Source organism: Pullulanibacillus camelliae, from assembly GCF_014642655.1.
Taxonomy (GTDB): Bacteria; Bacillota; Bacilli; order Bacillales; family Sporolactobacillaceae; genus Pullulanibacillus; species Pullulanibacillus camelliae.
This window is the reverse complement of record NZ_BMIR01000027.1, coordinates 1-42,230: the sequence shown is the minus strand read 5'-3', so window position 1 is coordinate 42,230 and position 42,230 is coordinate 1. Positions and strand designations below refer to the sequence as shown.

26 protein-coding genes are annotated in these 42,230 nt (G+C 35.9%); 1 reads left to right on the top strand and 25 read right to left on the bottom strand.

Annotated features, from left to right (window positions below; all coding sequences use genetic code 11):
• Positions 1-316 precede the first annotated feature (316 nt).
• The 25 genes from IEW82_RS18335 to wecB form a co-directional block, all read right to left on the bottom strand.
• Positions 317-2,359: a DUF6270 domain-containing protein gene (locus IEW82_RS18335; RefSeq protein ID WP_188698393.1), complete on the bottom strand. Its 2,043-nt coding sequence runs from the start codon at positions 2,357-2,359 to the stop codon at positions 317-319.
• Between the two features lie 76 nt (positions 2,360-2,435).
• Entirely contained in the window at positions 2,436-4,520 is a 2,085-nt protein-coding gene (locus IEW82_RS18330) for a CDP-glycerol glycerophosphotransferase family protein (protein ID WP_188698390.1), read from the bottom strand.
• A 31-nt stretch (positions 4,521-4,551) separates the two neighbouring features.
• Positions 4,552-6,162, bottom strand: a complete 1,611-nt coding sequence (locus tag IEW82_RS18325) for a CDP-glycerol glycerophosphotransferase family protein (RefSeq protein WP_188698387.1) — start codon at positions 6,160-6,162, stop codon at positions 4,552-4,554.
• 32 nt (positions 6,163-6,194) lie between these two features.
• A complete protein-coding gene (locus IEW82_RS18320) occupies positions 6,195-6,782 on the bottom strand; it encodes a hypothetical protein (protein WP_188698384.1) in 588 nt (195 codons plus the stop codon).
• A complete protein-coding gene (locus tag IEW82_RS18315) occupies positions 6,779-7,330 on the bottom strand; it encodes a glycosyltransferase family 2 protein (RefSeq protein WP_188698381.1) in 552 nt (183 codons plus the stop codon). Before IEW82_RS18315 ends, IEW82_RS18320 begins: the two co-directional genes overlap by 4 nt.
• A gap of 1,593 nt (positions 7,331-8,923) precedes the next feature.
• Positions 8,924-9,325, bottom strand: coding sequence for a glycerol-3-phosphate cytidylyltransferase (tagD, locus tag IEW82_RS18310; protein WP_188698378.1), 402 nt, complete (start codon positions 9,323-9,325; stop codon positions 8,924-8,926).
• A gap of 132 nt (positions 9,326-9,457) precedes the next feature.
• Positions 9,458-12,784, bottom strand: a complete 3,327-nt coding sequence (locus IEW82_RS18305; RefSeq protein WP_188698375.1) for a CDP-glycerol glycerophosphotransferase family protein — start codon at positions 12,782-12,784, stop codon at positions 9,458-9,460.
• A 204-nt stretch (positions 12,785-12,988) separates the two neighbouring features.
• Positions 12,989-13,825, bottom strand: a complete 837-nt coding sequence (locus tag IEW82_RS18300; protein ID WP_188698372.1) for a DUF6270 domain-containing protein — start codon at positions 13,823-13,825, stop codon at positions 12,989-12,991.
• Positions 13,826-14,098: 273 nt separating this feature from the next.
• The gene (locus tag IEW82_RS18295) at positions 14,099-16,984 is read right to left on the bottom strand and encodes an SH3 domain-containing protein (protein ID WP_188698369.1); all 2,886 of its coding nucleotides are present in this window, start codon (positions 16,982-16,984) and stop codon (positions 14,099-14,101) included.
• Positions 16,985-17,087: 103 nt separating this feature from the next.
• Positions 17,088-18,815 (bottom strand): N-acetylmuramoyl-L-alanine amidase, encoded by a 1,728-nt coding sequence (locus IEW82_RS18290; protein WP_444544438.1) that lies wholly within the window; start codon positions 18,813-18,815, stop codon positions 17,088-17,090.
• A 955-nt stretch (positions 18,816-19,770) separates the two neighbouring features.
• Entirely contained in the window at positions 19,771-20,592 is an 822-nt protein-coding gene (cysQ, locus tag IEW82_RS18285; protein WP_188698363.1) for a 3'(2'),5'-bisphosphate nucleotidase CysQ, read from the bottom strand.
• Complete coding sequence (gene cysC, locus IEW82_RS18280) at positions 20,589-21,194, bottom strand: adenylyl-sulfate kinase (protein ID WP_188698405.1); 606 nt, start codon at positions 21,192-21,194, stop codon at positions 20,589-20,591. The genes cysQ and cysC overlap by 4 nt, the downstream gene beginning before the upstream one ends.
• Positions 21,194-22,975, bottom strand: coding sequence for an SLC13 family permease (locus IEW82_RS18275; RefSeq protein WP_188698360.1), 1,782 nt, complete (start codon positions 22,973-22,975; stop codon positions 21,194-21,196). The genes cysC and IEW82_RS18275 overlap by 1 nt, the downstream gene beginning before the upstream one ends.
• 14 nt (positions 22,976-22,989) lie before the next feature.
• Positions 22,990-24,156, bottom strand: coding sequence for a sulfate adenylyltransferase (sat, locus tag IEW82_RS18270; protein WP_188698357.1), 1,167 nt, complete (start codon positions 24,154-24,156; stop codon positions 22,990-22,992).
• A 482-nt stretch (positions 24,157-24,638) separates the two neighbouring features.
• A complete protein-coding gene (locus IEW82_RS18265; protein ID WP_188698354.1) occupies positions 24,639-25,538 on the bottom strand; it encodes a PfkB family carbohydrate kinase in 900 nt (299 codons plus the stop codon).
• 1 nt (position 25,539) lies between these two features.
• On the bottom strand, positions 25,540-26,916 hold the full coding sequence (locus IEW82_RS18260; protein WP_229672780.1) for a purine-cytosine permease family protein: 1,377 nt from the start codon (positions 26,914-26,916) through the stop codon (positions 25,540-25,542).
• Between the two features lie 5 nt (positions 26,917-26,921).
• The gene (locus IEW82_RS18255; protein ID WP_229672775.1) at positions 26,922-27,926 is read right to left on the bottom strand and encodes an ADP-ribosylglycohydrolase family protein; all 1,005 of its coding nucleotides are present in this window, start codon (positions 27,924-27,926) and stop codon (positions 26,922-26,924) included.
• Positions 27,927-28,038: 112 nt separating this feature from the next.
• A complete protein-coding gene (locus IEW82_RS18250) occupies positions 28,039-28,740 on the bottom strand; it encodes a GntR family transcriptional regulator (RefSeq protein ID WP_188698351.1) in 702 nt (233 codons plus the stop codon).
• An 816-nt stretch (positions 28,741-29,556) separates the two neighbouring features.
• Positions 29,557-31,611, bottom strand: coding sequence for an S-layer homology domain-containing protein (locus IEW82_RS18245; protein WP_188698347.1), 2,055 nt, complete (start codon positions 31,609-31,611; stop codon positions 29,557-29,559).
• Between the two features lie 18 nt (positions 31,612-31,629).
• Positions 31,630-33,336, bottom strand: a complete 1,707-nt coding sequence (locus IEW82_RS18240; RefSeq protein WP_229672781.1) for a S8 family peptidase — start codon at positions 33,334-33,336, stop codon at positions 31,630-31,632.
• 1,051 nt (positions 33,337-34,387) lie between these two features.
• A complete protein-coding gene (locus IEW82_RS18235) occupies positions 34,388-35,674 on the bottom strand; it encodes a nucleotide sugar dehydrogenase (RefSeq protein ID WP_188698339.1) in 1,287 nt (428 codons plus the stop codon).
• A 115-nt stretch (positions 35,675-35,789) separates the two neighbouring features.
• Complete coding sequence (locus IEW82_RS18230; RefSeq protein WP_229672773.1) at positions 35,790-37,172, bottom strand: glycosyltransferase; 1,383 nt, start codon at positions 37,170-37,172, stop codon at positions 35,790-35,792.
• Positions 37,126-38,370, bottom strand: a complete 1,245-nt coding sequence (locus IEW82_RS18225) for a glycosyltransferase family 4 protein (RefSeq protein WP_188698324.1) — start codon at positions 38,368-38,370, stop codon at positions 37,126-37,128. Before IEW82_RS18225 ends, IEW82_RS18230 begins: the two co-directional genes overlap by 47 nt.
• Positions 38,371-38,749: 379 nt before the next feature.
• The gene (locus IEW82_RS18220; protein ID WP_188698321.1) at positions 38,750-39,472 is read right to left on the bottom strand and encodes a WecB/TagA/CpsF family glycosyltransferase; all 723 of its coding nucleotides are present in this window, start codon (positions 39,470-39,472) and stop codon (positions 38,750-38,752) included.
• Between the two features lie 6 nt (positions 39,473-39,478).
• Positions 39,479-40,585 carry a non-hydrolyzing UDP-N-acetylglucosamine 2-epimerase gene (gene wecB, locus IEW82_RS18215; protein WP_188698319.1) on the bottom strand — a complete coding sequence of 369 codons (1,107 nt, stop codon included), beginning with the start codon at positions 40,583-40,585 and terminating at the stop codon, positions 39,479-39,481.
• Between the two features lie 259 nt (positions 40,586-40,844).
• On the opposite strand from wecB, the gene IEW82_RS18210 reads away from it, so the two are divergent.
• Positions 40,845-42,095 carry an aminopeptidase P family protein gene (locus tag IEW82_RS18210; RefSeq protein WP_188698316.1) on the top strand — a complete coding sequence of 417 codons (1,251 nt, stop codon included), beginning with the start codon at positions 40,845-40,847 and terminating at the stop codon, positions 42,093-42,095.
• The last annotated feature ends 135 nt before the right edge of the window (positions 42,096-42,230 follow it).

Sequence of the window (42,230 nt, the reverse complement as noted above, 5' to 3'; positions counted from 1 at the left end):
CATACACCCGAAGATCATCCGCCAGGTACAAGAACAACGACTTCAAGCGGCATAAGCCTTGACGGAGTACTGATGGTTTTTGCGAACTTTACTTGACACTAACTGAGAAAAACAAATAAATTTTTTGCAAAATAATAACCCCTAATATGAATCTCAATTTCAAAATTAGGGGAGCAGTCCAAGAATGTTTTCACGGTGATTTTTCTAAGGAAACGTGTGTATGTTTTTATAGTGAAAAAAATATTAAATTTTTTATATTATAATTACGAAACTAATCAAATATTAAGATAGAAAGAATAACTATAATCGTTCTTGATCAAAATAATCTATCTTGAAGAATTAATTTGGTTAAACGATTTAAATACTCTTTATAATATCCACTTTCATAATGTGAATAAGAAAGGCCAAATGGATAATTAATATCACCAATAAAACCACAGTCAGTTAAATCAATTGTTTTAATATTAGGCAATAAATAAGTAAAATAATCATCCAATTTTTCCCAAAAATAATTATTTCTCTTTATCAAATCTGGGTCACCAAATGTTTTAACCTTTCTATTTTCATCATAATAAACAGGTGTAAATCTCCCTTTATTTAAAATAATATTTTCTTCCGGAAATATTTCCCTTAATCTTTTTGCGAATTTTCGAGCAGCGTTTTTCCAGATATCAAAATATTCTTCATTATTAGAATGATCTATTATTTGTTCAACAGAAAGTTTACTAACTGATTTACTTTCTTCAAGTATATAATTTCCCGTAACATATTGGTTATCTCCAAATTTTAAAACTGATTTAGAAGCATCTGGATAAAGATCAATGATAAAATAATCTGCATTAGCCCGCTTTAAATGCTCAAAAAATGTTTTATCAAAATCTATTTTGAGAAAGTTCAAATCGCTACTTTTAATATCATTCATTATATTCAAATCTAAATTTACACTATCAGAAACTAAACTAATTAAAGAGGAATGAAACTGAGTAAATACACAATTAAACAATCTCTTGTAGTCAGGATTAAAATAATTACTGGAATTAAATGCATTTCTACTAAAACAAGTCCCTAGCACTGCAATCTTTATTGCATCCTTTTCTAAGCAATTATATTCATCAATAATAAGGGAGAGCCTTTTTTTATTTTGAATTAATCTTAATTTATAGTTGTTATTTTCATTATAAAAAACAAAGTTACTAAAATCGTCTTTAAATTCTGGTGTCACCGTAATTAAAGAATCAATATATTGCATTTCATTATTCTTAAATCTAATGAAAAGATCCCATGTTTCATTATTTCTCAATGGAAGATTAGTTAATGAACTCTTTTCAAGTATAAACGAAAAATCATCACTTCTTTTTTCACATGGAATTAGTTGTGCATTAAAATATTCAAATCCACTGCCCATCTTTACCTGTTTTTTTAAAACTAGCTCCCAATTATCACTTACTGATTTAAACTTTGGACTTATATAAAACATAATATTATGGGCAGATTCAACAACTTTAGTTACTATAATACTTTTAATTGAGCTTGAAACATAAAGTGCTATTCTATTATTCCCTGTAACATATGGTATTGCTCTATAAAATAAATTTGATTTTATAGGATAATACTTAAAATTATACTCTAAATTTTTTGTTTCTATAGGATAAATAACTTCATTTGCCGCTCCATCGCGCACTAGAATATAAAAATCCCAAATTTGTTCAATCTCATTATTTCGTAAATATATCCTATCAGAAATATTAACTACAATATCTATAAAGCTTTCATTTAATAGTTCTATTGAATTAATTTTAATTATTTCATCGTGGAAGGGTAAATCCTTTTGACTTCTTTTTTTGATCTCCATAAATATTTCTTTATCCGATAGAACCTGCTTCTCTAATCCATCTATTTTAAGCCTTAAATTTAGAATACCATTTTCATATATGATTTTATGAGTATAAAAATTAATATCAAGTCTTTTTAAAAAAAATGCAAGACTATGATCTTGAGTTACATATGGTTTTATTTTTAAAATATAATTTTCATCTAAAAAGTATTTCATATCTTCAACACTAAAAGATTCACTAATTTGAACTTTATGTTCATTTAATCCACTAACCATAAATATATTCCATATGGTTTCATCTAAATAATTTTTTTGTAACAGTAGTAAATTCAGATCGATCTCAATAGTATATTTAGACCTGGATATTCGAATGATATCTAATTTAATTTCTGATTTAAATTCAAAATCACGCCCACTTTGTCTTTTCCTTAATATGAAACTAGGATTATCGTCAAATGTTTCACCATGTATCAGTAATTTACCCTTTTCAATGTTGAAATCAATATGCTCTATCTCAAAGCCCATAGTAAGTCTCCCTTACAATATTACTTAAAATTTATTCGTTCTCCGATTCAAAAGCTTATTTTAAAATTGATAATTATCACTTAAGATTAAGTATAGCATTAAAAATTCTTTTACAATTATCATTATCCTTATAGGCAAAAAATTCATTTGACTTCTTGGAATATTTTTTTGATAACTCAAATTTTTGTTTTACTATCTTCTCAATTTTTTTTACTAATATTTTTTCATCATCCACGACTTCACCGAAATCATCATAATGTATCTCCTTTACAGGCCCATGATGATTATTATAAGGGTCAAATTGATATAATAGAGTAGGTTTTTCCATGTACAAAAAATCAGCCATAACTGATGAGTAATCAGTTACTAATAGAGCACTCTCTTTTATCGCTTTAGATAACGTTATTTGTTCTTTATTTAAAAATTTAATATTTTCATGTTCAAAAGAGAAATTACTAATAAATTTTTGCATTTTATTATGAATATAAAATATTACTTCTATGTTCTCCCTTTCAATCAAATTTAAAAAATCTCTATTACGAACTAAATTATAATAACGATAATAGTAATCTGACATCAAAAATTCACTCTGATTAAGCATAAATAATGAACGTCTCCACGTGGGCATAATCAATATTTGTTTTTTTATTGTTAAATCATGTAAGTTATCAAAACGAGCTAATCCAGTCAAAACTACTTCGTTATCATTATAACCCAAAGTGTTCTCAATGATTTCTTTTTCTGCTTTTGCACTAGATATAAACAATTGTTGTTTATAAATGTCCTTACATAAATAAGGTGCTATATTATGAATAATCACTCCATGTTGTAAAGTTATCTGTTGTTTTTGGTTAACGAAATTCTTAAATGCCCTTTTAAAATTCACTTTTCCCTCTGGATACGAAGTTTCCTCAAAAACCCATGCACTTATATATTTCCTTGCTACTAACATATAAATCCAGTGTTTAAAACTAGAATGATAAATAATATTTCCATATTTATTAACCTTTTCTAATTGTTTTGATTCTTTATCAATTAAATAAAATATTTTTCTTTTTGGATAGTTTTCTCTACAATATTTAAAAAAGTAGTATCCATTATCTTCTGCCTGATCCCTTCTTTCACTAATTAACCAAACTTCTTTTCTTAAATAATATAATTTAAAAAATAAACTGATAAACACTATAAATATTTTGATAACACTTTCTTTCAGATTTTTAACTTTCAAACGAAATTTTCTAATAGGTGCCGTTATCTTCCAAGAATTACTCTCTTCAATGGGATAATTCTTTATTTTCTTCTTAATTTCTTTTGTAGTATTATACCAATATCTTTTACCTCTTAAAATCCGAATATAGTATATTGACTCAGTATATAGTTTTTCTCTTACCATTTCTATAAAAGGAATATAACCTTTCAGTCCCCATTTCTTTATTTTTTCATTATTAATTGCTTTAATAATTTGATAAAATAACATTAAAATTTTTTTTTGGCTTTCAAAAGATAAATTATTAATGAAATCATTACTATCTATTATTTTAAATAATTTTAATATAATAGCTTTATCGAAAAAGTGCATAAAATTGTTTTTTTCATTTATATCAAGCGAATTAATAATGTCAAATAATATTTCGCAATCTTTAAAATCATTAACAAAATTACCCAATTTACTACAAACTAATATGGTAAATTTCATTTTTTTAATAAATAAATTAAAATATAATTTCATGACCATTTTTTCATTTAAGTTATTTAATTTTAAAAAAGGAAATTTCTTCAAAACATTTTTATTTATCATTTTTAAAGAAGTAATTTCCTTGTAATTTTCAAAAATACAATCTCTTCTTTTATCTTTATCCGTTATTTGAAAAAAATCGTATTCCTTTGTTGTTTTAATATTTGAAATAGTCTCAAATAATTCACTGGGCAAATCAATATTATTATTTAAAAATAGAATATGATTATGTTTAATATCTTTTAATTCAAATTCGCTTAGTGTAAAAATACTATTGTTAAAATCAATACTTTTTTCCTTATCAATTAAAACAATAGTTTGGATAAAGTCACTATATTGTTGATATTTTTTTTTTATTTTTTTAATTTCCTCTGTTAAATTTTCTTCATTTAATACATTCGGTAAATAAATCAAACTTATATTCATTTTTTTCTCCCCTTTAATTCTAAACAATAATTCACTTATTATTTAAATAATACATTAAAGCCTTATAAATCCGCTCATTATTACAGCTATCTTCATAGGTAATATATTTTTTTCTATTTCTCATATAAATACCCTTAAATTCAAATTTATTTTTTGCATATATCTCCAAAATATTCACCAGTTTTTTTATATCAAATACCTGATCCCCTATTAATTCTTTAGAAAAATTCATATAACTTCCTTGCATATCAAGATAATTTTGAAGATCAAATTGAAAAAAAATAATTGGTTTTTTTAAATAATACATATCCCAAGCCACACTTGAATAATCTGTTATTAATAAAGAAGACTCCATGATTTCTTCACTTAAGATCGCATTCCCAGAAGTCAAAATATTAACTTTATCATTTTCTATACTAAAAAAATTCGCATATTGTTCGAACTTAGGATGAAGAAAAAAGTTGACTTTTAAATCATTTGCTTCTATCACACTTAAAAATGCCCTTGAATTAACCAATTGAGAATAATTTTTATAATAAACAGTCTCAAGAAATTCCTCTCCAGATATATCATCCATCCATGACCGCCATGTCGGAACTATTAATATTTTATTATCTTTAACTTTATTCTCAATATTGTCCCAGCGAGATAGACCAGTAACAGCTATTTCTTGATCATCATATCCAAAATGGTTTAAGATTATTTCTTTTTCAAAATGGGATGAAGTAATAAATAAATTCATTGAATTAATACTTTTCTTTTTATAAATATTATCCACCCTTTTTAACCCAATAACTCCATGTTGTAAAAAAATCTGTCTTTTTTTATTTATAATTCTACGAATTAAACCCCTATTTATTCTAATATCATAAATATGAGCTCTTGATTCTGAAGAAATTAGCAATCTAGAGGCCAATAAATAAAGCATATATTTAAAACTCATAAATATCAAAACTTTATCTTTCAATTCATTTAATTTCATCATATCTGAAGATGATTTTTTTATTACATAGAAAAAATTTTTATGCTTTTGTTCAATATAACAATACTTAAAAAAGGTAAATCCATTATCTTGAGCTGTATTTGAATTTTTTTCAAATCCCAACCATATGTTCCTCATGTTTAAATAAGGCATTAAAATAACATAGGTCAGCAATGCTAGAACCCATTTCCATTGATAAACTTTTGATTCATACCACATTTTTGTTTTATAGGTTAGGGAAAATGAGCCATGATACGTGCAGTATGGGAAAACATGATTTTCTTCAGAAACAGAAACAGATTTAATAAAAGGAGAAAAATTCATTCTCATTCTTAGAAAAAATTTTGATAGTTTAACTCGTTCCTCATAATCCTCACCATTACTATTAGATAAACTAACAAACACGTCCCAGTAGTAGGGCTTCCAATCAACTTTTTGTAAATCTATATTAAACTGCAAAATATTTTTTTTACCATATTTTTTTATAAGTTTAATCGGAAACTTATATTTTTGCCCTTCCAATCCATTACGTTGAACTAAGACAAGTGCATTTAGACTGATATCTTGTTGATTGTTTAATTCTAATAATATCTTCCCTACCATAATGTTCTTTTTTAACTTAAGTTTAGTTAAATTAAGCTTTTTAATATTCCCCACCATTAAGATCTATCCCTTAGTAATTATTAATCACTTTAATTTGTCTTTTTATTATTTATAACTCGTAAAACTTTTGTCATCTTCCAAGAACGACTATTCAACATTTTTCGCTGTTTACTATAAATTTTTAACAAACTCTTCCCTTCCAAATACCAATATTTTCTAGAGATATGTATTTGAATATATTCTTTTGCTAAATCAATATAACCTTTGCTTAGCAAGCTAATAAACGGATATTCTAATTTAAAATACTTCTTAATAAGTTCTGGATTATAACTTAGTATAATTGGTCTTATGCTCTTCAATAAAAAAAACTTTTTAGATAATGGAAGAGAATTAAATGAGGGATCAATAAGTTTCCACAATATAGAACGCATAGCATTTATTTGGAACATTTCAAATTGATCTTTTGTCAATAGATTCTTTACTAAATTTGCAGCTTTACAATCATTTAAAATCGTTGATTCCATATCTTGTTGTGTCATTGAAAGATTATCATTATCATCCCTAGTACGATACATATAAACAGTTTCTGGTATATAACAAAATTTTTTTGCCGATGTAAACAACTGCATATCATAAAATTTGTCTTCGCCATTTTTCATACCTTCAATGAATTTCAAACCATTTCTTCTTGCAAAAGATGTTTTAACAAGTTTAAGGTATACTGCTGTCTTAACTTGTAAAAAAAAGGTACTTCATCAATAGACACATTATAATAGCTCTTTTTTAATAAATGGTCGCGAAACGTTATATGATGCCATGTTTTTCTTTTTGGGTCACTATCGTTAAAACTTTCCATTTTTCCCATTACAAAATCAGAATTCCAGTGTTCAGCAGTATCATACAATAATTTATATGCATTAATTGGAAGATAATCATCAGGATCTAAAAAAATTATATACTTTCCTGTTGCTTCTTGGATTCCAATGTTTCGTGGCCTCCCTGGTGCTCCTGAATTTTTTTCCATATTTATAACTTTAACATTATTAAATTTTTCTCTATACCTTTCTATGATTTCACTTGTACCGTCTGTAGAGCAATCATTTATCATTATAATTTCTAAATGATTAAAACCTATGGTTTGATTAATTAAAGAATCAAAAGCTTCATTTATATATTTTTTAACGTTATATATTGGTAATATTACGGATATATATGGTATTAGCATACTAATGTTAACTCACCCCTAAAAAATCATTTTGTTACTAAAAAATAAAACTCAGGTTGCTTTTAAATAAAAAGCCTATGCCATTTGACATTATAACACATATAATATCAAATGAGGGGAATTAGAAAAATATGTTATATAGATTTTGAACATTTCTTTATATCTATACTAATACCTTGGTTTCAATTTTTGATATGGAGTATATTTTAAAATGAAACTTCCTTTATAATAGGGAATTTCTAAATGAAACAAACTGTACCAAACTCTGTCATCCCCGATAGTTAGAGCTGGAAATCTAGTTTTTGGGGAATTTTTATGCTAAATATAGTGAAGAATCTAAGCTCTACAATATGCGGTGGCGAGCCTTTACAGACCAAGGTTTACTTTTGTTTTAAAAAAATACTCCATATTCTTTTATCTGGTAACCAATTTGCGAAAAAAGGAGATAAAGAGAGAATATAAGTGTTTACAAATTTTATCACAGAACTTCTAGGAGCAAAAGAATGGTATGTTGAGATTGAACACGTTGAGCAAACGGAGCAAGGTTTTTTAGTTGAGCTCAGTACAAGGTTGAGAAAAATGATGTGTCAAAGATGCAAGTCAAAAACGAAAAAGGTACACAGTTACCGAGTGCAACGTATCCGTTGACGTTTGATCGAAGAACCCCAGTGAAGTTATCCCTCCGAAGAGAGATGCAGATAAGACCACATTCCAAAGGATTATTGTGGATGTGGAGAAAAGGAAATGATTGAAGTGTTTCCTAATCGGCGTGTCGAGACGCTAGAAAAATACTTTAAAAGTTGTGACTCAAACCGCGTGGAAATTGTCGTTATGGATAATGTCTAAGACTTTTAAAAAAAGCGGTGCAGTCGGTATTTGATAAGCCGTTTATTATAGCGGATCGATTCCATTTTATACTACAAGACTGTTGGCATTGGACACCATACGAAGGGATGTACAGCAGACATTCAAAAAACATCAACTCCACACCAAACGTAGTAAGAAATTACTGTGGATGGATCTTGCGAAGTTAGATGAAAAAAGCCAAGAAAGACTGTAAGAGATTCTGAACTTGCATACGGATCTGACGGAAGCCTATACACACTTAAAAATGCTTTAAACAATTGGTTTAAAACAAGCGATTTCTATACAGCTAGGTAGGGATTTGAAGCGTGGTTCAATGAAGTTGAACACTCCCATTTAGCCCTGTTTACGAAGGGTGTTAAACGTTTAATAATTAGTTTCAAGAGATTCCGCAAGAAGATCTTATTCAGGCAAGCCATAAGATCCTCAGCATTTCAGTAAGCCGAGGATCTCCAATAGAGCATGTGGGTACACCACATTTAACAACGAACCCTTTTTAACAAATACTCTAACTTAAAGGGACATCTCAGAACGGGTGATAGTTAGCTGTATAGCTGAAATCCTATTTTACTGGCTAACCCTTCAAAAAAACTCTGAAAGTTTTACAGTCACACTAATTTTTCTTTCTATATGCTAAAGGAAAGTTAGGAAAAGATATTAATACTTATACTAACAATTCCGTTTTGTATAGCTTTTCTTTACACTGTACATTAAGCATTCATGGATAATTCAACTCTGTTTATCTCCTGCAAATAAGTCAGTTTTTATCTTTGTAGTGGAAACCCCTACCGTACGTGGTAAATAAACCACTTCACAGTAATCTTTTAGAAAATCAAATTTTCCTTCCCAATCATCACCCATGACAAAGATATCCACATTATTATTGATAACATCATCAATTTTTTGCTCCCAGTTGTTCTCAGGGATTACTTCATCAACATAACGAATAGCTTCCAAAATAAGCTTGCGATTCTCATAACTGTGATAAGCTTCTTTATGTTTGCTAGCATTGAATTCATCTGTAGAAAGACCAACAATTAAATAATCACCTAAGTCTCTTGCTCTTTTCAATAAATTTATATGACCATAGTGGAGTAAATCGTATGTTCCATATGTTAGAACCTTTTTCATAATTATAACTCCTTATATTGATTAATGTATTCAAAACTTTTTGTGATAGATCAGTTATCAATTCTAAAATTAATTATAGGGCTATTTATTCAGACATTCAAATAATGAAAGATGTTATTTATTTCCACACTATTACATGAATAATTTATCCACAATTCTTTGACTCGCTTGTCCATCTTCCAATAGGCAATACTTATTGTAAAAAGCTTTATACTTATCATGGTATGCCTTATTAACACTATCAATATTTAATACATTTTGAATAATATCTTCCGTGTTTTTCATAAATGGTCCAGGGGCCTCCTGTTCAAAATTTAAATAGAAGCCTCTTACTTGATCTCTGTAAATTTCCAAATCATATGTGTAATAAAGAATAGGCTTTTTCGTATTCGCAAAATCAAACATTACTGATGAATAATCTGTAATAAGGATATCAGCAATAAGAAGTAATTCTTGCATATCGGAATAGCTTGAAACATTAAAGGCAAAATCCTGCAATTCTTCTTCGATTTTTAGCTTATTACTTATTGCGACATGCATGCGAAGTAAAATGATATATTCTTCTCCTAATTGTTCCTTCATTTGATAAAGATCCATATTGATATCAAATAAAAATTTATTTTTATTTGACGTCTGATTATCACGAAATGTAGGGGCGTATACTATAATCTTTTTATCCCTAGGGAGATTCAAACGATTTTTTACTCTTAAAGCAATATCATGTCTCTCTTCTTTATAAAAGATATCATTTCTAGGATATCCTGTTTCCAGTATATTTCCTTGATATTTAAATGCACTTTTAAATGCCTGCGTAGCAAAAGGACTGGGAGAAATTAAATAATCCCATGTCTTTGTAGCATTATAAACCCTCTCCACATAATCCTCACTTCTACCTTGAACTTGTTCGATATCAAACAACATTTTTTTCAACGGTGTCCCATGCCAAGTTTGGAGATAAGTTGTCTGTGGCCTTTTAATGATATAGGTAGGGAAATTCTGATTATTGACCCATATTTTAGCTCTAGATAGATAGTAATAATAATATGGACTTAGTCTTTTTATACGTTTTGTCTTTTTGTTAGGAAAACGAACCTTTTTATTACAAACCCACACAATTTTATAATTCAGATTTCTTCTAACTATTTCCTCATAAATGTAACGTGGGCTATCTGAATACTGCTTTCCAACGCCACTTTCAAACACAATTAAACTGTTATCAACTGGTAAAATTCTCTTAGCTATATTATAAATTCTTTTCATGGTTGGGAAATAGTATCTACTTTTTCTAAAACGTTTATAAAGCTGTCGTGTCCGCTCATTATTATACAAGGATTTATAATTAATTTTCCTTTTAGCGTTAGAGACTTCTTTATAAATTCTCTCTGATGATTTTAAGTCCCTATATTTTAGAAATTTTGCTGCTCTAGTTTCATTGTCTTTTTTCATTTTAAAATCTGTTTGAGCATACTTTTCAACTAAATCTAAAATATGGTCAACATCATATACAATATCACCAGGTAAGTCATTATCTAAATCTAAATGTGAACCTCGTTTTCCAATAAAACGCCCTCGATCAAACTGATAATAAACAATTGGCTTTGTTAAAAAACTAAAATCAAAAGCAACACTTGAATAGTCAGTAATCATCATGGCACTTTCTTTTAGCAACAATTGCACATCAACTTCTCCCTGACTAATGACTCTAACAGGAGCATCTTTGAAGTAGTTTGTAAATTGTTGCATATTAGGATGTAAACAAAAAACAATATCAAAATTATATGATTTAGCTAATTGATTTAATCTGGGGTGATGTACTAAAGTTGTATAACTTTCAAAGTACTCACTTTCAAGAAATTGATTCTCGTTAACTAACCACTCTCTCCAAGTAGGAATAATAAGAAGCTGTCTTTTTAACGGGACATCATTTGCCAATAATGCATCAAACCTAGAAAGTCCCGTGACTTTTACTTCACTTGGATCATAGCCAAAATCATTAACAATAATTTCCTTTTCGTAATCCGAACTGACTAAAAATAAATCTGTATCGAAACTTGGAGATCCCTTTCCATAAAAATGAACTGTATTCTTTGTTCCAATAACCCCATGTTGTAAGAAAACTCTCGCTGCCTTTACTTTTTTATTAAACTCATTCGTCCTTAGAGGATAAAGATAATCTGGATGGTGAGAACCGACTATCTTTGTTGCCATCAGTGTGTATTTAATATGTTTTTTTGATTTATAAACCAGTATATTTCCATACTTTTTAACGTTTTTTATTTCAGGTGAATCCTCTTTTAACACATAATAGGCTCTTCTGTTAGGATGCTTTTCCCTTATATATTTAAAAAAGTGAAATCCTGTATCCTGAGCCTTATATGGTCTTTCACCAATAATCCATATATCTTTTTGACGATAAAAAGGCCTAAATACCCAATACCACTTCATAAGTTTTCTTAGATAAAAGTAAGCACTGGGTTCAAATGAATCTACCTGTAAGGATAAATTAAAATGTTTAATCGTATAATAAGGGCTTACTGCCAAAATTTCATTATCTCTAACCGCACTGATCCCTTTTGTTTTATACTTTCCCCTAAATGTCGGTTTACCTACCCTAATCCTTTTAATTTCTTCATAATCGTTTAATTTAATGAGCAAATAAACATCATAAACGTCTTCATTAAGTTGTTCATTTCTAAATACATCATTTAAGTCAAGATTCACATGATAAGTATATCGATTAAGTCCATACTTTTTTTGTGTTTCTTCTTTTGAAAATTCTAGAGAAATTGGCGACTTAATTTCAATATTCGATTCTCTTCCAATAATAGATAACTCAGCAGCACAAATTTTAGAGTTTTTTGAATACACTATTCCACCAAAGTCTATATTATGATTTTTAGTATGCAAATAACTTAAATTAAGTTTTATGTTTGGCTTTAGTTCATGATTAATAGCAAATGAGATATTCCCTTTATTTGTTATATACAAAGTACAACTCAAGCCATTTTTCTCTATCAATTTAAATTCACTCGTCTTGGTGTTTTCAAATCTTCCCAGCCTTATTGGGTACTCTAAATACTTTTCTCCGTTATCCTCAATAACTTTCTCAGCGTTGGCTTCAAGCTTATCACCTTTTGCTTCACTGAATATACTCTTAGGTACATTGACATACAAAAATAAATTATATAATTGTTCTGCACCATTTTGAAATTCTGGGAAGATATCAACCGGAACTTTAAAATTAAAAGTTGAATCCTGCTGTGCTGAATTGACTTTTATTACTTGATTATCAAATCGAGAAACAAACCGAAGCTCTTTTACTTTATAATTTGTGTTACTTAACAAACCACTTATATACAAGTCTTCATCATTTTGATATACATTTATGCACTGTTTTAATTTCACTCTACTTTTTCTTAATAACTGATTACGAATTTTTTTTATGTACTGAACAACCATCAGGTGTCACCTCAAAATAAATATTAAAGCTTTTATTACAGATTAAAATCAATCACAATTATTATATAGTATGGTTTTATTTAACTCCAATTATTTTCTTGTTACAAAATAGTTCCATACAAATATTTACATAAAACAAAAGGTAATCACCTTTTTATTCCACAATAATTAGAGAAGTCCATTAGACTTCCCTAATATATTATTTTAATTTGACCCACGCAACGTTTTCATGATACTCGATAAAGGATTTACAAAAGATTTTTTTTTATTAAATTCATTCTCCAATACAACTTCATTAAATTTTTTATATAAATCATCATAATACTGTTGGGAAAAATGCCACGGTTTATTCCCATAAATATGATCAATTTTTCCAAAATACGTTTGATTTCTCATATCTATTAAATAAACATCATAAATTGAAGTCAATTGCGAATAAATTTTATTATACATCATATTATCCTTGGCGACAATTTTGCAAATATTCGGACTGAAATTTATTGGATAATTTTCTTTATTTAAATATGAATAGGATTGATTGAAACCATTGATAATCACTATACAATCTGGAATGTACTTCTTAACCCAATCCATAAACATAGAAAATTTCTCATAAAATAAATCCAAATATTCATTATCCCTAAATATATTTAAAGATTTATTATATTGTTTATTTTTAAAATAAACCGTCTTTCTAAATCCATTAGGATTATTTGTAAGATAACCATGATCTGTCTTAACCACTCCATATTTTACATCCGTGTATAAATCTAAAAGAATATAATCTGGTTGTAGGTCAATAAGTTCTTTTCTATATGATTTTTCCCTGTCTCTAATAGTTGTATTTTTTTGCAGCTTTGAGACTTTCATTGTAAATTCTCTTAAATCTTCTTCCATCACTATTTCTTCAGACATAAAACTAATAATTGAAGTTTGCCATATAGTAGCAACACACTCATATAAGTTCTTGTAATTTTTTATGAATTTACTGTTAAAAATATCCCTCGATGGACAAGCTCCAAATACTGCAACCTTTTTCATAATATTACCAAACACCTCAAACGTAATATTTTAATGCTTTAATTTTTTTCACAATTACAAGATATAAAACGATATAAATTCTAGCCATTCATTAAAAAATATGAACTAATTCTAGCATAAAATACTTTGAATTGAAATTTTCCTAATTTCAAATATATGGATAAAAGACTTTCCTATAACATAAAATCTGGTATAAAAATTATAAAGTAGTTGAATCGAATAATAAAATAACCATTGCAGCCATAGATAACTGCAATGGTTATAAATTAATAATTACTGTTTACTAAGGTATTCGCTTGAAACCCACCCTTTTTGACCGTTATATTCTATCTCATACCATGTGATACCTTCACTGGATTTTGTTACAGACTTGCCATTACTTATTACAGCAGAAACAATATCTCCATTCTTAAGACTTCCAATAACGTTAGAAGTACTTGCTGTTGATGGACTACTTCTGACATTTAGAGAGGAGGTTATGCCCGTAACCTTATAAAGAACTACTGTATCATCCGAAAAGCTTGGTAAGTCGTAAGCTAAAGTAAACGTGGTTAACTGAGCATACATTTGTGCTAAATCATATGTTTGTTTTACTGCCCAACCTACATCTGTCGCATACTGGTGTGAAGCATAGCCATTATTAACCAACGACTCTGGATTCCAACGCATTTTATATAAGGTATCTTGTCCATTATGAATATAATTTTCAGATACAAATTGTGCACCACCGACGATGGCCTTTTCTATGGACGTCCATCCCTGTGAAGCAGCATATGCAGATCCATTTTTGTCAGCATTCCCGTCTGTGGCATTGATACCATACATATTATAGACTTTTTTTCCATTAACTACTATACCTTTAGCAAGATTACTAGTCCCGTTACCAGTTTCCAAAAGGGCGTGGCTAATGAGATAAAGCTCATTAATATTGTATTTTTTCGCCGCCTCAATGAAATATTGTCCTGTTCCTTCCAGAACTCCTTTACCTTTTAAAAACTTAGCATCTAATTCAGAAGCAGTTGTTCCAGAATAAGTGGAAAGAATCAAGAATTGAAAATATTCTTGAGTACCTCTAGCAAAATTGTCAGGGTTCAGATAATAGGCTACTTGATCAGCGGTTGCATCAACCTGACCTAGACCATCTGCCTTTGGATTCACATCCATTTCCATAGCAATAGCATCAGACAAAGAAACCCCATAAGATGTATTAATTTGCTGTCCAACATCTGACTTCTTAAAATATCCAGTAACTGATTTTCCGTTTATTATAACCGTACACTCATACCAATTGGAGGTAAAAGTTTTATATTTTAGAGAAGTGCCTTTCGCGTAGCTCTTTAAAACTTTAGAACCGGTTGAAGCTTTAGAATAGACCTTTGTTGGACTTTTTAAACCTATTCCATGCAATGTTTCTTGCTTTGCTACAATATTTTCTACAGTACTTTTTTTAATATATCCTGTCGTTGCCTTACCATTGATATAAACAGTGCATTCATACCAATCGGAAGTGAAAGTTTTATATTTTAAAACACTTCCTTGAGCGTAACTCTTTAAGGCTTTAGCACTTGTTGAAGCATCTGAATAAACCTTTGTGGGGCTATTCAAACCAACCCCTTGGAAAGTTTCTTGCTTTGTTACGCTGTTCTCTACATCACTTTTGTTAATGTACCCTGTTGTTTTCTTACCATTTACATAAATAGTACATTCATACCAATTAGAAGTGAAAGTTTTATATTTTAGAACACTTCCTTTGGCATAACTCTTTAACGCTGTGGAACTGGTCGAAGCATCTGAATAAACCTTCGTTGGGTTTTTCAAAGCAGCACCATGCAGCGTTTCTTTCTTTGTTACGCTATTCTCCACATCACTTTTCTGAATGTAGCCTTTAGTCGCCTTGCCATTAACATAAACAGTACATTCATACCAATCGGAAGTAAAGGATTTATATTTTAAAACACTCCCTTTGGCATAACTCTTTAACACTGTGGAATTTGTTGAAGCTTTAGAATAAACTTTTGTTGGACTTTTTACACCAACACCATGAAGGGTTTGTTGGCTTGTTACAACATTTTCCACATCACTTTTTTTAATATAACCCGTATGTGCCTTGTTATTAATTATGACTGTACATTCGTACCAACCTGACGTGAGAGTTTTATACTTAAGTGTGCTTCCTTGAGCATAGCTTTTTAGTACACTTGAGCCGGTAGAAGCCTTTGAATAGACCTTTGTTGGACTTTTTAAGCCTACTCCATGCAACGTTTCCTGCTTACTTACTTCATTTTCCACGTCACCTTTTTTAATATAACCTGTACGTGCCGTGCCATTAATTATGACCGTACATCGGTACCAATCAGAAGAATAAGACTCATACTTTAAAACCGAACCCTGCGGATACGACTTTAAAACTTTTGATCCTGTCGACGTCTTTTCATACACATTTGTTTTAGACTTTAAGGCAATACCATGAAGTGTGGTTGTTGCCACATTCGCCTTCATAATTTTTACTTGCTGAGTCGCCTTGCTGTCTTCTTGTGTACCAGGAGTACTTTCCTTTTCACTTTGATCAGTATCTGCTTTCGAGTCATCATGAGTGGCTTGCTGATCATCGGCTGAAGAATCACTCGGTGTTACTTGTTGACTCTTATCACTACTTTGATCTTGATTGTCACTAGATGTTGTTGTACCTTGATCATCTTGTGACTGATCATCATCCGTGGTGGCATCCGATTGTGATTGATTCGTGTCACTGTCTTTTACAGAGGCATCTGAGGCATCATCCTTCTGAGCTGTATCCCTATTAGCCTCGGAATCGGTATCTCCAGACGGCTGAACCAAAGTTACATTATTTATGTACCCTGTCCAAGTCTTTGTCGTCTTAGGATCAGTGTAACTGACTTGCGAAAAGTCCTCACCTTTGTCTAAAATTGCCACTTTGCTCTCTGAAGGAATGGAAACTAAAAGTTCACTATCAGGAGTTGCCTCCTTAGTAATATCAACGGTTTCCCTCCCTTCCTGAGCATATACGGTAGCCGTATTTTCACTTGTTTTAGCTGTTACTGTACCGGTATCAACCGAATTCGCTTTCGCGTAAAATGGACTGATAGAAAACAATAAAGCCAAAGCTAAAAATGCGGCTCCTAATCTACCTATCTTCAATTAAATCCCTCCCTGAGTGAGCATTCTACAGGTACATCTAATATATTAATAGATTAGCGGCTGAACTGAAAGTAAAACAGCAATTTTTCCAATATTCAATTTGTTATTTTATAGCATTAAAGTAATTAACTACAGCTGTTGTTAAAGCTTGGGCAAATCTATTTCTAACCGTTGTCGATTCTAGATGCTTAAGCTCGGAAGCATTTGATATAAAACCAATCTCAATTAAAGTTGCTGGTGAAGTGTTCTTTCTAGTGACATACAAATTATCACTAATCACGCCTCTATTCTTTTCATCCAAAGCAGGAACAATTTCTTTTTGGATCGATTCAGCTAGTAGTTTACTTTCCTTCGGGTGTTTATTAACACCTGGGTATTCTGGATCGTTCTTTGAACTATAATGAACCTCAACGCCTGTTACACTACTATTAGTAGATGAATTCGCATGAATTGAAATATAAAGATCAGCTGAATATTTTTTAGCAATATCTACCCGACATTGCAGCTCATCATATCCCGTAGCGCCCTTTTTACAGTTCTCATCCTTATCCCTTGTCATAATGACTGTTGCGCCTTTAGATTCAAGGTCTTGTTTAACAACTTTGGCATACGCTAGATTAATAGTTTTTTCTCTTGTCCCATCAACACCTGTAGCACCAGGATCGTTGCCACCATGCCCAGGATCAAGGACAATCGTCTTGCCTTTAATCCCTTGATCTTGATCAGGATCTGCTTTTGCATAGATATATCCAGTCGTCGGTTTTCCATTTAAATATACTGTGCATTCATACCAGTCAGAGGTAAAGGTCTTATATTTGAGAACAGCTCCCTTGCTATACGTCTTTAAAATCTTTGAAGATGTTGAAGCTTTGGCATATACATGCTTGACAGTCTTTATAGGACTCCCTGTAATAGCTTTTTGATTTGAAACGGCATTTTCCACTGTGCTCGTTTTAATATAACCGGTCGTCGCTTTCCCTTTTAAATAGACGGTACATTCATACCAATCAGAGGTATAAGTCTTATATTTTAGTATAGATCCTTTGGAGTAACTTTTAAGCACTTTGGCTCCTGTTGAGGCTTTTTCATATACTTTTGTCGGACTCTTTGTCCCGATCCCGCGTAAGTTTTTCTGTGTTGTTGTTGGCACCTCGACATCATTCTTATTTATATAACCGGTGTGCNCGACATCATTCTTATTTATATAACCGGTGTGTGCTTTCCCTTTGATATATACTGTGCATTCGTACCAATTGGAAGTAAAGGTTTTATATTGTAATGTCGAGCCTTGTGCATAGCTTTTAAGCACTTTAGCTCCTGTTGAGGCTTTGGCGTATACTTTTGTCGGACTCTTTGTCCCGATGCCTCGTAGATTTTTCTGTGTTGCTGTTGGCACCTCGACATCATTCTTATTTATATAGCCGGTGTGTGCTTTCCCTTTGATATATACTGTGCATTCGTACCAATTGGAAGTAAAGGTTTTATATTGTAATGTCGACCCTTGTGCATAGCTTTTAAGCACTTTAGCTCCTGTTGAGGCTTTTTCATATACTTTTGTCAGACTCTTTGTCCCGATGCCTTGTAGATTTTTTTGTGGAGAAGCACTATTGTCAACATCGCTCTTTTTTATGTAACCGGTGTGTGCCTTGTTGTTCAAGATAACTGTACACACGTACCAATCATCAGAATATGACTTATATTTTAGAATAGACCCTTTAGTATATTGCTTTAAAACCGATGAAGCAGTAGAATCGGTTTCAAAAACTTTTGTAGGAGACTTCAATGCAACACCATGATATGTCGTCGTACTTTGGACATTGTTAGTCAACATTTTCTTGGGTTGAACAATCTTTTCATCAGCTTTAGGTTGTTCTTGTTGCTGCTTTTCATTTTGTTGATCCTTTTGATCGGACTGCTTTATACTATCCTTTTTTTGCCCTTCTGATAAGGCATCTGACTTATTTTGCTTAGAATCCTCTTTTTTTGCTTCATCCTGTTGCACATTACTACTCTCGCCAGCACTCTCCTGATCATTATCTATTGACTGCGGTTTGCCACTATCACTTTCTTTAGCATCCTTTTTATTAGGGATATCGGTTAAAAATTCATTCTCAATATATCCTGTCAAATTTGTATTTGATTTTTGATCAAAATAACTGACTTGAGTATATTCAGAACCTCTTTCTAATACTGAAACTTCAGTAGATGGTTGAAGTATTGTTACAACCTCACTGTCTGCTTGTGGTGATTTATAGACCTTAACTTGTCCTATTTCTCCACTTGTAGAGACTTGTGCTTTCTGTATTCCTGTGTTTTCGCTTACTGAAACATCCGTATCAGCACTGACGTAATAAGGAATCATTGAAAAGCAAACAAGTAAAACCACAGATAAAACGATTAGCTTTCCGAACTTCACAATTGTACAGCTCCTTTTCTATTAATAATTTGGAAATATAATCCATTCTATTAAAATAAATTACTTAAACATTTTACCATAGTTTTACTTTTTTAAAGCTATAATTCTACTTTTTTAGATAAATTATTACATATTTCTACATAATGGATGCCATTGTATAATAACGCAATTAGAAAACATGGCCATATTTCACCGCTTCGCTAAGCACGGCCTGATACGATTTTTCAAATCACACCACATGGGTGTCACCAAGCCTAAGTGTCGAAAGCCAAAGGTACACTTATAAGGACTTCTGCAAAGTTATAGATTCTGGCAATACAAAAAAAGCTACCCGAATGGATAGCCTTTGACAGGATTCTTATGATCATTTCTAATTTTTCTCCACCAAAAACCACGGATTATGTAAATCTTCCTTATTATACTGGAGAGGTGCTGTGCTTTCATAAATGGTCACGTGGCCTCCTGCTGCTTCAACAATTGCTTGGCCTGCAGCGGTATCCCATTCCATGGTTGGCGCATAGCGCGGATAAGCATCGGCTTTGCCTTCAGCCACTAGACAGAGCTTTAAGGAGCTGCCCGCTGATAGCCTTTTGACGGCTTTATGCTTTTGCCTTGCTGCCACAATAAATGCTTCTGTTTCTTTAGACATATGCGAGCGACTCGCCACAACGGTGTAAATCTCATTTGTATGATAAGGCAGGCGCTGTCCCACAGTCTCAACAGCTATAGAAGCATTCTGCCACAGACTTTTAAAATTTTCGATTTTATAAGCCCCTTTTTGGCGGTCCCCAATATACATGATATCGAGAACCGGTGCGTAAATCACGCCAAGGATCGGACGGGTTCCCTCTATTAAGGCAATATTAACCGTGAATTCTCCATTGCGTTTGACAAATTCCTTCGTCCCATCTAAGGGATCAATGCACCAAAACCTCTCCCATTGCATTCTATCCTCATAAGCAATGGTCTGACCTTCTTCACTCAGAACAGGAAGCGTCGGATAATGCTCCTGCAATTTCTTAACCAAAATGTTATGAGCGCATTGATCGGCACGGGTTAAGGGGGAATCATCCGCCTTATGGGTCACTTCAAAATCTGTGTCGTAAACCTTTAAAATGGCCTCACCAGCTTGGAAGGCTGCGTCAAGCACAGGCTGCCAAGCAATAGAGGAGAGAGCGGATTGCTTACTCATTGATCAATGTATCCTTTCTCTTTAAGATAATCGATCACTTGATCTGCGGAGGCTTCAATGCTTTGCCGGTCATTTTCGATAATAAGCTCAGGATGATCGGGAGCCTCATAAGGGGCATCAATGCCTGTGAAATTTTTTATTTCTCCTTTTCTCGCTTTAGCATATAGACCCTTAGGATCTCTTTTTTCACATTCTTCAATATCACATTGAACATAGATCTCTATAAATTCGTTTTGTTCCACCATCTCACGGACCATATCGCGATCCTCTTGATAGGGAGAGATAAAAGCAGTTAATGTAAAGACTCCGGCATCCACAAATAATTTGGACACTTCGCCGATGCGACGAATGTTTTCTTTGCGATCTTCCGGTGTAAAGCCTAAATTTTTATTCAGCCCATGACGAATGTTATCGCCATCTAATACATAGGTGCGAATCCCCATTTGATGGAGCTTTTTCTCCACTTCAACGGAGACGGTAGATTTTCCCGCTCCTGACAGTCCAGTAAACCATAAAATTGCACTTTTATGCCCGTTTAGCTTCCGACGATCTTCTTTAGAGACCTTGGCATTGTGCCATACTATATTTTCTGACATATTCATCATCCTATCCATACAAATTTAACAATCAACACTGTAGTCACCATGACCAAAAAGCTCAGCGGAACACCAACTTTAAAGTAATCCTTGAAGCGGTAACCTCCCGGACCATAGACGATGAGATTGGTTTGATAACCGATGGGTGTGACAAAGCTTGCTGAAGCAGCAATGGTAATAATAACGGCAAGTGCAACCTCACTTAAACCCAAGGAATGGGCAACAGACATAGCGATAGGGAACATCATGACCGCGGCGGCATTATTGGTGATGAGTTCAGTAAAAATATTGGTTAACAAATAAATGATAAATAAAATGGCTAGTGTTCCTAACGGTTGACCAAAATGAATGAGACCTGAAGCGATCCAATCAGCTGTCCCCGATGCCTTGATCGCTGCTCCCACACCAAACGCTGAAGCTATGATCAGCAGAACATTAAATTGCAGGGAACGCTGTGCCTCTGCAATCGTCACAATCCTTAAAATGAGAAGAAGAATGACCTCCAGACACATTGCTTTAAACATGGAAATCACTTGGAAGGAGACAAGCAGAATCATGAGTAGCAATGTTCCAAGCGTCAGCCAACCCTTTTGAATATGTGACTTAGAGATAAAAGGACTTTTAACAGGTGTGACCACATAAAAGTCATTCATAATATCCTGCCTAACCAAAAAGTCAGAACCTGCTAATATCAATAACGTATCACCCGGTCGCAAGATTATATTGCCGATTTTCCCATGGATTCGCTCTCTATGTCTATGCACGGCGATCACCGCACCATCATATTTACTTCTAAAATTAACATGCTTAACAGTTTTCCCAATAAGAGAGGAGTGATGTGAAATAACAACTTCGATCACTTGATTATTGCCATTAATCATGTCTTCAATCGAAATATCATGCGCAGGATCGAGACTGAGCCCTTTAGTATTTTGTAGCTCTGCAATGGTTGACACATCCCCTGTAAAAATAAGGCGATCTCCTTGCTTGATAAGACTTGAGGATTTCACAGGGGAAATCCTCTCTGTCTCACGAATAATCTCAATAAGAAAGAGACCACTTAATTGCCGAAGTCCAGCCTGTTCAACGGTTTGATTGAGAAAGGGATAATTCGCTTCAACAACAAGCTCAGCCAAGTAATCCTTTGTATTATTCTCTTCATTTCGTGCTTCACCTGTCCGTCTAGGCAAGAGCTTATACCCAATAGACACAAGATACAGTATTCCTATAATAGTAGTGGGTATTCCGACGATGGCAAGCTGAAAAAAAGAAAAGCCCTCGGCGTTATTCTTAAGCAACAATCCATGGACGACCAGCGTCGTAGACGTTCCCATAATCGTGATCATACCGCCCAATATCGTCGCGTAGGATAAGGGAATCAAAAATTTGGATGGCGATATCCCATGGTCCTCGCACCATTTCCGCACTACTGGTGTTAGAGTGGCAACAATCGGTGTGTTATTTAGAAAAGCTGAAAGCACTGAGACTGGAAGCATCATGCGCAATAGGGATAACTGTCCCTTTCCCTTTCGTCCTAAAACAGAGGTCAACAAGCGATTGAATATCCCACTTCTTTGGATCGCACCTGCAATCACAAAAAGCAAGGCAACTGTCATCATGCCTTCATTCGCAAAGCCTTGTAGTGCTTGATCAGGAGTAATAATTCCTGAAAGTAATAATACGACAAGCGCTGTGAACACAATTAAATCGGGACGCGCCACTTCTAAAATAAGCCCGATCATCATGAGTCCAACAACACTGATAACAAATATAATGTCCCATGTCATCGTCGCACTGCGCCTTAGCCGTTGTTTTGCATACCTTTAATCAAGACTTCTGCGACTTCAGGTCGGGAGAATTCAGCTGGTGGCTTTTGGCCATTGCGCAGCATTTCTCGCACTTTGGTTCCACTTAGATGCACGTGAAAGGCTTTATCGTGTGGGCAGGTTTTTGCGGTTCCCATATTGCCGCATTTTTTGCAGTAAAACGCATGCTCGAATTTAAAAATGCTAATGCCTAGCTCAGCCTCATATTGACTGATCAGCTCTTGAGCTTCATAAGTGCCATAGTAATCACCCACACCTGCATGATCACGCCCAACAATGAAATGTGTACAGCCATAATTTTTTCTAACAATGGCATGGAGAATTGCTTCTCGTGGACCAGCATAGCGCATAGCAGCAGGATAAATAACAAGGCGTGTGCGATCTTTGGGATAATAATGTTTAAGAATGACTTGATAGCTCTCCATGCGAATTTCCGCTGAAATGTCATCGCTTTTTGTTTCGCCAACAAGTGGATTCAATAACAAGCCGTCAACGGCTTCTAGTGCACATTTTTGAATATATTCATGCGCCCGATGAACAGGGTTACGAGTTTGAAAGCCTACAATGGTTTTCCAGCCTAATTCAGCAAACATCGCCCGTGTTTCCTTAGGGTCCATATAGAAATCCTCAAAATCGCTATGATCCGGTCGGTTCAGTAGATGAATTGGACCTGCAAGATATATTTCACCCTTGTCATAAAGCTTCTTCACTCCTGGATGTTCTTCATCGGTGGTGCCATAAACATTTTGTGCTTCTAATTGCTTATCATAGTCGTATTTTTCCTCAAGCTGAAGCACACCATAAGTAACACCATCTTCACCGACAAGAGCGACCTCATCACCGATAGCTAATTGATCAGCTTCCTCCTTGGTCACTGGCAATGTGATGGGAATACTCCAAATCGTACCATCAGCTAGCCTTAGATCATTGACAACACTCAGATAATCCTTCTGACCCATAAAACCCGTTAATGGACTAAATCCACCTATACCGATCAATTCAATATCAGAAACAGTCCAGTTTGACACGGTGATGGACGGGAGTTGTCTCGATAGATAGTCCTTTCGCTGTTCTGCAGATAATTCTCTGTTCACAAGTTGCCCACCATGAGCACGCAAGCTCGGTTCAGTTGCAAGATTCAAAGTAACTCCTCCTTTTTTATGATTAATAATAAATGATTTGGTGAAACAATTAAAGAGATTCGTAACCTTTTGAGAAATAAATCACACAAAAGATACAGAAGACATTAAATAAATGTGAATATAGCACACTATTTATATGTTGCTATTCCACTATGCCATACATACACCCTAAATATTAATTTATGTAAAAGCTTTTACATTGTATAGCGCCTTTGACCTAATGCCTTCTATAAAAATAAACAATCGGGGAACGTGTATGTGACACTCAGTATTTGGTAGACGGTGTGTGACTCGATACGCCGCGATTCATTGATAAACAATAGTCGAATAAATGGAACATCCGCTCACAAAAAGTATAAATGGATCGTTCCAATAATTCTTCAAAAACACTTCACGAAAAAAACGCAGCCTTCGGAAAAAACCGAAAACTGCATTATCAAAGAATAAAATGGAATCAGAGAGATCTCGTTTCTCTCAATTTATTAAGGCAATTTCCCACCACGTACCTGGACAATTTTGCGTGCCATAACGTTCCCCCAGCAACAAGCCTCTCGTATTGATTTTCCAGCTACTAACCCCGCAATGAAGCCACCCATGTGGGCATCTCCCGCTCCGATCGTATCGACTGGTATTATAGGAGCTTCTTTACATTCACCAAACCCTTCTTCAGCGTAGTACAGGGTTCCATCTCCTCCCATTGTGACAATTACAGGTTCAGATGTGATGCTATTTAGCCTGCTGACCCCTTCCTTCATTTCAGTGGTTCCTGTAAGGGCTGCAAGTTCAGAGACATTACAATGGACAATGGTGTTGAGCTGAAAAAGATTCTGTAAGAAATCTTTGTTCAAATGACGTGCACGAGGAGAAGGATCAAATATAATTTTTGCATCTTTTTTCTTTCCTTTTAATTCTTCCAATACAACTGAAGCTGAGTGTCCTTCAAAAGTATATCCTGATAAGTAAATATAATCATATGCAAAAATGTCAATATGCTCAAACCATTCAGGCTTCCAATCATTTTCAATCCCTGTCATCGTAATAAAAGTCCTTTCACCTCCTTCTTCAACGATTGACAAACACCATCCATTATCTTCATGATTATCTTTTATTATTAGAGAATGGTTGTCTTCTATAAGCTGTTCTTGAATTCTTTTTCCATTTGGGCCATTTCCAATTGGCACCATCAAATCATAATTAACTCCGCATCGCTTCAAAATGTTTGCGACATTATATGCACAGCCACCGACAAAGCTTTCTTCCTGCTTCGCAAATACGTCCTCCCCGCTCTTAGGCAGTGAAGGGATAGTCAAAATAACATCGAGAATGGCACTCCCCATCACCAATACTTTTTTACGCGGGTTATCGACTGTTTGCGCATTCATATTATACCTCCTCTTTATGTCGTCTCTCGTTTTGAATAAGTATCAAGTACAAAACAGCACTTGTAAAAAGTGTAAAGAAGACACCCAAATTCGATTTTGCGAATACCCCCACTGCTAATGGACCAGTGAATAGCGTTGATTTCGTAAAAAGCACACCAACCAGAACACTAATGATCCAGCTGATAACTCCCTTCATGTTAACCTTCCTCGCTCGTTCTATCTCCAATAATTCGGAATTATATCCCTGCTTCCGCAAACAAATGTAGTCGGTGATAAATACCGCCGCCCACGCAGCGAGTCCAACCCCCAATGCACTTAAAAACCCTTGAAAAAATCCCAAAAAGTTTTTCGAAATGATGAGAATATAAATAGGCACGACGATAATAATAAGTGAATGAAAAAAGATGACATAGGATTCTTTCCAATTGATATTAAAACTCTTCATAATTAAGCCAGATGATTTTAAACCAATAAAACATTGAGGTGTCAATCCCCCAAGCGCAGCCAATGCATACAAAACAATCAACCAATGTGGCAGGGAACCGCTATCAATAATAGCTAAAATAGGATTCGAAGCGCTTGCTAAATCAGGTACAAAAGACGCTAACAGTACTCCTGCCCCAATAATAATAAATAACGGAATCAGCGCTCCAAATGTCACACTAGATATAACAGAATAGTTAGAATTCGATTTTTTTTGGAAGCGGCTATAATCAGACGCGACTTTAGTCCAGGTCAATCCAGTGCCAATCATCGTGAAAACCAGAGCCGGTAAAAAATCTGTAAGCCAAGAACCTGAATGCATTTCTATTAATTTTCCCCAATTTGCCGATGGAATAATGAAACCGATAACAAGAATGGTTAATCCACCAAAGAAGTATGTGAAAAAAGTCTGCACTTTAACTAGGAGCTGCTGAGAGAAAAGACTAGATACAATAACCATGCCCGCAAAAATAGCTAAGCCTAGAAGCGTAGTCACTGTATTTGTACCAACACCAAAAAGATGCAGCAATGTTAAAATTGTTAAAGTACCTGTTGAAACATTGACAGTTAACCAACCGATCTGTGTCACCCATCCAATCAAGGCAGGAATAAAATTTCCTTTAAGACCGAAGGCAGCCCTTGAAAGTACAAAGGTTGTTGCTCCTGAATCCCTTCCTGCAAGGCTGACGATTCCGACTAATATAAAAGAAAGAGGACCTAACAAAGCGACAAGAAGGGATTGAAAAAAACTTAAACCAAAACCAATAATAATTCCTCCATAAACTATACCTAAAATCCCCATATTTGCAGCAAACCAGATAAAAAATAAATCCTTTGGACCCGCTACCTTTTCGGATTCTGAAAGAAATAAAGAGGAATGCGAATTCATCGACATATCTCTCACCCTTTCCCTTTTTTTGTAATATATTCAACAATTCGTTTAACATATGTCTGCAAAGAAACTTCATTGTTTTTGTCAATAACTCTTACCCAAGATGGATCCAAACTTTTGAACCCGTTTTTTGCACCGCAAATAGCAGTTGCCATTGCACCAATTGTATCTGTATCTCCTCCAAGATTTGCGCACAGTAAAGCACATCTGACAGGATCTTTGGCAAAATAAGCGATCGCTAATGCAGCAGGAACTGATTCACTTGTCATGGTTCCCGCGCCAACCAGATCATAGATCTTTTGAGTAAACTCTTCCTCATCCTCCTTGTATTGATCTGCAAGTTTTATTCCCAGCTTCAATCGCTCGATAAGAGAAGCACTAAACGTTTCAGCACCTTCTTTTGCAACCAATGAATAAATAGAAATAGCTTCTGCCATGATTTCATTCCAGCCGTAATCTGCAATAGCTGCGCTTACAGCAGTAGCAATCATAGCAGCTCCTCCTAAAGCAACATCTGTCGAATGCGTTGCTTTACTAAGTTTCACAATTAAATGCTTCATTTCCTCCTTTTCTTGGGGGGAAAACAAGCAGCCTATTGGAGCGATTCGCATCGCTGCACCATTGGTAAGTGCAGTTGACGTAAAAGGTTCAGGATCTTGTTTGTTTTTAATTGCTGTTAAGGCCGCTTTAGAACTAGGACCCAAAATATTTTTCGAGAATGCATCAATGCTATAGGCCCAATCAATTAGTTTATTTGCAACGATATGTTGATCTGGAATAAAATCGTTTTCAAATAAGCTATCTAAAAGAATAAGGGCCTGTGACGTATCATCAGTAAATTGTCCTAAACGAAAATATTTAGCTGCTCCATTCTCCTGGGGACCATCCAAAAAGGTCTCTATCCTCCCAAAAAAGTCTTTCACCCTTGTTCTGTTCCACAACTCTGATGGCATTCCCAAGGCATCGCCTATTGCCATTCCATACAATGTTCCCGCTATTTTATCCTTAATCAAACTGTCCTCACCTTTCTTCCAACTTGTATACTCATACGTACAAGTTAATAATAAAATTTAGATAGGAATTCGTCAAGTATAAAAGATTGATAGAGATAGATTATTCAAATAGTTAAATCACTTGAGACATTTTAAATGTAAAGTGAGGTGCGTAAACGACTTCAATTTGTTCAATTTCATCTCCTTCTTTGTTAAACACGATCCCATTAGCTTTTAGCAAAGGAAAATCTCCATCAATCTCGAACAAAGTATTAAGCTTTTGATTGCTTATAATAGGTGTTATTTCCAAATCTACATGGTGCGGTGGACATTGAAAGTTTTTTTCTAAAACTTCATAAAGTGATTGATTTTCGAAGTTATACTTGTCCAATCCAGGAAATATATCAAGTGGGAGTTCTGAATGATCAAGTGTCATCCAAGTGGTTATTCCATCTTTATTCATTCCTCGCAATCGAATAAGTTTCAAATAAAGTCCCTTTGCTCCTTTTTTAATAGTATGCTCAATGACTTTAGAAACGGGCTCCTCGTTTCTATTCCTCGCTAAATTAGAAAAACCCTGAAAATTCCATATTGTCCTCTTAACTTCTTTTATTCTTACAAATGTCCCTTTGCCATGTACCTGTTGAACGAGTCCTTCTTGACTCAATGCGTGAATCGCTTTTCTGATCGTTGTGCGTGTGATATCATACTCTTTCATTAAATGAGATTCTGAAGGCAACATGTCCCCCTCTTTATAGTGCCCATTAAGGATTTGCGTTCGTAAAATTTTTCGCAATTGCTCATATAAAGGTATATAATCATTTTTTTTCAGCATGGGTTAAAAATTCTCCTTGATCGATTTCTGTGCCCTATTATGAGAACTCTTTATTAATCCAGCTCAGCCATAATAATCGCAAAACTGATGATTGGATCTCTATATTTTCTTGACTGAAACATGCATTTCGTTCAGTCCTATTATTTATTCTTAGCTAATTAAAGTCACAACATATATAAATTTTTCTCGCCCATCTCGTATATTTCCTCACACATTCAAATAATAGAGCCTTAACCATTAACTTATTAATAGTTTTGATTTTCACTTATGGAGCTAAGTTCTTTTACTAATTATGGTTGCCACCTTCAACAAAAAGGACCTATTGGTTTCGGCAATATTAAATCACATTTCCTTATCATATTACCATTTAAACAATTACATATATATAATTATCTTAACTTTTTTAATTGGTCAATCTCATCTCCAAAGAGAGTGTATCAAAAGTCAACCTCTCAGCGCTATTTTATGACTTCAGACCTGATGTGAGTAGCAGTAGTAAAATCCCCAATATTAGTCTTACTTGAAGTGATGAAACAGATGATACTATTAAGTACGACACTCAAAAAAACAAAATAGCCTTGATTGTTCCGTATAAAATGAAGCTAACAAACAATATCTCCAAGAGAAGCTATTATGAAGTGACTCAAGAGCAGCTTCCTTTCCGAAGCCTCGCGGGCGTTACTTATTTTCTATTTGCTTTTTACAAAAAAATCTACCTTAAGCAGAGAGGCTTTATTCACACTAAACAAAGAAAAGGACTGGTTCAGGGAGACAAGTAAAATGTCTGCCACGAATCAGTCTTTAAGTGACATGCTTTTATATGACTTTATATAGAAAAATGGAAAAGTCTACGCGTTTAATCTTTTCGTCTACACCATAAGTGGTTTTTGAAAGACCTGAAGTAATATGGTTGCCATAAAGGGTCTCGATATAGCTTTGAAAAATGTTATTCTTTACATCACTGAAAGGCGTAGTGTAGCTGCTCTTATGCTGTAAATCAAAGGCTACACAAAGCACTTTGGCCATTTGTCCACGCGTTAAGATCTGATTGGGATTGAAATTCCCGTTACCATCCCCATCAAAGATGCCGGCTTTTTTGATTGCAGCCATTTCCTTATAGTGCTCAGAACCGACTTTAATGTCGTTAAAGCCTGTTGACTTGACATTAGGCGTGTCTAAATGAAGTGCTCGGACAAACATTAAGGCTGCTTGTAAACGAGTAAGAGAGGCTTCTGGTCTGAAGCTATCATCACTAAAACCAAAAATGATGTTCTTTTTATTTAATGCTGCTACCTGATCATAGCCATAGGAGCCTTTCTTTAAGTCGCTAAATGATGGCTGCTGCACCGTTGGTGACGATGGTGTTGTTGAGACAGGGTCTGACGTTTGCCCTGATGTATTATCAACCGAATTGTTGGTGAGACTATCTGTGAGATAAGCGGACTCCACATATCCGATTGTGCCATCACTCAAGCTAACAGGATAATACGTAAAATGGCTAAAACGATCACTTGGATTCGTTGGTGCATCTAAGACCGTGACACGATCACCTATGTTGAGAACCTTCACAACATTCGCGTTCGCTTCATGATCGGATTTTAAGCCAACACTCGCCGTATTAATTTGCAAGGTTTGCCCCTTACTGAATGCATATTTTGAATTGACCACTTGGTCGATTGTATAATGCATTTTATTATTAAAATACATTCTTGAACTTCCAGTATTATAATAGACATCAAGATCAGCTGTTTGCACTTCAGGAACATCAATTAAACCATATTTTTTCATGTGAGCATAGATGAGATCCTGATAGGGTGTATAGGTTGTAAAATGTGGATCATTGATCTTAGAAAAGCCATTGTAAGCCATGATGGCAAAGTACCAGTTTACAAGATTTTTCTTATCATTATCGTTAATCGTTGGTGTAAGATTAGTCACACCGCCGTATCCCCATTTGTCATCTAAAATTTGCACGCCGTAATCAATGTTCTTTTTCCAATCATATTTTAAATCATTTTCAAGACCAGGATGGCTATCGAGATAGGATTGTGCCAAAGTAATTTGCATGATGCCTAAGCCACGCCCATCAAATCCAATGACAGGATCACCGACTTGTTTTGGACCTGTCCCATCGGGATCGCTTGTCCAAAATTGTTGCCAAGCACTCTCCTGCCAAGCAATCGCTTTGACAATTTCCGGGGGAATATTATGGGCAATTGCCGCTGTGGTCAAATAGTCACTGATCTCTTTCCAAGAAGGGTTCGTATTGGTTGCCTTGATTTTATACGTATCATCTTGTTCCTTTTTCTCTGTTCCCGCTACCGTTTTTTGTAGAGTCACTGTGCCATTCTGTAAGAGATAATCATCCTCTTTAATAGACAATGGAGCGGCTTGTGGCTGGTCATCGGCAAAGATGGGATAGGTGACTTTAAGCTGATCATTAGAGACACTCACATCTGCCTGTGGATAGAGTTTGTCTGATGTAAAGACTTCCTTTACCTCTTGATCACCTAACAAATAAAGATGAAGATGGAGGTAGGCACCAGAACCAGCCTCTCTTTCTGAAATTAAGATATAATTTTGTCCAGCAACTTCCAAAGAAACCACCTGTTCAACCGTTGCCATCTGCAGTTTTTTCTCTAACGCAGTAGATCCTGAATGAACAAATCTGTAACTCGCAAAAGGCGATTGATTGTCAACCTGGAGAGTATAACCTTGTGGTAGATTCATAGACTGCTGCTCTTGAGTGATCTTATACGTTGTGGATTGTGCCACTTCTGCAGCATGGCTTTTATTTAGCCAAACATTCCCATATATACTAAATAGTAATGTAAGACAAACTAAAATCGAAAGACGTTTAATATTTTTCAAAGCCTAACCTCCTACATTTTATGACTCGGTTTTATCTAAGATCCGTGCTAACAGTGAAGCAAATTCTGCTCGCGTCACCTTGTTATAAGGCTTAAACGTATGATCTTTATATCCCTCAATAATTCCCGCGCGACTCAGCGTTTCCACCGCCTGTGCAAGCTCACCTGCTGGAACATCCGTGAACGCTGTGGTCTTATAGACAGGGAAAGTATATGCTCGTGATAATAACAAAGCAGACTCACCGCGCGTTAAAGGCTTGTCCGGCTGAAAGGTCCCGTTAGAAAATCCCTTCACCATCCCTTTTTGCATGGCTGTCATAATATAGCCCGAAGCAAAGTTTGAAGAGGCAACATCGTTAAAGGGGGTTGGGCGCAGTGTGCCATCCCATTGCAGTGCTCGCCCAATCATTGCGACAGATTGCGCTCTAGTGACAACGGCCTCTGGTTGAAAATAATGATCTTGATAGCCAGAAATAATTGTGCGTTGCGTGAGCTGGTCAATGGCCCTTTTTGCCCAATACCCATCAGAAATATCTAAAAATCCGCCATTTAGTGAAGTGGCTTTAACACTTGGGGCAAGTGGCAAGCCGTAACCATAGAGTGCATCTCTCCCCTTTGTACCAAGGTCGCGCACATGTGTATCGAGCTGGTTTCTAATCTGTGCTGCAGTATCAGCGGGATACGCCTCTTTATAAAGCGCCAGTAACCCACTGACCATTGGCGTCGAGAAGGATGTTCCACTCACTGTGCTGTAGCTTTTATTTCGTGCTGTCGTCCGGATATTTACACCTGGAGCGGTGACTTCTAATGTATTTCCTGCTCCAGAAAAATCGGCCCGTTTAAGGGTGTTATCTACAGCCCCGACGGCAATCACCTCATTATATTTCGCAGGATATTCGACCGTATCAGCATTTGGGCTTCCACTGTTTCCAGCAGCACCCACCATCAAAATCCCCTTTTGAGCGGCCATCTGAATCGCTTGTTGTAAATAGGTGTTGGCATCAGGACTTGAAAAGCTAAAATTCATAATGTCGATATTGTGATGGATGCACCATGAAATGGCAGCAATCATATCGGAAATATGACCAACGCCGTATGCATCAAGTGCCTTCACCGCATAAAGTTCTACGTTAGGTGCAACACCAACAACACCAATCGAATTGTCTTGAGCGCCGATAACACCGGCAACCTCCGTTCCATGGCCATTATCGTCCTGATAATCAGAAGGATCAGAGCTATTTAAAATATTGGTCCCTCCAGCAATGTGCAAATCAGGATGGCTCTTATCCACTCCGGTATCAATGACCGCAACACGGACCCCTTTCCCGGTTAAAGGATAATTCGATCGCTGGGGAAGCATTTGGGCAATCCCCTCATCTTCGGTCTGTCCAGCAAGAGAGACTTCATCATCTTCAGTTATCGTCGCAATATCGGGATTGTTTTTTAAAGCAGGTATGTCAGATATAGGTAGGGTTGCTGAGACCATTTGAAACATCGGGATTTCGTGGTCAATTTGACCACCATGGCTCTCAATCAATTGTGTATCAATCGAATGCTTGAAAGTAATGAGGACATGTTTGTGTTGTTGATCTATATCATCGGCATAGCTTGTATGCGCGAAAATCAGCATTAAGAAGAGCAGCAAAAGAGTAGATAGAATGAAAGATAGTAATTGTTTAGTAGACTTTAACGACCTATGTTGACGAAGAAGACCGTTTAAATTCATCAAATGAATATCCCTCCTCCGCTGTGTACTTTAATAGAATAAGCGGAAACGAGAGAACTGACAATATGATTTCTATTGCATAAAATGGGAATTTAAGGAGATATCCCTTTCTCAACGCATAGTGAGGATTTTATTGTTATGTTTACCTGCGGTTTTGGTCTAAGCGTGGAGAAATTTATCAATTGATGTCATCTTTTTAAGCCGCTTTTTGTTATTTGGAAGGGGACTTTTGTTATTTGGTGTGGAGGTGGACGTTTTGTTATTTTGTGTGAGGCTTTTGTTAACAGGGCAGGACTTTTGTTATCTTGAAGCCGGCTTTTGTTCTCTTGCTCAGGACTTTTGTTGCGCTCGCACCGAGATTCGGAAACTTGACCCGGAGATTTGTTCTCCATTCGGAAACTTCGAGCTCTATTTGTTAATTTGGCCGAGGCTTTTGTTAACAGGAGCAGGACTTTTGTTATCTTGAAGCCGGCTTTTGTTCTCTTGCTCAGGACTTTTGTTACGCTCGCACCGAGATTCGGAAACTTACACCGGAGATTTGTTCTCCATTCGGAAACTTCGAGCTCTATTTGTTAATTTGGCCGAGGCTTTTATTAACAGGGCAGGACTTTTGTTTCTTTGAAGCCGGTTTTTGTTCTCTTGATCAGGACTTTTGTTGCGCTCGCACCGAGATTCGGAAACTTCGAGCTCTATTTGTTAATTTGGCCGAAGCTTTTGTTAAATTGACCATTCCTTTTGTCATTTTAAAACCCGTCTTTGTTATTTTGCTTGGGTGACTGACTTGTTGTACCGCACCTTGATGGCGTTATAAGCTCCTCCCTATTCATAATATGAACGATTGTCCATTTTTAAATTCATTACTGAGGATGTTGTTTTTCAGGAAAGTCCTTGTAGAAAACTTAGCGGTTGCACAGTGCTTGCTATACCTGATGTGACTTTCACATCATACGTTAAGCATACCGAGCAGGCCTCAAATAAAGCCAAAGCCTGAGCTTATATTAAAAAAGGTACTCTAATTTTTTTATCAATTAAGAGCACCCTAAGAAAAATGCTATGCGTTTAAAGCGTTGAGTTGTTCCTGAAAGGCTTGGATGTTTCCCAGGTTAACGACCGCCATATTATGCCATTGCTCAGTATCAATGCAATGTCTTGTATCCAACAGTAACGGCAGTTCCATTCGTTCTGCTAAAGCGTCGTAATTAATGGATTTGAATTCATCGTGGTCCGTAAGTAACAGAATCATATGTGCGCCGTCGATGGCTTCTTCAATGGATAGATCTTCAAAGAAGCCGTTATGAACGTGGGGATCATAAATGTTGACGTGAGTGCCTGCTTCTTTTAACTGTTTAATGATTTCTAAAGCGGGACTTTCACGAATATCGTCAACATTAGCTTTATAAGTAATGCCGAAGACGACAATTTTAGGTCGACTAATCGGCTCAAGCAGAGCATTCACCTGTTCAATGATAAAGTGAGGCATTGAACGGTTGACTTCTCTTGCTGTCTTAATGATTTGAGCGGTTTCTGGTGACTTGGCAACAATAAAATATGGGTCAACTGCGAGGCAGTGTCCACCGACGCCCGGTCCAGGTTGCAGTAAATTGACACGAGGGTGTTTATTAGCCATTTGAATCACATCATATACATTAATATCTAATTCAATACAGAGCTTCGCAAGTTCATTAGAAAGAGCGATGTTGACATCGCGAAATGTATTTTCAATGAGCTTAGACATCTCAGCTGTTTTCGCGTTGGTTTTCACGATTTCCCCTTTGACGAAAATTTTATAAAGGTCGGCACCGGCATCAGCACAAGCGGAGGTGACGCCACCAACAATGCGATTATTATAGATGAGCTCATGAAGGATTTGTCCTGGGAGCACCCGTTCAGGACAATGGACGACAAAAATATCCTCCCCGACTTTCCAGCCTGCTTGTTCAATCATTGGAACGATCTCGTCTTCCGTTGTCCGTGGAGCGATCGTCGATTCGACGATAATGGTATTCCCTTTTGAGAGATGGGGAATGATCTGCTTTAACCCCTGAAGGACGATGGAAATATCGCATGAACGATAAGTATCCTCTGCATTAGGGGTAGGAACAGAAATAATAAAGGCATCCGCCTGTTCTGTAAATAGTGATGCACGAAATTGACCATTTTGCACAACCATGCGCAATGCTTCTGCAAGACCTGGTTCTTCGATATGCACGTCACCTTTATTCAGAGCTTCAACAATGTTTGGATTGATGTCTACCCCTACAACATCCACGCCATTTTGGGCAAACATAACGGAAGTCGGTAATCCAATATAACCGAGTCCAATGGTACAAATCTTCATTTAAAAAATCCTCCCTCGTCAAACAATTTTTCATGGGAAATCTTTTCAATAACAGCGTAACAAGCTAAAGTTAATGTTTTGTAAATTCTGATAAAAGTTATTGTAAAGATTGATGTCATTTTTGTGAAAGGAAGGATTTATTTCGGACTTCTTTACTACTGATTATTGATTTCTTGCTATTTACATCAATAAGTTCTTCATAGATAGCTAAAAAATGTACTTGCTCATGCTCCCAATTATATTTGTCTCGTGCTTTAAAGCAGTTTTGCCGCATTCTTTGGTAGCACTCTTTATCCTCCAATAGCCTATTCACACCCTCTGCGATAGACAGGGGATCATGGGAATTAACACAGACACCAATGTTTTCTTCATCTACTACTTTTTTGATCTCTGGGAAGCTGCAAGCAACTACAGGCACACCACTCATCATATATTCAAACAGCTTGTTAGATGAAGCCGAATAATGATTAAAGCACACATTATTGAGCACTTGAAAACCGAGATAGGCATTTTTGGTATATAACAAAAGATCTTCAACAGGAACTTTTGGTAAAAAGTGAATGCGATCAGTAAGCCCCATGTCTTCCACTTTCTTTATTAACATATCTTTAATCCTGCCGTCACCAATAAAAACAAGATGACCTCGCTTAAAATTTGGAAAAGCCTCAAGTAATTGTTCAAGACCACGTCCCGTTTGAATACCGCCTTGGTACAAGAGTATGGGCTCATCATTAGAAAGGTGTAGCTGCTTGGCAAGGAGAATACTTGTATCCTGTTCTGGATATCTTGTTACCGGATAATTATGGACCACCTTAGGATAAAAGCCGTAGCGCTCTTCAACATACTTCGCTCTTGTGTGATTTTCCATAATCATTGTATCGGTGAACTTTAAATAAAACCATTCTAATAGACCATATAAAGGGCTGTCGTAGCCCGTTCGACTTGTTTGCACTTCATGTGAGTCATAGATCAATGGTTTCTTGCGCAATCTCAATATTTTGGCACATAACCAGCCTTGTGGAAGTGTATTTAAATCATTGGCATGATAGATATCATAGCGCTTTTTCATGCCCCATCGAACCATTTGTAGAAAAATAAATAAACGCACTGTATATTTTGGAAGCTTCGTTAAAAACAAAAGAGCCATTACAACCAGCAGAGCGAGAAGTGTTAGACTCATCCATAAAGGAAGAAAACGGATGCCCAAACATAAAAAATAAATGCCTATTGCCGTTATAGGAATGCTAATCATTCCATTTCGTTTGTAGTGCTTGACTAAACCCAGCAATCGTTGAATCCCTGGAAAAAAATTTTTAACTCTAATAATGGAAAATCCTGCATCGTGCTTTTCATAACGTGGAAGTGTGGGATCTTTCCTATCATGGATGGCAATTAAATCCACTTCAAAGCCATTATGAGAAAGTGCTGTACACTCTCGCAGTACCCGAGCATCATTTGTAAAGTGATTCCATACGAACATGCAAACCTTCTTTTTCATAAAAGCCCTCCAAGATATCTTCCAATACTTTAATGTTAGTCTTCCATCGCAAATGCTTATAGGCATAACGATACCCGTTGTTACCGTAAGAAGCGCGAAGCTCAGGATGCTCAATTAGATATAAAATATGTTCACATAGGTCATCGACACTGCGCTTTTCACTGACCAGACCACATTGACTGTCGTTGATCACCTCTGCACAATAGCCGGATACGTCACCAATGATTGGCTTACTCAAACACATATAATCCATGACTTTTCCAGGCAACACCGTATCAAACACATCTTTATCAACCAGGGTCACATAAGCGATATCTGCTTTGTGTACTTCTAATAAAGTCTCCTCACGGGTTTTTGGCTCCAATAATTGAATATTACTTAGTCCGCGACTTACAATGTGTTTTTCAATGATCTTTCGCTTATAGCCATAGCCAATGATCTTGAAAGTGATCGCCGTTTCTTCTTTGAGTTGTTCTGCAATACAAAGTAACTTTTCAATATCTTGTGCTAGCCCTAGATTACCTGTATAGATCACGGTAATATCATCTTTCCGTTCAACTGGTTTACTGGAAAGCATGAGTTCTTCTTCAGTTAAGGCATTGGGAAGAAAGGCTATACGAGATTCAGGGATACGTTTGCTTTGAATATGCGTTTTAAAGGAAGGACTATTGACAATGATGCGGTCGGCTTTCTTATATAAATGCTTTTCTAAACCTCTTGCAGCAAATAAAATCGGTTTATAGTTAAGCACACCGACTCCGGTAAAGGAGTCCGGCCACAGATCACGAATATCGAGAATAACAGGGGCTTTAAATACCCTTTTGGCAAACAATCCGACAATGCCCATAAATAGGGGTGGAGAAGTAACTAAAATAACATCAACTGGTTTTTTGATATGAAAAAGCATTGCCAGCATTTTAAACATGATATCTAAAAAGTGAAGCAACCGAAGTAACATATTACTCATATATCTTTTGAAAAATGGAGAAACACGGATGACATCATTTTGACTCCCAGTCATTGACCAAAACGCGCTCTCCTCTTCATAAATTTGTCGATTGGGATAACAAGGCTCTGTTGTTAATACAGTAACTTCATATTGATCTTCTTTAAGCAGCTGCCGAAGATTTTTCATTCGATTCGCCGCACTGCCAATTTCAGGATAGTAATTTTGAGTGATCATTAAAAGATGTTTCATACAGACTTTACTTCCACTCCCTCCCAAACCTTTTGTCACATTTATCATAAAAGACGAATATTAATTTCATTTGAAGGTAGCGTAAAGGGTTCATTAAGGTGTTTGGGAATAAAGTCGCAATGTTCAAGCCTAAATAGAGGCTTCATAGGGGGATCATGTAGTGCCTATCTCATGCGGGCATCAGAAAACTTGGCTTGACCGCTTCGCTGAAACTCCTGATGTGATTCTTGCAAATCACACACGTAGGGTGCCCGCAAGCCTTCGATGGCGAAAGTCAAGGTTACAACACTTATACTCTCTTCCTTTATGAACGTCAGCAAAGTTATAGGTTCCGATAATAAAATAAAAACAACCACCTTCTCGATGGTTGTTAAACAGCTTAACGCGCTTTATAAGCTTTAATTAAATAAACGGGTAAAACGAGCATTCGCCGCCAGCGTGACGGCTGATTTATGAGGCGATACAGCCACTCCAAATTGGCTTTTCGCCAAACAAGCGGTGCACGTTTGACCTCACCAGCTAAAACATCAAAACTCCCACCTACTCCAATAAAAAGCCCCTTGGTCATCTGTCTGCGATACTTGTCAATCCACTGCTCCTGACGGGGAAAGCCTAATCCTACCAGAATAATGTCGGGAGATTTTGACTTGATATCGGCCATAATAGAGGGATCATTTAAGTCAAAAAAGCCATGATGATACCCCACGATATTTAGTCTTGGGTATAGTTGCTGTGCATAGGCTGATGCCCTTTCAATAACATCTGGCTTTGCCCCTAAGAAATAGACTGAATACCCTTTGTCCACTGCTAAGGTAAATAATTGATGCACTAAGTCATAGCCTGCTAAACGTTCTTGAATCGGCCTCTTTAAAATCTTCGACCCTATAACAATGCCAATCCCATCTGGCGTTATATAATCTGCCTTGTTCAAGATTTCAGCATACGCTTTATCTTTTTCTGCATACATCATGATTTCTGGATTAGCTGTCACAACAAAGGTCTGCTGCTTCTGGCTCAATCGCTCATCCATTTCCGCTACAAGAGCATCCATACTGCCAGTGATAAATTCCGTTCCTAAAACATTCACCGTATCCAAATTCATTCATCCTTAATGATATCGATTCATAATGATACTGACGATTCTTTCAGAAGCTCGTCCATCTCCAAAGGGATTAGCTGCTTTAGCCATGGTCTCATATTTATTCGTATCCGTTAATAATTCTTTGGCACTTTCATAAACATCATCTTCCTTGGTTCCGACAAGCTTTAATGTGCCTGCTTGTACCCCTTCAGGCCGCTCGGTAGTATCTCTTAAAACCAAAACAGGAACCCCAAAGGTCGGTGCTTCTTCTTGCACCCCACCAGAATCCGTCATAATTAAATGGGCCTTGGCTTGAAAGTTGTGAAAATCAATCACACCCAATGGCTCAATCAGCTGTATTCTTGGATGGTTAAGCTCTGCCTGAGCAAGCTCACGCACCGCGGGATTCAAATGAACGGGATAGACCGCATAGAGATCTTCTTGTTCATCAACGATACGGCGAATCGCCCGAAACATCCCCCGCATTTTTTCTCCAAGATTCTCACGACGGTGAGCGGTAATAAGCAGCATCTTTCGATCACCGATTTCCTCTAAAACAGGGTGGCTATAGTTCTCACGCACAGTGGTTGTTAGCGCATCAATAACCGTATTCCCGGTAACAAATATTGAGTCTTGTGACTTATTTTCTTTTAAAAGGTGCTCAGCAGCGAGATCTGTCGGCGCAAAATGTAAGTCTGCAAGCACGCCGGTGAGCTGGCGGTTCATCTCTTCAGGATAAGGAGAATATTTATTATATGTACGCAGCCCTGCCTCCACATGGCCAACCGGAATCTGATTGTAAAACGCAGCTAAACCTCCAACAAAGCTGGTCGTTGTGTCACCATGAACAAGGACAAGATCTGGCTTCACTTCTTTTAAAACTTGATCTAATCCTGATAACGCTTTGACGGTGATATCTGATAAGGTTTGTCTTTCTTTCATAATATGCAAATCAAAATCAGGCTTTATGTTAAAGACCGCTAATACTTGGTCAAGCATTTCCCGATGCTGGGCTGTAACGGTGACGATAGATTCAATTTGTTCAGGATGCTTATTCAGCTCAAGAACTAAAGGCGCCATTTTAACGGCTTCCGGTCTTGTACCAAAAATAGTCATTACTTTTATTTTACCCATACATACACCTCTATCATTATAGTCTTGACACATTACCTCTATAATATTAGAAAACACTAGGAAAGGGAATATCCACAAGAATAATAAGTGATATTTTACAAATTTTTTGGCACACTTTGAATAATAATGTCTCTTATTTTGTGCACTATAATGCCCTTTCCCAGCTCTGCTTTCTAGTGTGAGAGAAAAGTGTTTATGAGAGTAGAGCGTCATGCCATATGCTATAATAAAAGCAATCTTAAGAAAATGGGGGGATTTTATGGACACTCAATTTTTCAGCAGCAATCGTGAACGCTTTGTCAATCAGCTTGAAGATCGCTCATTAGCTGTTTTCTTTGCAGGACAAGCACCGCAATCCTCTGGGGATCAGCTTCATCCCTTTGTACCCAATCGCAATTTCTATTATTTAAGTGGTATCGACGAGCCACATATTATTCTCGTTATGGCTAAATTTAATGGTAAGGTTACCGAGCATCTTTTTGTTGAACGGCCGGACCCGATCATGGCGAAATGGATCGGTGAAAGCATGACACCTGAAGAAGCAGAGGATGCGTCGGGCATTTCAAATGTTGAATTTTTGGAGGACTTTAAGTCATTTATACAAAATCAGCTGCTGGCGAAACCGTATCAGCACATGTATCTTGATCTAGAAAAACGCAGCTGGGATGCCGCACAAACGCCTGCTCAAGCCTTTGCCCAAGAAGTATCCAGCCGTTATCCTTCTGTTCAATTACATAACGCTTACCATACCATTTGTGACATGCGCTTAATCAAAACACAAGAAGAAATCGCTGAGATTAAAGAAGCCGGACGAATCACCTCTGAGGGCATTAAACACTTAATGCGCCATGCTAAGCCTGGTATGAAAGAATATGAGCTTGAAGCGTATTTCGATTTTGTCTTAAAAACACACGGGGTTAAGCATCATGCCTTCCATACCATTGCTGCCAGTGGGGAAAATGCAACGGTGTTACACTATGAGGATAATAATGACACTGTCAATGATGGCGAGCTCGTCTTATTGGATCTAGGTGCCCAATGGAACTATTACAACGGTGATATTTCCTACACCTTCCCAGTCAACGGTAAATTTACCGAGCGGCAAAAAACCATTTATAATATCGTCCTTAAGGCCTTGCATGAAATAAGTGCTATGATCAAGCCAGGTGTGCCTTTTGGGGACTTACAAGCGGCTACCCGTCGCCTTCTCGCTGAAGAATGCATCAAAATTGGATTAATTGATGATCCAGAGGATATCTCTGAATACTATTTCCATGGGGTCAGCCACTCTCTTGGCCTTGATACACATGATGTCGGCGCTATTCGTGAAAGAAAGCTCGAACCAGGCATGGTCATCACTGTAGAACCTGGCCTGTATATCCCTGAAGAAGGCATCGGCATACGCATCGAAGACGATGTTGCTGTTACAGCAAACGGTCATGAAAATCTAACACCTGACCTTCCAAGAACCGTCGAAGAAATCGAAGCCTTTCTTGCTGAAAATCGTTAATAGTAAAAGGAAAAGAGGAGTGGGGTAGAGTGATATGCTCCCCTTACGGTAGACAGATTAAAAAACAAAAATCTGTTTTACCGTAAGGGGAGTTTTTCTGTGTCTAAGAGAGGATACACCGTCGAGTTTAAATAT

Excerpts from the sequence above, each read along its gene's own strand:
- IEW82_RS18335 (WP_188698393.1), bottom strand. The coding sequence starts at position 2,359 with ATGGGCTTTGAGATAGAGCATATTGATTTCAACATTGAAAAGGGTAAA.
- IEW82_RS18330 (WP_188698390.1), bottom strand. The coding sequence starts at position 4,520 with ATGAATATAAGTTTGATTTATTTACCGAATGTATTAAATGAAGAAAAT.
- IEW82_RS18325 (WP_188698387.1), bottom strand. The coding sequence starts at position 6,162 with ATGGTGGGGAATATTAAAAAGCTTAATTTAACTAAACTTAAGTTAAAA.
- IEW82_RS18315 (WP_188698381.1), bottom strand. The coding sequence starts at position 7,330 with ATGCTAATACCATATATATCCGTAATATTACCAATATATAACGTTAAA.
- tagD (WP_188698378.1), bottom strand. The coding sequence starts at position 9,325 with ATGAAAAAGGTTCTAACATATGGAACATACGATTTACTCCACTATGGT.
- IEW82_RS18305 (WP_188698375.1), bottom strand. The coding sequence starts at position 12,784 with ATGGTTGTTCAGTACATAAAAAAAATTCGTAATCAGTTATTAAGAAAA.
- IEW82_RS18300 (WP_188698372.1), bottom strand. The coding sequence starts at position 13,825 with ATGAAAAAGGTTGCAGTATTTGGAGCTTGTCCATCGAGGGATATTTTT.
- cysQ (WP_188698363.1), bottom strand. The coding sequence starts at position 20,592 with ATGAGTAAGCAATCCGCTCTCTCCTCTATTGCTTGGCAGCCTGTGCTT.
- cysC (WP_188698405.1), bottom strand. The coding sequence starts at position 21,194 with ATGAATATGTCAGAAAATATAGTATGGCACAATGCCAAGGTCTCTAAA.
- IEW82_RS18275 (WP_188698360.1), bottom strand. The coding sequence starts at position 22,975 with ATGACATGGGACATTATATTTGTTATCAGTGTTGTTGGACTCATGATG.
- IEW82_RS18265 (WP_188698354.1), bottom strand. The coding sequence starts at position 25,538 with ATGAATGCGCAAACAGTCGATAACCCGCGTAAAAAAGTATTGGTGATG.
- IEW82_RS18260 (WP_229672780.1), bottom strand. The coding sequence starts at position 26,916 with ATGTCGATGAATTCGCATTCCTCTTTATTTCTTTCAGAATCCGAAAAG.
- IEW82_RS18250 (WP_188698351.1), bottom strand. The coding sequence starts at position 28,740 with ATGCTGAAAAAAAATGATTATATACCTTTATATGAGCAATTGCGAAAA.
- IEW82_RS18240 (WP_229672781.1), bottom strand. The coding sequence starts at position 33,336 with ATGAATTTAAACGGTCTTCTTCGTCAACATAGGTCGTTAAAGTCTACT.
- IEW82_RS18235 (WP_188698339.1), bottom strand. The coding sequence starts at position 35,674 with ATGAAGATTTGTACCATTGGACTCGGTTATATTGGATTACCGACTTCC.
- IEW82_RS18230 (WP_229672773.1), bottom strand. The coding sequence starts at position 37,172 with ATGAAAAAGAAGGTTTGCATGTTCGTATGGAATCACTTTACAAATGAT.
- IEW82_RS18225 (WP_188698324.1), bottom strand. The coding sequence starts at position 38,370 with ATGAAACATCTTTTAATGATCACTCAAAATTACTATCCTGAAATTGGC.
- IEW82_RS18220 (WP_188698321.1), bottom strand. The coding sequence starts at position 39,472 with ATGAATTTGGATACGGTGAATGTTTTAGGAACGGAATTTATCACTGGC.
- wecB (WP_188698319.1), bottom strand. The coding sequence starts at position 40,585 with ATGGGTAAAATAAAAGTAATGACTATTTTTGGTACAAGACCGGAAGCC.
- IEW82_RS18210 (WP_188698316.1), top strand. The coding sequence starts at position 40,845 with ATGGACACTCAATTTTTCAGCAGCAATCGTGAACGCTTTGTCAATCAG.